Source organism: Streptomyces gilvus (assembly GCF_022513565.1).
Classification (GTDB): domain Bacteria; phylum Actinomycetota; class Actinomycetes; order Streptomycetales; family Streptomycetaceae; genus Streptomyces; species Streptomyces gilvus.
Map to the genome: position 1 here is coordinate 1 of NZ_JAKWBE010000013.1, position 57671 is coordinate 57671.

44 protein-coding genes and 1 pseudogene (1 of these 45 running past the window's edge) are annotated in these 57671 nt (G+C 70.4%); 25 read left to right on the forward strand and 20 right to left on the reverse strand.

All coding sequences use genetic code 11. The annotated features are described in order from the left end of the window. On the reverse strand, positions 1-681 hold a 681-nt coding region (locus MKW14_RS20725; RefSeq protein WP_240864395.1), incomplete at its 3' end, for a maltotransferase domain-containing protein. Positions 682-941: 260 nt separating this feature from the next. Then, the gene (locus MKW14_RS20730) at positions 942-2144 is read right to left on the reverse strand and encodes a S8 family peptidase (protein WP_240864397.1); all 1203 of its coding nucleotides are present in this window, start codon (positions 2142-2144) and stop codon (positions 942-944) included. 262 nt (positions 2145-2406) lie between these two features. Here MKW14_RS20730 and MKW14_RS20735 point away from each other — a divergent pair, with 262 nt between their 5' ends. From MKW14_RS20735 to MKW14_RS20755, 5 genes are all read left to right on the forward strand, one after another. Continuing rightward, positions 2407-5025 carry a glycosyltransferase family 1 protein gene (locus MKW14_RS20735; protein ID WP_240864729.1) on the forward strand — a complete coding sequence of 873 codons (2619 nt, stop codon included), beginning with the start codon at positions 2407-2409 and terminating at the stop codon, positions 5023-5025. Between the two features lie 161 nt (positions 5026-5186). Beyond that, positions 5187-5507, forward strand: coding sequence for a hypothetical protein (locus MKW14_RS20740; protein ID WP_240864401.1), 321 nt, complete (start codon positions 5187-5189; stop codon positions 5505-5507). Further along, positions 5504-6934, forward strand: a complete 1431-nt coding sequence (locus MKW14_RS41290) for a CdiA C-terminal domain-containing protein (protein ID WP_240864403.1) — start codon at positions 5504-5506, stop codon at positions 6932-6934. The genes MKW14_RS20740 and MKW14_RS41290 overlap by 4 nt, the downstream gene beginning before the upstream one ends. Before the next feature lie 30 nt (positions 6935-6964). After that, positions 6965-7450: a SitI3 family protein gene (locus MKW14_RS20750; RefSeq protein ID WP_240864405.1), complete on the forward strand. Its 486-nt coding sequence runs from the start codon at positions 6965-6967 to the stop codon at positions 7448-7450. Positions 7451-7457: 7 nt separating this feature from the next. Then, the gene (locus MKW14_RS20755) at positions 7458-7832 is read left to right on the forward strand and encodes a DUF6086 family protein (RefSeq protein ID WP_308314614.1); all 375 of its coding nucleotides are present in this window, start codon (positions 7458-7460) and stop codon (positions 7830-7832) included. A gap of 31 nt (positions 7833-7863) precedes the next feature. Here MKW14_RS20755 and MKW14_RS20760 read toward each other — a convergent pair whose 3' ends face one another. The 7 genes from MKW14_RS20760 to MKW14_RS20790 all read right to left on the reverse strand — a co-directional run bounded on the left by MKW14_RS20760 (position 7864) and on the right by MKW14_RS20790 (position 20013). Then, on the reverse strand, positions 7864-8373 hold the full coding sequence (locus tag MKW14_RS20760) for a DUF1990 domain-containing protein (RefSeq protein ID WP_240864409.1): 510 nt from the start codon (positions 8371-8373) through the stop codon (positions 7864-7866). Positions 8374-8442: 69 nt separating this feature from the next. Continuing rightward, positions 8443-10104, reverse strand: coding sequence for a M4 family metallopeptidase (locus MKW14_RS20765; RefSeq protein ID WP_240864412.1), 1662 nt, complete (start codon positions 10102-10104; stop codon positions 8443-8445). 241 nt (positions 10105-10345) lie between these two features. Continuing rightward, on the reverse strand, positions 10346-12400 hold the full coding sequence (locus tag MKW14_RS20770; protein ID WP_240864413.1) for a M4 family metallopeptidase: 2055 nt from the start codon (positions 12398-12400) through the stop codon (positions 10346-10348). Positions 12401-12689: 289 nt separating this feature from the next. Continuing rightward, a complete protein-coding gene (locus MKW14_RS20775; RefSeq protein WP_240864415.1) occupies positions 12690-14378 on the reverse strand; it encodes an ABC transporter ATP-binding protein in 1689 nt (562 codons plus the stop codon). A gap of 143 nt (positions 14379-14521) precedes the next feature. Then, a complete protein-coding gene (locus MKW14_RS20780; protein ID WP_240864417.1) occupies positions 14522-16234 on the reverse strand; it encodes an ABC transporter ATP-binding protein in 1713 nt (570 codons plus the stop codon). 141 nt (positions 16235-16375) lie between these two features. Beyond that, on the reverse strand, positions 16376-18235 hold the full coding sequence (locus MKW14_RS20785; protein ID WP_240864419.1) for an ABC transporter ATP-binding protein: 1860 nt from the start codon (positions 18233-18235) through the stop codon (positions 16376-16378). Further along, positions 18232-20013 (reverse strand): ABC transporter ATP-binding protein, encoded by a 1782-nt coding sequence (locus MKW14_RS20790; RefSeq protein WP_240864421.1) that lies wholly within the window; start codon positions 20011-20013, stop codon positions 18232-18234. Before MKW14_RS20790 ends, MKW14_RS20785 begins: the two co-directional genes overlap by 4 nt. A gap of 182 nt (positions 20014-20195) precedes the next feature. On the opposite strand from MKW14_RS20790, the gene MKW14_RS20795 reads away from it, so the two are divergent. Genes MKW14_RS20795 through MKW14_RS20810 form a run of 4 tightly spaced genes read left to right on the forward strand, consistent with a single transcriptional unit; the run spans position 20196 to position 23769 of the window. Further along, positions 20196-21113, forward strand: coding sequence for an ABC transporter ATP-binding protein (locus tag MKW14_RS20795; protein ID WP_240864423.1), 918 nt, complete (start codon positions 20196-20198; stop codon positions 21111-21113). Beyond that, positions 21110-21844: an ABC transporter permease gene (locus tag MKW14_RS20800; RefSeq protein ID WP_240864425.1), complete on the forward strand. Its 735-nt coding sequence runs from the start codon at positions 21110-21112 to the stop codon at positions 21842-21844. Before MKW14_RS20795 ends, MKW14_RS20800 begins: the two co-directional genes overlap by 4 nt. 25 nt (positions 21845-21869) lie before the next feature. Continuing rightward, positions 21870-23138, forward strand: coding sequence for a sensor histidine kinase (locus MKW14_RS20805; protein WP_240864428.1), 1269 nt, complete (start codon positions 21870-21872; stop codon positions 23136-23138). Continuing rightward, entirely contained in the window at positions 23128-23769 is a 642-nt protein-coding gene (locus MKW14_RS20810; RefSeq protein WP_240864429.1) for a response regulator, read from the forward strand. Before MKW14_RS20805 ends, MKW14_RS20810 begins: the two co-directional genes overlap by 11 nt. A 26-nt stretch (positions 23770-23795) precedes the next feature. On the opposite strand, the gene glgX is transcribed toward MKW14_RS20810, so the two are convergent. Beyond that, positions 23796-26030, reverse strand: coding sequence for a glycogen debranching protein GlgX (glgX, locus tag MKW14_RS20815; protein WP_240864431.1), 2235 nt, complete (start codon positions 26028-26030; stop codon positions 23796-23798). Positions 26031-26181: 151 nt separating this feature from the next. Between glgX and MKW14_RS20820 the strand changes: the two genes are divergently transcribed. The 6 genes from MKW14_RS20820 to MKW14_RS20845 all read left to right on the forward strand — a co-directional run bounded on the left by MKW14_RS20820 (position 26182) and on the right by MKW14_RS20845 (position 32678). Beyond that, positions 26182-27387: a L,D-transpeptidase gene (locus tag MKW14_RS20820; RefSeq protein ID WP_240864433.1), complete on the forward strand. Its 1206-nt coding sequence runs from the start codon at positions 26182-26184 to the stop codon at positions 27385-27387. Between the two features lie 123 nt (positions 27388-27510). Next, the gene (locus MKW14_RS20825; RefSeq protein ID WP_374116582.1) at positions 27511-28779 is read left to right on the forward strand and encodes a L,D-transpeptidase; all 1269 of its coding nucleotides are present in this window, start codon (positions 27511-27513) and stop codon (positions 28777-28779) included. Between the two features lie 76 nt (positions 28780-28855). Then, a complete protein-coding gene (locus MKW14_RS20830) occupies positions 28856-29623 on the forward strand; it encodes an enoyl-CoA hydratase/isomerase family protein (RefSeq protein WP_240864437.1) in 768 nt (255 codons plus the stop codon). A gap of 264 nt (positions 29624-29887) precedes the next feature. Next, positions 29888-30391, forward strand: a complete 504-nt coding sequence (locus MKW14_RS20835) for an ATP-binding protein (RefSeq protein ID WP_240864439.1) — start codon at positions 29888-29890, stop codon at positions 30389-30391. A 284-nt stretch (positions 30392-30675) separates the two neighbouring features. Beyond that, complete coding sequence (locus tag MKW14_RS20840) at positions 30676-31473, forward strand: polysaccharide deacetylase family protein (RefSeq protein ID WP_240864441.1); 798 nt, start codon at positions 30676-30678, stop codon at positions 31471-31473. Between the two features lie 29 nt (positions 31474-31502). Beyond that, positions 31503-32678 carry a YncE family protein gene (locus MKW14_RS20845; protein ID WP_240864443.1) on the forward strand — a complete coding sequence of 392 codons (1176 nt, stop codon included), beginning with the start codon at positions 31503-31505 and terminating at the stop codon, positions 32676-32678. Between the two features lies 1 nt (position 32679). Here MKW14_RS20845 and MKW14_RS20850 read toward each other — a convergent pair whose 3' ends face one another. After that, positions 32680-33315 (reverse strand): GNAT family N-acetyltransferase, encoded by a 636-nt coding sequence (locus MKW14_RS20850; protein WP_240864445.1) that lies wholly within the window; start codon positions 33313-33315, stop codon positions 32680-32682. A 49-nt stretch (positions 33316-33364) separates the two neighbouring features. Between MKW14_RS20850 and MKW14_RS20855 the strand changes: the two genes are divergently transcribed. From MKW14_RS20855 to MKW14_RS20865, 3 genes are all read left to right on the forward strand, one after another. Beyond that, positions 33365-34276 carry a MerR family transcriptional regulator gene (locus MKW14_RS20855; protein WP_240864447.1) on the forward strand — a complete coding sequence of 304 codons (912 nt, stop codon included), beginning with the start codon at positions 33365-33367 and terminating at the stop codon, positions 34274-34276. Between the two features lie 59 nt (positions 34277-34335). Continuing rightward, complete coding sequence (locus tag MKW14_RS20860) at positions 34336-34548, forward strand: EF-hand domain-containing protein (RefSeq protein ID WP_240864448.1); 213 nt, start codon at positions 34336-34338, stop codon at positions 34546-34548. 425 nt (positions 34549-34973) lie between these two features. Then, complete coding sequence (locus MKW14_RS20865; protein WP_240864449.1) at positions 34974-35636, forward strand: NADPH-dependent F420 reductase; 663 nt, start codon at positions 34974-34976, stop codon at positions 35634-35636. A 17-nt stretch (positions 35637-35653) separates the two neighbouring features. Here the strand turns inward: MKW14_RS20865 and MKW14_RS20870 are convergent, their stop codons facing one another. From MKW14_RS20870 to MKW14_RS20880, 3 genes are all read right to left on the reverse strand, one after another. Continuing rightward, positions 35654-36211 carry a glycoside hydrolase family 25 protein gene (locus MKW14_RS20870; protein ID WP_240864450.1) on the reverse strand — a complete coding sequence of 186 codons (558 nt, stop codon included), beginning with the start codon at positions 36209-36211 and terminating at the stop codon, positions 35654-35656. Between the two features lie 62 nt (positions 36212-36273). Beyond that, positions 36274-37305: a phosphatidylinositol-specific phospholipase C domain-containing protein gene (locus tag MKW14_RS20875; RefSeq protein ID WP_240864451.1), complete on the reverse strand. Its 1032-nt coding sequence runs from the start codon at positions 37303-37305 to the stop codon at positions 36274-36276. Positions 37306-37593: 288 nt separating this feature from the next. Next, on the reverse strand, positions 37594-41067 hold the full coding sequence (locus MKW14_RS20880; RefSeq protein ID WP_240864452.1) for an FG-GAP-like repeat-containing protein: 3474 nt from the start codon (positions 41065-41067) through the stop codon (positions 37594-37596). A gap of 393 nt (positions 41068-41460) precedes the next feature. On the opposite strand from MKW14_RS20880, the gene MKW14_RS20885 reads away from it, so the two are divergent. Both MKW14_RS20885 and MKW14_RS20890 read left to right on the forward strand, forming a co-directional pair. Continuing rightward, entirely contained in the window at positions 41461-49686 is an 8226-nt protein-coding gene (locus tag MKW14_RS20885; RefSeq protein ID WP_240864731.1) for a polymorphic toxin-type HINT domain-containing protein, read from the forward strand. Next, positions 49683-50348, forward strand: a complete 666-nt coding sequence (locus tag MKW14_RS20890; RefSeq protein WP_240864453.1) for a hypothetical protein — start codon at positions 49683-49685, stop codon at positions 50346-50348. Before MKW14_RS20885 ends, MKW14_RS20890 begins: the two co-directional genes overlap by 4 nt. Positions 50349-50431: 83 nt before the next feature. On the opposite strand, the gene MKW14_RS20895 is transcribed toward MKW14_RS20890, so the two are convergent. Genes MKW14_RS20895 through MKW14_RS20905 form a run of 3 tightly spaced genes read right to left on the reverse strand, consistent with a single transcriptional unit; the run spans position 50432 to position 53663 of the window. Continuing rightward, complete coding sequence (locus MKW14_RS20895; protein WP_240864454.1) at positions 50432-51760, reverse strand: tyrosine-type recombinase/integrase; 1329 nt, start codon at positions 51758-51760, stop codon at positions 50432-50434. Further along, complete coding sequence (locus tag MKW14_RS20900) at positions 51760-51951, reverse strand: helix-turn-helix domain-containing protein (protein ID WP_240864455.1); 192 nt, start codon at positions 51949-51951, stop codon at positions 51760-51762. Before MKW14_RS20900 ends, MKW14_RS20895 begins: the two co-directional genes overlap by 1 nt. Then, positions 51948-53663 carry a replication initiator gene (locus tag MKW14_RS20905; protein ID WP_240864457.1) on the reverse strand — a complete coding sequence of 572 codons (1716 nt, stop codon included), beginning with the start codon at positions 53661-53663 and terminating at the stop codon, positions 51948-51950. The genes MKW14_RS20900 and MKW14_RS20905 overlap by 4 nt, the downstream gene beginning before the upstream one ends. A 326-nt stretch (positions 53664-53989) precedes the next feature. On the opposite strand from MKW14_RS20905, the gene MKW14_RS20910 reads away from it, so the two are divergent. The 5 genes from MKW14_RS20910 (at position 53990) to MKW14_RS20930 (ending at position 56138) form a co-directional block, all read left to right on the forward strand. Continuing rightward, positions 53990-54409, forward strand: coding sequence for a GntR family transcriptional regulator (locus MKW14_RS20910; RefSeq protein ID WP_240864459.1), 420 nt, complete (start codon positions 53990-53992; stop codon positions 54407-54409). 448 nt (positions 54410-54857) lie between these two features. Further along, a complete protein-coding gene (locus tag MKW14_RS20915) occupies positions 54858-55073 on the forward strand; it encodes a type II toxin-antitoxin system HicB family antitoxin (protein ID WP_240864461.1) in 216 nt (71 codons plus the stop codon). Beyond that, positions 55070-55294 carry a type II toxin-antitoxin system HicA family toxin gene (locus tag MKW14_RS20920; RefSeq protein ID WP_240864464.1) on the forward strand — a complete coding sequence of 75 codons (225 nt, stop codon included), beginning with the start codon at positions 55070-55072 and terminating at the stop codon, positions 55292-55294. The genes MKW14_RS20915 and MKW14_RS20920 overlap by 4 nt, the downstream gene beginning before the upstream one ends. A gap of 185 nt (positions 55295-55479) precedes the next feature. Next, positions 55480-55854, forward strand: a complete 375-nt coding sequence (locus MKW14_RS20925; RefSeq protein ID WP_308314615.1) for an HYD1 signature containing ADP-ribosyltransferase family protein — start codon at positions 55480-55482, stop codon at positions 55852-55854. Between the two features lie 2 nt (positions 55855-55856). Beyond that, complete coding sequence (locus tag MKW14_RS20930; protein ID WP_240864467.1) at positions 55857-56138, forward strand: DUF6881 domain-containing protein; 282 nt, start codon at positions 55857-55859, stop codon at positions 56136-56138. A 133-nt stretch (positions 56139-56271) separates the two neighbouring features. Here MKW14_RS20930 and MKW14_RS20935 read toward each other — a convergent pair. The 3 genes and pseudogenes from MKW14_RS20935 to MKW14_RS20945 form a co-directional block, all read right to left on the reverse strand. Next, positions 56272-56792, reverse strand: a pseudogene (locus MKW14_RS20935) (tyrosine-type recombinase/integrase); the annotation flags it as partial. 257 nt (positions 56793-57049) lie between these two features. Then, positions 57050-57262 (reverse strand): nucleotidyl transferase AbiEii/AbiGii toxin family protein, encoded by a 213-nt coding sequence (locus tag MKW14_RS20940; RefSeq protein WP_240864469.1) that lies wholly within the window; start codon positions 57260-57262, stop codon positions 57050-57052. Between the two features lie 92 nt (positions 57263-57354). Then, positions 57355-57671 carry the 3' portion of a type IV toxin-antitoxin system AbiEi family antitoxin domain-containing protein gene (locus tag MKW14_RS20945; RefSeq protein ID WP_240864471.1) on the reverse strand. The gene runs 298 nt beyond the window's last position, so the window shows 317 of its 615 coding nt (coding positions 299-615); its start codon lies beyond the right edge, outside the window; the stop codon is at positions 57355-57357.

Genomic DNA, 57671 nt, shown 5'->3' on the forward strand with positions numbered 1-57671 from the left:
CTCCACCAGCAGCGGCAGCGTCTCGGAGGCCGTCACCAGCTCCCGCAGCGGATGCCGGGCCAGCACCGCGTCCACCTCCGGCGTCAACGCCCCCGCCAGCCGGGCGGTGGGCGGCCGGGTCTCGTCCCGCAGGGCGGCGACGGCGGCGCGCACGGTGTCGCCTTCCGCCGGGGGCAGACCGTCCGCCGCCCGCTCGTACAGCCGGGCCCCCTCCTCCAGCACCAGGTCCGTGTCCATCCCTGCCGGGATCTTGATCTGGGCGTGATGGCGCCAGGTGGTGATCGGATCGCCCCAGGCCTCCACGGTGTACGTCCACCGCCCGGGGGCGCCCGCGGTGACGGTCGCGCCCCAGCGGTCGGTGCCCGGCGCCAGCTCGCGCATCGGCGTCCAGGGGCCCGGACGGCCCTCGGGATCGGTCAGGACGACGTTCGCGGCGACCGCGTCGTGCCCCTCGCGGAAGACGGTGGCCGAGATCTCGAACGACTCCCCGGTGACGGCCTTCGCGGGCCTGCGGCCGTGCTGGACGACCGGGCGGACGTCGAGGACCGGTATGCGCCCGATGCCGGCGGTGTCGCCCGCGGAGGATGGCTCCGGGGCCGGCGGTCCGGAATCGGCCGGGCGCACGGGAGGCGCTTCGGTGCTGGGTGTCGGGGGTGCTGACGAGTGGTGCGTGGCGGGCATGACCGCTCCTGTCCGCGTCATACAGGTGGTGGGCGGATGGGTGTGGGGAGGTGGGTCCTGCGTGTGGTGGTGCTGGGTGTTTCTCCGGAGTACCCGAGGGACGGGCAGGTGTACCGGAGGAGCCTTCCCACCCTATTCGGGTGGGCAATCCGGCACTTTGTTAACTACTCACGCGTATGTCTACGCACAAGACCGGCCCCGTTCGTGAACGAACGGGGCCGGAAACCGGACGCCTCGATGACGAGTCCGGGACTGTGCCCCTACGAGGGCGGTACCTGCAGCAGTTCGTCCGGTGAACCGAGGCCCCGCCCGGACACCTTTCCGGGCACCGCCAGCTTCACGAGCGCCCCGGCGACCTGGGCCGGTGTGGCCTTCGGATGGCCGGCCAGGTAGAGGGCGGCCGCGCCCGTGGCGTGCGGAGTCGCCATGGACGTACCGGAGAAGGTGGCTTTCCCGGTGTCGCTCGTGTACGAGGCCGAGGTGATCGACACGCCGGGGGCGAACAGGTCGACGGCCGAGCCGAAATTGGAGAAGGCCGCCCGTGCGTCCTTCTGGTCCGTCGCGCCGACCGTGACGGCCTCCTTGACGTCCGCCGGGGAGTACAGGGCGGCCGCCAGCCCGTCGTTGCCCGCGGCGACGACGTAGGTGACGCCGGAGGCGATGGAGCTGCGTACGGCCGCGTCCAGCTGGGCGTTGTGGGCGCCGCCCAGGCTGAGATTGGCCACGGCGGGCTTGCGGGCGTGCTTGGTCACCCAGTCGATACCCGCGATGACCTGCGAGGTCGTACCGGAGCCGTCGTCGCCGAGGACGCGGACGGAGACCACCTTCGCCTGTTTGGCCACCCCGTAGGTCCGGCCGGCGATGGTGCCGGCGACATGGGTGCCGTGGCCGTTGCCGTCGGCGGCGGTCGGGTCGTCGTCGACGAAGTCCCAGCCGTAGCTCGCCCGCCCGCCGAAGTCCTTGTGCGTGATCCGGACACCGGTGTCGATCACATAGGCCGTCACCCCGGCGCCCGCGGACCGGGGCCAGGCGTAGGCCCTGTCCAGGGGAAGGGACGGCTGGTCGATCCGGTCCAGGCCCCAGGACGGCGGGTTCTTCTGCGGCCCGTCGAGGGCGACGCGGGTGTCCTGGACGACCGAGGCGACCCGCGGGTCCGCCGCGAGGAGCCGGGCCTGTCTCTCGTTCGCCCGGACCGCGTAGCCGTTGAGGACCGTGCCGTAGGTCTGGCTGATTCTCGCCCCGTATGTCGCGGCGATGCCCTTTCCGGCCGCCGACGGGGCCTTCGTACCCCCCTTGAGCGTCACCAGATAGCTTCCGCTGACGGAGCCGGGCCCACCGGCGCCGAGTATCCGCCCCTGAGCTGCGGCGTGCGCGGGCAGGGTGCCGGACGACAGCGCGGCGACACACGCCACCGCGGTCAGACCCCCCAGCCGGCGCAGACGCAGCGTGCGCGTCCGTGCCATGTCCGAGTTCCCCCTCCTTCGACTGCACCTGGCAGCCTCTCGTGCGGTGACACACGCCACAAGGGGGCCTACGGGGCGGAATCGGCCATGTCCGCCATGGCCGACGGGAGAAGGTTGCGGTGATTTCCGGACTGTGTACGACTGTGCGGCAGGCTTGGGTGTCCCGTGGTTGTGGAACCCCTCTCCCCGATACCGTCGATATTGACGACGGGACGCACACCGCCGTGCGTCCTCCTGTTGTGCACGTATGCCGAGGTGGAATGTGAAGGCGATCCGGCGATTCACTGTCCGTCCCGTTCTCCCCGAACCCCTCCGGCCGCTCGGTGATCTGGCGCGCAATCTGCGCTGGTCCTGGCATGCCGAGACCCGTGACCTCTTCCAGTCCGTCGATCCCGAACGCTGGGCCGCCTCGGAGGGCGATCCCGTACGGCTCCTGGGCGGTGTCTCCCCGACGCGCCTCGCGGAGCTGGCCGAGGACCGCCGCTTCCTGCGCCGGCTCGGCGCGGTGCGGGACGATCTCGACGACTACATGACCGGTGAGCGCTGGTACCAGGCGCAGTCCGGTGCACTGCCCGCCGCCGTCGCCTACTTCTCACCCGAGTTCGGCATCACGGCGGCCCTGCCGCAGTACTCCGGCGGCCTGGGCATCCTGGCCGGCGACCATCTCAAGGCGGCCAGCGACCTGGGCGTTCCGCTGATCGGCGTGGGCCTGCTCTACCGGCACGGCTACTTCCGCCAGTCGCTGTCCCGGGACGGCTGGCAGCAGGAGCACTACCCGGTCCTCGACCCCAACGAGCTGCCCGTCGCCCCGCTGAGCGAGGACGACGGCACCCCCGCCCAGGTCTCCCTCGCGCTGCCCGGCGGCAAGCGGCTGCACGCCCGCGTCTGGCTGGCCCAGGTGGGCCGGGTCCCGCTGCTGATGCTGGACTCCGACGTCGAGGAGAACGACCCCGGCGAGCGCGGGGTGACCGACCGGCTCTACGGCGGCGGCAGCGAGCACCGCCTGCTGCAGGAGATGCTGCTCGGCATAGGAGGGGTGCGGGCCGTACGGACGTACTGCCGGCTGACCGGCCACCCGGAGCCGGAGGTCTTCCACACCAACGAGGGGCACGCGGGCTTCCTCGGCCTGGAGCGCATCGCCGAACTGTGCGCCCGGGGGCTGGACTTCGACTCCGCGCTGGAGGCCGTCCGGGCCGGGACCGTCTTCACCACCCACACCCCGGTGCCGGCCGGCATCGACCGCTTCGACCGTGAACTCGTCGCCCACCACTTCGGCTCCGACGCGGAGCTGCCGAGCATCGACGTCGAACGGATCCTCCAGCTCGGCATGGAGACCTATCCCGGGGGCGAGCCCAACCTGTTCAACATGGCCGTGATGGGCCTGCGCCTCGGCCAGCGCGCCAACGGCGTCTCGCTGCTGCACGGGCAGGTCAGCCGGGAGATGTTCGCCGGACTCTGGCCGGGATTCGACCCCGAGGAGGTGCCGATCACCTCCGTCACCAACGGGGTCCACGCGCCCACCTGGGTGGCCCCCGAGGTGTTCCGGCTCGGCGCCCGGCAGATCGGCGCCCAGCGCACCGAGGACGCGCTGACGGTCGGCGGCTCGGACCGCTGGGACGCCGTCGCGGAGATCCCGGACCAGGACATCTGGGAGCTGCGCCGCAACCTGCGCGAGCAGCTGGTGGACGAGGTGCGGTCCCGGCTGCGTGCCTCCTGGCGGCAGCGCGGCGCCGGGACGGCCGAGCTGGGCTGGATCGACGGCGTCCTCGACCCCGACGTCCTGACCATCGGGTTCGCGCGCAGGGTCCCGTCGTACAAGCGGCTGACACTGATGCTCCGCGACCGCGACCGGCTGATGGACCTGCTGCTCCACCCCGAGCGGCCCGTCCAGATCGTCGTCGCGGGCAAGGCGCACCCGGCGGACGACGGCGGCAAGCGCCTGGTCCAGGAGCTGGTCCGGTTCACCGACGACCCGCGGGTGCGCCACCGCATCGTCTTCCTGCCCGACTACGGCATGGCGATGGCGCAGAAGCTCTACCCCGGCTGCGACATCTGGCTCAACAACCCGCTGCGCCCCCTGGAGGCCTGCGGCACCTCGGGCATGAAGGCGGCGCTCAACGGCTGCCTCAACCTCTCGGTCCTTGACGGCTGGTGGGACGAGTGGTTCCAGCCGGACTTCGGCTGGGCGATCCCGACGGCGGACGGTGTGGGCACGGACGCCGACCGCCGGGACGACATAGAGGCCGCGGCGCTCTACGACCTCCTGGAGCAGCGGGTGGCGCCCCGCTTCTACGAGCGCGGCCGGCACGGGCTGCCCGAACGCTGGATCGAGATGGTCCGCCAGACGCTGACGCTCCTCGGCCCCAAGGTGCTGGCCGGCCGGATGGTCCGCGAGTACGTCGAGCGGCTCTACACGCCCGCCGCGCACGCCCACCGGGCCCTGGACCCCGACTCGGCGCGTGAACTCGCCGCCTGGAAGGGGCGGGTGCGGGCCGCCTGGCACGGGGTGACCTTCGACCATGTCGAGACCTCCGTCGCCACGACCACCGCGGAACTCGGCAGCACGCTCGGGCTGCGGGTGCGCGTCGGGCTCGGCGAGCTCGGCCCCGAGGACGTCGAGGTGCAGGTGGTCTCGGGCCGGGTGGACTCGCAGGACGGCATCGCCGACGCGACCACGGTCCCCCTCAAGCCGGCGGGCGGCCCCGACCCCGAGGGCCGCTGGCTCTACGAGGGGCCGCTGTCGCTGGACCGCACGGGCCCCTTCGGCTACACGGTCCGCATCCTCCCGACCCACCGACTCCTCGCCTCCAGCACGGAGTTGGGCCTGGTGACGGTGCCGTCGGAGGAGACGGCGGAGGGAGCGGGGGTGCTGTTCCGCTGACGGCGCGAGGGCGGGCGACCTTTGCCCGCCCTTGACGTCTGCTTTGCTCGATTCGTGGTTCCGCCATACCTCTCGCAGGGACGCGATCACTACGGTCGGGGGATGACATGTGCACGGAGTGACGTCCCGGGGGCGGGGTCGCATGTCGGTGCGAGGCATCGATGAGTGACGTGAAGGCGGACACGAAGCGCATCCGCGAGTGCTCCCGGGCGCTGCAGAGGATCTACGACTCCTTCACCGGCCGGGCCAATCCCGCCGAGGACTTCTCGGCCGCCGAGTTGGGCGACCAGCGTGTCGTCGAGGCCTTCGACGAGTTCGCCGACAACTGGAAGATCCACCGCAAGGATCTCGCGGAGAAGATCAGGAAGCTCGGCGTCATCACGTGGGAAGCCGCCAAGAGCTACGACGCCGTCGATGCCGAGCTCGCCCGGGCCCTGCGGGAGCAGGACGCACGGGCCGCACACGGCCGGGGCGCGAAGTGAGGCGTCCTGCGGTCGACGAGTGGGCCGTGCTCGACGAGGACGGCGATCCGGTACCGGGAGACCCGGACGCCATCGCCCTGCTCGGGCAGTCGCTGCGCGAGGTCGCCGACGACATCCAGCGTGAAGCGGGGGACGTGGAGGCTCTCTGCCGAGTCGACGCGTGGAAGTCCAAGGCGGCCGACGCGTTCCGCGACACGGCGCACGACGCCCTCAAGCCGCTGCGCAAGGCGTACCACCGCTACGACAAGGCCGCGAGCGCCATGGGGACGCGGGTTCGCCCGGACTGCACCGACGACTGGGCCGGCGCTCTCGAACACGCGCAGCAACTGGCGGACAAGGCCCTCAAGGCGGGACGGACCGCGCACGAGGAGCACGAGTCGGCGGTGCGGAGCATCGAGGCCCTCCCGTCGGACACCAAGGACGACGACCCCGAACTCGTGCGGCTGAAGAAGAAGCGGGATCAGGCCGCGGCCGACCTCGGCAGTGCCAAGGCGGCACTGCGGCGCGCGAAGGAGGTCCGCGACACGGCCGCGCGGAAGGCCGCCGGGGTCATCCACCGAGCCATCACCCATGACGGCATGCACGACTCCGGATGGGACAAGTTCGACCACGCGGTGGACTCTGTCGTCTCGGGGGTCGGGGACTTCCTGGAGGACGTCGGCATGACCGTCGTCTCGGATCTCGCCTCCCTCGGCAATGCCATGATCCACGACCCGGGTTCCACGGCGTCGGTCGTCCTGGGTCTCGGCCTGACGGTGCTGGGCGCGGGCGAGGAGGCCGGCGGTGTCCTGCTGGACGCCACCGGGATCGGGGCGGCGCTTGGCATCCCGATCAACGTCGCCGCCGCGGCCCAGATAGCCGTCGGGGTGTCGTTGGCCGGTGCCGGTATGGCAAGCATCGTGAGCGACGCGGCGGGTCCCGACCGGGTCGACATGACGTCCGACGGGTCGGGCGGCTCCGCCGGCGGCGACTGGGACACCGCGGCCGAGGCCGACCGGACCAAGCCGTCGGGAGAGCCCGACCCGACCGCCCAGCCCCGTGGAAGGCCCGAATCGCTCAGCAAGAACGACGACGCCGAGACGATCCGCGCGAAGGGACGGGAGCGGCATTCCGCGGACACCCTGGCCCGACAGGGATACGACGTCGAACAGACCCCGGGTACGATCAACGGGAAGAATCCCGACTTCCGCGTCGAGGGCAAGGTCTTCGACAACTACGCCCCGACCGCCAAGAACCCACGCTCCATCTGGACCGCCGTCCAGAAGAAGGTGGACGCGGGTCAGACGGACCGAGTGGTGCTGAACCTCGGTGACAGCGACGCGGACCTCGGCGCGCTGCGGTCGCAGTTCCAGAGCTGGCCCATGAACGGTCTCAAAGAGGTCATGGTGATCGACCGCGAGGGCAACGTGGTCCACCTCTACCCGTAGTCGCCGAAGGGAAGGAAGGAACAAGAACGTATGGCGATCGAATACGACCTTGATCTCGCGACCCCCGTGTCCGCCAAGGAGGTTGCGACCCGGCTGGAGGAAATCGGCAGGGAAACCGGGCTCTTCGACGCGTCGGTCACGGGGGAGCGGCTCGTCGAGGAAGGAGCCCCCACCCGACTGGGCACCTGGATCCGTGTGGTCGCGGAGCGGCCGCCGCAGCCGTGGCACCCGGTCGTCACCGCCTTCGGGTTCACCCCCACGGTGGCCGTGGGATTCCGCATGGCCAAGGGAGTCGAGGTCGCGGACCAGCAGGACGACATGATCCGGCTCGTCGCGCCCCTGCTGGCACGCGTGGAGGGCGACGCCGTGCTGCACTTCCAGTTCGAGGTGGTCTGGCTGCTCCGCAAGGACGGCGAGCTGAGCCTCAGCGAGCGGGAGGACATCTGGCCTCCCCGGCGGCTGGCCCTCGTGACACAGCCCCACCGCCGGCAGACCCACAGCATGGACCTGGACTGAGCCGCCAGTGACGTTCCGTTTTCGTTCCAGCGACCAACCCGGCCGGGACCTCTGGTGCCCCAGTTCCGAAGTGGCTCGTGCCTTCGTCGGGACCGCCGAGGTCTTCTCCCACGTGTTCGACGTCGACTCGGGCATCGGCGACCCCGTCGACGGTGTGTGCGTCATCGATTTCCGGGACTTCGGAGCGCTCTGCGCCGCGGTCGTCGACCGGTTCGGCACCACCGACCAGGGAATCCTCCGGTCCCTCAGCCTCGGCTTCGTCGCCACGTCCCTGGTGCTCATCGACCGGGCCGGCCGTCCCGCCCCCGCGATGCCCGGGCCGGCTCAGGAGCGGGCCTGGGCGGCGCTGCGCGACCAGCACGCGCGAGTGATGCCCGTGTGACCGCCGGCCCCGCTGCGACGCGTGCGAGGGGTCACCACTCCGAGACGTCGGCGCAGAGTTTCCGCAGGATCTTCCCGCAGCGTCGGGCGTAGGCGTTCTGCAGGCCCCGGGTCGCCGGGCCGCCGGCCTTCGCGTACCACTTGGCGGGGCGGCTGAAGGCGGTCACGGTCAGCCAGACCGTGCCGTCGCCGGTGCGCTCCACCAGGAAGGCCTCCTCGCCGCACTCCGGGTGGCCCGCCAGCGTGCCGTAGGCCCAGCCGGCCCGGCGGGGTTCCTCGACCGTGTAGACGACCCGGCAGGGCGCCTTGATCACGCCGGCGAGGGTGACGGTGACGTCGACGTCCGGTGCGGCGCGCTCCGCTGCCGCGTCGATGCCGACGCCGAGCTCGCGGTGCATCTCCCAGGTCAGCACCGCGTCGGCCGCCCGGCGGAAGACCTTCTCGCCCTCACCGATCCGGGTGCGCACATGCAGGGGGTGGAAGCCCGGCGGGCAGAAGCCGGCCCGACGACTCGCGCCGACGTCTTGGTACGTGAAGGACATGGGACACAAGGGTAGGGCGGTACCCGGGACCGCCGTCGTCCCGGGTACCGCCCGCCAACCCCCCTCGGGTCAGCTCACGTTGACGGCGGACCACGCGGCCGCCACCGCGTTGTACTCGGTGCTGCCGGAGCCGTACAGGGCGGCCGCGGCGCTCAGCGTGCCGGTGCGGGCCGACTTGTAGTTGGTCGTCGACGTGAAGTACGTCGTCAGCGCCTTGTACCAGATCTGCAGCGCCTTGGCCCGGCCGATGCCGGTGACCGTGGAGCCGTTGTACGTCGGCGAGTTGTAGCTCACCCCGTTGACCGTCTTCGCGCCGCTGCCCTCGGACAGCAGGTAGAAGAAGTGGTTGGCGACACCCGACGAGTAGTGCACGTCGAGGTTCTTCACGGACGAGGACCAGTAGTCGGCGCTGCCGCCGTCCTTGCTGGGCTTGTCCATGTAGCGCAGCGGGCTGCCGTCGCCGTTGATGTCGATCTTCTCGCCGATCAGGTAGTCACCCGGGTCGGTGGCGTTGGCGGCGTAGAACTCCACGCCGGTGCCGAAGATGTCGGAGGTGGCCTCGTTCAGACCGCCCGACTCGCCCGAGTAGTTGAGGCCCGCGGTGTTCGAGGTGACACCGTGGCTCATCTCGTGGCCGGCCACGTCCAGCGAGGTCAGCGGGTGGGTGTTGCCGTCACCGTCGCCGTAGGTCATGCAGAAGCAGCTGTCGTCCCAGAAGGCGTTGACGTAGTTGCTGCCGTAGTGGACGCGGGAGTAGGCGCCGACGCCGTTGTTCTTGATGCCGCTGCGGCCGAAGGTGGCCTTGTAGAAGTCCCAGGTCTCCTGCGCGCCGTAGGCCGCGTCCGCGGCGGCCGTCACGTCGGTGCTGGAGCTGGAGGCGGTGCCGGTGCCCCAGGTGTTGGTGGTGTTGGTGAACAGCGTTCCGGTGCCGGACGTGCCGTGCTTCAGGTTGTACGTCTTGTGGTTGCCGCGCGAGCCGTCGGTCAGCGAGTACGTCGAGCCCGACAGCGTGGTGGTCAGGCTGACCGTGCCCGAGTACAGCGTCTTGCCGGTGCCGGTCGCGTTCTCGATGCCCTGGTACTCGAAGAGCTTCTTGCCGGTCGCTGCGTCGGTGATGACGTGCAGCTGGTTCGGGGTGCCGTCGTCCTGCAGCCCGCCGACGATCGTCTCGTAGGCGAGGACGGGCGTGCCGGAGCCGGCCCAGATCACCTTGCGGGCGCCGTCCGCGGTGGACTTGGCGGAGCCGAGGGTCTTCGCGGCGGACACCGCCTGCTTCTCCGCCTTGGCGGCGGTGATCTGCGGCTTGAGCGAGGCGACCTTGATGGCCGCCTTGGTGGCTCTGGTGACGCCCTCGGCCTTGCCGGCCTTGGAGGTGTGCACCACGAGGTCGCCGCCGAGGACCGGCAGGCCCGCGTAGGTGCGCTCGTAGCGGGTGTGCACGGTGCCGTCGGCGTCCTTGACGACGTCCTTGACGACCAGCTTCTCCTTGGCGCCGAGACCTATCTGCCGGCCCGTCTCGGCGACGTCGGCCTGGGCCTTCTGGATGAGCGAGGTGCGTGCGGCGGCCGACAGCAGGGTCGGGGCGGCGGCCGGGTGGGCGATGGCCGTGCCCGCCTGGGTCTGGGCGGAGGCCGCACCGGTGGTCAGACCGGTGGCGAGGAGGGCTCCGGCCGCAACGGCGGTGGCGATGGCCAGAGTCGAGCGCTTGTGACGCGCGTAGAGGGGGGTCACACAAGCTCCTTGTGGTGGGGGAGTCCTCGCCCGGCGTGGGGCGGCCGGAGGAGGGGTGCAGTGAAGTTGTGCGGCGGTTGTGAGGAAGCGTGGCACCGGGGCGCGTACATGTCATGACCCCGACGTGATGTTGGCCGAAAAGCAACTCCCCGGTGAACGTTTCAGGAATGTAAACGGGCGCCGCCCCGGGGAGTCGGGCCCCCGGGGCGGCGCACTCGCCTTCGATGCCGTCACCCGCGGTCTACGGGAACGTCAGCTTCCAGCTGTTGATCTTCCCCACGTCCTGCGCCGCCTGATCCTGGACCCGCAACTTCCAGGTCCCGTTGGCGGTTTCGGACGAGACGTTGACCGTGTAGGTCGCCTGGACGTTGTCCGCCGAGTCGGAGGAGCTGAAGTTCTTCAGGCGGTACGCGGTGCCCGACGGACCCAGCAGATCGATCACCAGGTCGCCCCGCCAGGTGTGCGAGATGTCGACGCTCACCTGAAGGTTGCTTGGCGCGTTTCCGCTCCTGCCGGAGACGGTGATCGAGGAGGTGACGGCGGGCCCGTTGTCCGGAATCGACACGGGTGTCGTGTTCTCGTACGACGTCCCGCCTCCGCCGCCCCCACCGGAGCGCGAGCCGACCGCGATGGCCGCCCAGGCGTCCTGCACCGCCTTGTACTCGGCGCTCGTGGTGCCGTACAGCTCACCGGCCGCCGCGAGGGTGCCGGTGCGGGCGGAGGCGTAGTTGGTGGTGGACGTGAACTTGGTGGTCAGCGCCCGGTACCAGATCTGCAGCGCCTTGTCCCGGCCGATGCCGGTGACCGGAAGCCCGTCCGCGGTGGGCGAGTCGTAGCTGACGCCGTTGATGACCTTGGCGCCGCTGCCCTCGCTCAGCAGGTAGAAGAAGTGGTTGGCCGGACCGGACGAGTAGTGCACGTCCAGGTTGCCGAGCCCCGAGTACCAGCTGTCCTTGGACGAGCCGTCCTTGCTGGGCTTGTCCATGTAGCGCAGCGGGGTGCCGTCGCCGTTGATGTCGATCTTCTCGCCGATGAGGTAGTCGCCGACGTCGGTCGAGTTGTTGGCGTAGAACTCCACGCCGGTGCCGAAGATGTCGGAGGTGGCCTCGTTCAGCCCGCCCGACTCGCCGCTGTAGTTGAGACCGGCGGTGTTCGAGGTGACGCCGTGGCTCATCTCGTGGCCGGCCACGTCGATGGCGGTCAGCGGGTCCGCGTTGCCGGAGCCGTCGCCGTAGGTCATGCAGAAGCAGCTGTCGTCCCAGAACGCGTTCACGTACGAGTTGCCGTAGTGGACGCGGGAGTAGGCGCCGACGCCGTTGTTCTTGATGCCGCTGCGGCCGAAGGTGTTCTTGTAGAAGTCCCAGGTCTCCGCGGCCCCGTAGTGCGCGTCGGCGCCCGCCGTCGCGGCGTTCGACGTGGTCCCGTTGCCCCAGGTGTTGGACGTCTGCGAGAACAGCGTGCCGGTGCCGGACGTGCCGTGGTTCAGGTTGTACGTCTTGTGGCCGCCGCGGTCGCCGTCGGTCAGGGTGTAGTTGGAGCCCGACTGGGTCGTCGTCAGCGAGACCGTGCCGCTGTACTGGGTGTTGCCGACACCGGTCGCGGTCTCGATGCCCTGGTACTCGAAGAGCTTCTTGCCCGTGGTCGCGTCCGTGACGACGTGCAGCTGGTTCGGCGTGCCGTCGTCCTGGAAGCCGCCGATGACGGTCTCGTACGCCAGGACGGGCTTGCCGCTCGCGGCCCAGACGACCTTGCGGGCGCCGTCGGCGCTCGCCCTGGTGCCGCCGAGGGCCTTCGCCCGGCTGACGGCCTGCTTCTCGGCGGCCGCCTTCGTGATGTCCGGGGTCAGGTCCGCCACCTTGATCGCCGCGTTCGTCGCCTTGATGACGTCCTTGGTGGCGCCCGACGTGGCGGTGTCGACGACCAGGTCGCCGCCGAGGACCGGCAGTCCGGCGTAGGTGCGCTCGTAGCGGGTGTGCACGGTGCCGTCCGCGTCCTTGACGACGTCCCGGGCTATCAGCTTCTCCTTGGCGCCCAGGCCGATGTCCCGAGCGGTCTGCGCGCGGGCGGTGTCGGCGTCGCGCAGCAGCTCGGCGCGCTGCGAGGGGGTCAGGTGCACGGCCGCGTGGGCGGGGTTGCCCCTGACCGCGGCCGACGGCGTCTTCTGGGCGGGGGCGGCGGACGCCGCGCCCGACTGGACGGCCGCGGCGAGCAGGGCGGTGACCCCGGCGAGGGCCACGGCGGCGGCCCGGCGGTGCGCGGTGGGGGAGGTGCGTCTGCGAGAGGAACTGCTTCTCAACACTGACTCCTTCTGCATGGCCGCGGGGTCGCGCGGCCAGGGGAGATCCGGACGGTGGGTCGACCGTCCGGGCAGAACTGGGGGTGGAGCTGTGGGGTTGCTGTGTTGAAGCTGTGGGAAGGGTGGCAGCAGTCTGCGGTTTCTGTCAGGACCGCATCAGGAAGTTGGCCGGAAATGGTTCGTTGTCCGGTGGTTCATGTTCGGTATGCGGACCGTTGGCCGGTCGCCCGGCGCCGGTGGCGTACCGGCCGCCGGGCGTCCGTGGCGCACGGTCAGCCGTGGCGCGCGGTCACCCGTGCCAGGTCCGCCACAACGCCGCGTACGCCCCGTCCGCGGTCACCAGCTCCTCGTGCGTGCCGAGTTCGGTGAGGAGGCCGTCCTCCATGACCGCCACGCGGTCCGCGTCATGGGCGGTGTGCAGACGGTGCGCGATGGCGATGACGGTACGGCCCTCCAGCACGGCGGCCAGGGCCCGCTCGGTGTGCCGGGCGGTCGTCGGGTCGAGCAGCGCGGTCGCCTCGTCGAGGATCAGCGTGTGCGGGTCGGCCAGCACCACCCGGGCGAGGGCGAGTTGCTGCGCCTGGGAGCCGTCCGTACGGCGTCCCCCGTCGCCGAGCCGCGTGTCGAGCCCGTCCGGCAGCTCCCGCACCCACTCGTCGGCGCCCACCGCCGTGAGCGCCGCCCACAACTCCTCGTCGGAGGCGGCCGGTTCGGCGATACGGAGGTTGTCGCGGACGGTGCCGAGGAAGACGTGGTGCTCCTGGGTGACCAGGACGACCTGCCGGCGCAGCTGCTCGGGGCCGAGCTCGACGACGGGCACCCCGCCCACGGTCACCGTGCCCTCGGTCGGCGCGTCGACGCCCGCGAGGAGCCGGCTGAGGGTCGTCTTCCCCGCGCCGGACGGGCCGACCACGGCCAGCCGCTCACCGGGCCGCACCGTCAGGTCGACCCCGCGCAGCACCTCGCCGCCCCGGTCGTAGGCGTACCGCACGCCCCTCACGTCGATCCGGTCGCCGGCCGGCGCGGCGGTGTCCGACGTCTCCGTGCGCGGGGCCCGGGCCAGTCCCTCCACGCGGGCGAACGAGGCGCCGCTGTTCTGCAGTTGCTCGACCCGCATCAGGATCTCGTCCAGGGGGCCGCTGAGCCGTTGCAGATACAGCGCCGCCGTGACGACCGCGCCCAGGCTGAGGGTGCCGCGGTCGTGCAGCAGGCCGCCGACGAGGAGGACGGCGGCGACCGGGACGAGGTAGCAGATCTCGACCGACGGGAAGAACACCGTACGCAGGAACAGGGTGTGGAGGCGGGTACGGCGGGAGGTCTCCAGGGCATCGCGGCTGGCCGAGACACGGCGCTTCTCCAGGCGCAGCGCCTCGACGGTGCGGGCGCCGGAGGCCGTGGCCGCGAGGATCTCGGCGACGTCGGAGGTGGCGGCCCCCTCGGCGAGGTAGCCGGCCCGCGCCCTGGCCAGATACCAGCGCAGGGCGCACCAGATGCCGGCCAGCCCGAGCAGCCCGCACGCGCCGAGCAGGGGGTTCAGCGCGAACACCGCGCCGAGCAGGAACAGCGCCTGCACGCCGTTGACGAGCAGGTCCGGGCCGACGTCGCGCAGGGTGGTGCCGACCAGGGCGACGTCCGCCGTGCCGCGTGCCGTGAGGTCGCCGGTGCCGGCCCGTTCCACGGCGGCGGCGGGGAGGGCGAGGGTGCGGTCGACGAACTGTTCGCGGACGCGGGCGAGGGTGCGTTCGCCGAAGCGGTGGCCGGTGTAGCGGGCCCAGCGGGCCAGCAGGAGCTGGGCGAGGGAGCAGAGCAGGATGGCGAGGGCGAGGTGGTCGACCGCGCTTACGCCCTTGCCGGCGCGGACGTCGTCGACGATGCGGCCCACCAGGTAGGGGCCGGCGAGACCTGCGGCTGCGGCCAAGGCGTTGAGGGTGAGGGTGGCGGTGAATGCCTTCGCGTCCGCGCGGAGGAGGCGGATCATTGCTTGGCGGACGTCTTGGGAGGCGGCTACGGGGAGTTTGGTGTCGGTTGTGTGCCGGGTGCGGGTGCGTGGGGGCTGGTCGCGCCCCGCGGCGGAGCCGCTGGTTGATACAGCCCCGCGCCCCTGAGGGGGTTTCACATCCGTCATCTGAGAACGTCCTCGGAGTCTTCGTCCCGGGCCACCAGTGCTCGGTATTGCGGTTCGCCGTCCAGGAGTTCGCGGTGGGTTCCTGTTGCCTCGACCTTGTTGTCCACCAGGAAGTACACGACGTCCGCCCGGTCGAGGACCAGCGGGGACGTCGTCGTGACCAGGGTCGTACGGCCCTGTCTCGCCTCCCTCAGCCGTTCCGCGACCCGGGCCTCCGTGTGGGCGTCCAGGGCCGATGTCGGTTCTACGGCGAGGAGGATCTCGGGGGCGGTGAGCAGGGCGCGGGTCAGGCGGACGCGTTGGCGTTGGCCGCCGGAGAGGTTGCGGGCCTGGGCGTCGACGGGGGAGTCGAGGCCGTCGGGGAGGCCCTGGACGATGTCCTCCGCGACCGCCGCGTGGATGGCCCGTTCGATGTCCTGTTCACGGCGTTCCTGGCGTCCGGCGAGCAGGGACCGCAGGGGTTCCGCGAACAGGTCGGCCTCGTGGTCGGCGACCAGGATGTGCTCCCTGACCTGCTTCAGGGAGATCTCGTCGAGCGGGACGCCGCCCCAGGTCGCCGTGGAGGGCGTGTAGCGGCCGAGGCGGTCGACCACCGCGGCCGCGTCGGCCGGGCGGGCGCAGGCCAGGGCGATGAGGCGGCCCGGGGCCACCCGGACACCGGACTGCGGGTCGTGCAGCGCCGAGGGCTCGGCGGGCGCGTCGCGGGTGCCGGTGTCCGTCAGCGGCTCCAGGCGCAGGAACCGTACGACCCGGCGGGCCGACACCAGGCCCCGGCTGATCTGGTAGCCGCACTCGACCCAGAAGGCCACCGGGCCCACCAGGACCGCGACATAGCCGTAGACCGAGACCAACTCGCCGATGCTGATGGAGCCCTGGGCGGCGAGGCGGGCGGCGAGCCAGGTGACGACGGCGAGGAAGAGGGTGGGCAGGCCGACGCCGAGGGCCTGGACCCAGCTGGTGACCGCGCCGACCCGGTAGCCCTGGCGGCGCAGGCGCTGTGAGTCGCGCCGGAAGGCGTCCGCGAACAAGCCCTTGCCGCCGAGGCCGTTGAGGACGCGCAGTCCGCCCGCGAGGTCGGCGATACGGGCCGTGAGGACGCCCTGCCGCTCCCGGTACTCCGTCTCGGCGCCCTGCAGCCGGGCGAGCAACGGTCCGACCAGGACGACGATGAGGGGGAGGCCGAGCAGGACGACCGCCGCGATGAGGGGCGAGACGGCGAGCAGCAGGCCGGCCACGACCAGGTACGCCACGACGGCGCCGACCCCGGGCCCGACCACGGTGAGCGACTGGCTGATCGTCTGGACGTCGCCCACCCCGATGGTGACGACCTCGCCGGCCCCCACCCGGCGGTGCAGCGCGGCCCCCAGGCGGACCGCCTGTCCCACGATCACTTTCACGGTGCGGAAGTTGGCGTCCATCCGCACCCGGGTCATCGTGCGGTGGCGCATGATGCTCAGCCAGGCGTTGAACGCCCCGACCGCGAACAGGGCCGCCGTCCAGCGGGCGAGGGCCGGGTAGTCGCCGGGCTCCAGGCCCTGGTCGATCGCCCGGGAGAGGAGGTACGGCGTGGCGGCCAGCAGCACCATCCAGACGCTGCCGAGCACGGCCCCGGCGAGCGAGCGGCCGGGCTGGCAGCGCACCAGCCAGAGCAGATAGCGGGCGCCGCCGCGACAGTCGGGCTCGCCCGGCTCCTCGTACGCGTCGATCATGCTTCCCCGATCCCGGATCCGCGATCCCCGATCTCCGATCCCCGATCCGCGGATTCCTCGTGCACCGGCGGAGTTGGAGGTTACCGACGGTGAGGACGGGTTGCCCATCGAATTAATCCCCGGTCCGGGGCAGTGCGGTTCTCACGCCAGGCTGTCGCGCCAGGCCCGGTGCAGGTCGGCGAACCGGCCCGTGCCGGCGATGAGGTCGGCCGGGGTGCCGTCCTCGACGATCCGGCCGTGCTCCATGACCAGGACCCGGTCCGCGATCTCCACCGTCGACAGCCGGTGCGCGATCACCACGGCCGTACGGCCGCGCAGCACGGTCAGCATGGCGCGCTGCACGGCCCGTTCGCCCGGGATGTCGAGGGAGCTGGTCGCCTCGTCGAGGATGAGCACGGCCGGGTCGGCGAGCAGGGCCCGGGCGAAGGCGACCAGTTGGCGCTGGCCGGCCGAGATGCGCCCGCCGCGCTTGCGTACGTCGGTGTCGTAGCCGTCGGGCAGGGAGCTGATGAACTCGTGCGCGCCGATCGCCTTCGCGGCCCGCTCGATCTCCTCCCGCGTCGCGTCCGGCCGCCCGATGGCGATGTTCTCGGCGACCGTGCCGGAGAACAGGAACGCCTCCTGCGTCACCATCACCACCCCGCGCCGCAGTTCGGGCACGGCCAGGTCGCGCAGGTCGACGCCGTCCAGGAGCACCCGGCCGTCGGAGGGGTCGTAGAAGCGGGCGAGCAGCTTGGCCAGCGTCGACTTGCCGGCGCCCGTCGAGCCGACGACGGCGACCGTCTGCCCGGCGGGGAGGGTCAGGTCGAAGCGGGGCAGGACCTCGCCGCCGGTGCGGTAGCCGAAGCGGACGCCGTCGAAGACGACCTCGCGGCCCGGGTGTTCGCTCTTCAGCGGCGGCAGTTCCCGGGGCTCGGACGGGGCGGGGACGGACGGGGTCTGGGCGAGCAGCCCGGCGATCTTCTCCAGGGAGGCGGCCGCCGACTGGTAGGAGTTCAGGAACATGCCGAGCCGGTCGATCGGGTCGTACAGGCGGCGCAGATAGAGCACCGCCGCGGCCAGCACGCCGAGTTCGAGCGAGCCGCCCGCGACCCGGTAGGCGCCCCACAGCACGATCACCGCGACCGCCGTGTTGGCGACCAGGCGGGAGCCGATCACATAGCGGGCCATCTCCAGCAGGGCGTCGCCGTTGACCCGTTCGTGCCGCCGGTTGAGCACCCGGAAGTCGGCGTCGTTGGCGTCCTCGCGGCGGAACGCGCGCACCGGGCGGATGCCGTTCATCGTCTCGACGAACTTCACGATGACGGCGGCGATGGCGGTGGAGCGCAGCCGGTACACCCGCACCGCACGCCGCCGGTAGACCCGTACGAGCAGATACAGCGGCACGAAGGACGCCACCGCGACCGCGCCGAGGCCGAGGTCCAGCCAGAGCAGCATCGCCGAGATGTAGACGAACGACAGGACGACCGTCACCAGCTCCTGCAGACCCTCGTTCAGCAGCTCCCGCAGCGACTCGACGTCCGTGGTGGAGCGGGAGATGAGACGGCCGCTCGTGTAGCGCTCGTGGAAGTCGATGCTGAGCGCCTGGGCGTGACGGAAGATCCGGCCGCGCAGGTCGAGCAGCACGTCCTGGCTGACGCGGGTGGAGGCGATGACGAACGCGTACTGCAGCCCGCCGGAGACCAGCGCGCACAGCAGGTACCCGGCGCCGACCGCGATCAGCGGACCGTGGTCGTCGCGCCGGAACGCCGGTACGGCGCTGTCGATCGCGTACGCCACCAGCAGCGGGCCCGCCTGCACCGCCGCCTGCTGGAGCAGCAGCAGGAAGCTGGTGAAGGCGACCCGGGCCCTCATGGGCGCGAGCAGGGAGCGCAGCAGCGCGCGGGTGGCGCCCGGGGGCGTGGGCAGGACGTCCCGGTCGAAGGGGTCGTCGGCGTCCTTGGGGCGGGGCAGGTCCGGTTCGTCGTCGGCCGTCGGGACGGACGTCGTCGGGGCCGTCATCGCTCGTCCTCCGCTTCCTCGGTGCCGGACATCAGATGGGCGTACTCGGCGTTGGTGCGCAGCAGTTCGTGATGGGTGCCGACGGCGGTGATGCGGCCGCCGGAGAGCAGGGCGACCCGGTCGGCGAGCAGGACGGTGGAGGGGCGGTGGGCCACGATCAGGGCGGTGGTGTCGGCGAGGACGTCCCGCAGGGCGGCCTCCACGGCGGCTTCCGTGTGCACGTCCAGCGCGGACAGCGGGTCGTCCAGGACCAGGAACCTGGGTCTGCCGACGACCGCCCGCGCGAGCGCCAGCCGCTGCCGCTGGCCGCCGGAGAGGCTGAGGCCCTGCTCGCCGACCTGGGTGTCGGTGCCCTGCGGGAGGGCGTGCGCGAAGTCGGCCTGCGCCACGGCGAGGGCGCGGTTCAGCTCGGCGTCCCCCGCGCTGTCGCCCGCGCCCATGAGGACGTTCTCGCCGACGCTCGCCGAGAAGAGCGTGGGCTCCTCGAAGGCCATGGCGACCTGGGCGCGCAGTTCCTCGCGGGACATGGCGGCGATGTCCGCGCCGTCCAGGGTGATGCGGCCGGACGTCACCTCGTGCAGGCGGGGGACGAGCGCGGTGAGGGTCGTCTTGCCGCTCCCGGTGGCGCCGACGAGGGCCATGGACTCGCCGGGCCGGATGTGCAGGTCGACGTGGTCGAGGACGGGCGGGGAGTCGGGCGGCGCGTCGGGGTAGCGGAAGCGGACGTCGTGGAAGCGCAGTCCGCGTTCCCCGGAGGGCCGTGCGGTGGCGCCGGCGGCGGGGTCCTCCGGCGCCTCGTCCATCACCTCGAAGTACCGCTCGGTCGCCGTCGCCGCCTCCTGGCTCATCGCCAGCAGGAAGCCGATCGACTCCACCGGCCAGCGCAGCGCCAGGGCCGTCGACAGGAACGCGACCAGCGTCCCCGCGGTCAGCGAGCCGTCGGCGACCTGCACCGAACCCACCACCAGCGCCGCGCCGATGGCGACCTCGGGCAGGGTGACGACGACCGCCCAGATCGTCGCCAGCAGCCCCGCCTTGCGCAGCTCCGTCCCCCGCAGGGTCCGCGCCAGCTCCCGGAACGCCCGTGCCTGGCTGCGGTGCCGGCCGAACCCCTTGATGATGCGGATGCCGAGCACGCTCTCCTCGACGACCGTCGTCAGATCGCCGACCTGGTCCTGCGCGAGCCGCGCCACATGCGCGTACCGCTTCTCGAAGATCACGCACATGACCATCACGGGCACGGCCGGACCGAGGATCACCAGCCCCAGCGTCCAGTCCTGGAGCACCATGATGACCACGCCGATGAGAATGGTCACGGCGTTGACCAGCAGGAACGTCAGCGGGAAGGCCAGGAACATGCGCAGCAGCATCAGGTCCGTGGTGCCCCGCGACAGCAACTGGCCCGAGGCCCAGCGGTCGTGGAAGGCCACCGGCAGCCGCTGCAGATGCCGGTACAGATCCGCCCGCATGCCCGCCTCGACGCTCGACAGCGGGCGGGCCACCAGCCAGCGCCGCAGCCCGAACAGCACCGCCTCCCCGACGCCGAGCAGCAGCAGGTACAGCGCCCCCAGCCACACGCCGGCCGGGTCCCGGTCGGCGACCGGACCGTCCACCATCCACTTCAGGACCAGCGGGATGACCAGACCCACACAGGAGGCGAGGATCGCCACGACGGCGGCGGTCAGCAGCCGCGCCCGCACGGGCCGGACATAGGGCCACAGACGCAGCAGGGTGCGTACGGCCGATCGGTCCTTGGTGGTTGCACGTGTCGTGGGCATCAAGGCGAGCCTACGGACCGGCACTGACAACGCCCACCGAGTTTTGGCCGGACCGGTCTCGGCCGCTGGTCCTACGACCTGCGCGTTCGAGGGGTCGTACAGCGGCATCAACCGATCGGTTGATGCGCCTTCGAGCGCGACGGCCGATGTGGCGGCGGGCCGCCCACCGCGAACCTGCTGCCATGTCCGTCATCGAAGTCAGCGAACTGCGCAAGTCCTACGGCGGCCGGCCCGTCGTCGACGGCGTCTCCTTCGCCGTCGAGGAGGGCGAGATCTTCGGGATCCTCGGCCCGAACGGCGCCGGCAAGACCACCACCGTCGAGTGCGTCGAGGGGCTGCGCGTCCCCGACGGCGGCCGCGTCCGCGTCACCGGCCTCGACCCCGTCGCCGAGCACGCGCGCGTGGCCCGCGTGCTCGGCGCCCAGCTGCAGCAGAGCGAGCTGCAGCCCAAGCTCACCGTCCGCGAGGCACTGCGGCTGTACGCCTCCTTCTATCCGCACCCGCTCGACTGGGCGCCGCTCGCCGAGCGGCTGGGCCTCACCCCGAAGCTCTCCACCCGGTTCGGCAAGCTGTCGGGCGGTCAGAAGCAACGCCTGTTCATCGCCCTGGCGTTGGTCGGCAACCCGCGCGTCGTCGTCCTCGACGAACTCACCACCGGCCTGGACCCCAGGGCCCGCCGGGACACCTGGCAGCTCATCGAGGACGTCCGGGCGAGCGGGGTGACCGTCCTGCTGGTCACCCACTTCATGGAGGAGGCACAGCGGCTGTGCGACCGGATCGCCGTCATCGACCAGGGACGGGTGGCCGCCCTGGACACCCCCGCCGGTCTGATCCGCCGCTCGGCGGGCGCCACCGTCATCAGCTTCACCCCGTCCGCACCACTGGACGACGCCGACCTCCAGGCCCTCCCCGCGCTCGCGTCCGTCGAGCACAAGGACGGCCGGATCACGCTGGCCGGCACCGACGAGACGGTCAACGCCGTCATCACCCTCCTCGCCCGCCACCGCGTCACCGCCCACCAGCTCCGCGTCGTGGACGCCACGCTCGACGACGCCTTCCTCGACCTGACGAAGGCCGACACGAAGGAGACAGCGTCATGAGCACCGCCGTACTGCGCACCGAGGTCCGGCTCTTCGGCCGCGAACCCGGCGCCGTCTTCTGGATCCTGCTCTTCCCCACCCTGCTGCTGGTGATCCTCGGCTCGATCCCCGGGTTCCGGGAGCACCAGAGCGACCTCGGCGGACTGCGCACCATCGACGTCTACGTCCCGGTGGCCGTCCTGCTCGGTCTGATCGTCGGGGGCCTGCAGTCCATGCCGCAGACCCTCACCGGCTACCGGGAGCGCGGGATCCTGCGCCGGATGGCCACCACACCGGTCCGCCCGTCCGCCCTGCTGTCCGCGCAGATGGTGGTGTACGGCGCCGCCGCCCTCGCGTCGGCGCTGCTCGCCCTCGCGGTCGGCCGGCTCGGCTTCGACGTACGCCTGCCGAAGCAGCCGCTCGGATACGGCCTCGCGCTCGTCCTCGCCGTACTGGCCGCCCTCGCCCTCGGATCGGTGGTGTCCGCGCTGTCCCGCACGACGAAGATCGCCGGAGCGATCGGATCGGCCGTGTTCTTCCCCGCGATGTTCTGCGCCGGGGTCTGGCTGCCGGTGCAGTCCATGCCGCGTCTGATGGGCAGGATCGTCGGGTACACCCCCTTCGGCGCGGCGGCGCAGGCGCTGAACCGGGCGGCCGCCGGGCACTGGCCGGGGTGGGGCCACCTGGGAGTGCTGGTGGTGTGGATCCTGCTGCTGACCGGCGCCGCCGGCCGCTGGTTCCGCTGGGAGTAGGGACGGGGCCGTGCAGACTGGGGACATGACGGCGAGGGACCGGCAAATCGAGCGGCGCTGGGACCAACTGCACACCTGGGGGCCCTACGCCCTGCTCGCCACCGGTCTCGCTCCCGCGATCGCCATGGCCGACCCGGAGGCCCATCCGGCCAAGTGGTACACCGGCTGGGCCCTGGTCGGCTGCGCGGTCGTCCTCCAGCTGCTGTGGCACGGACACCGGCTGCGCCGGCCCGACCCGGCCCGCACCCCGTCCCGGCTCGGCACGGTGTACTACGTGGTCCGGTGGGCCCTCGCCTTCGCCCTGACCTGGCTCAACCCGTTCTTCGCCTTCTACGCCGCCAGCGGCTACATGGACGCCGACGAGACGATCCCGGGCAGCAGGTGGCAGCGGCTCGGTCTGTTCGCGAGCGCGATCACGGTGGCCGCGGCGCAGACCGGCGGGATGCCGTTCACCAGCGGGCTCCAGTGGCTGGTGTTCGCCGCGCTCCTGGCCTTCAACTCCGGACTGCAGATGGTGGTCGCCCACCTCACCACGGAGGAGACCCGGCGCTCCCACGAGCGCAAGGAGACCATCGCCGAACTCGAGCGCACCAACGCCGCCCTGCAGCAGGCGCTCGACGAGAACGCCGCCCTGCACGCCCAACTCCTCGTGCAGGCACGGGAAGCGGGCGTCGCCGACGAACGCCGGCGGCTCGCCGCCGAGATCCACGACACCATCGCCCAGGGCCTGACCGGCATCATCGCCCAGCTCCAGGTCGTCGCCAACACCCCCGAACGGGAGCCGGCCCGCCGACACCTGGACCGCGCCATGGAACTGGCCCGGCACAGCCTCGGCGAGGCCCGCCGCTCCGTGCACAACCTCGCCCCGGTCGCCCTGGAGAACGACGGCCTGCCCGAAGCGCTCAAGAAGACCGTCGCCGAATGGGGCGAACGGACCGGGGTGCGCGCCGAGTTCACCGTCACCGGCACCGCCGAACAGCTCCACGAGGAGGTCTCCGCCACCCTGCTGCGGATCGTCCAGGAGGCCCTGTCCAACGCCGCCCGGCACGCCCGCGCCACCCGGGTCGGCGTCACCCTCTCCTTCCTCGGCGAGGAGGTCATCCTCGACATCCGCGACGACGGCACCGGCTTCGAGCCGCTCACCGTCCCCGCCCGCACCAGCACCGGCGGCTTCGGCCTCGACGGCATGCGGGCCCGCGCCGAACGCATCGCCGGCACGCTCACCGTGGAGTCCGAGCCGGGGCACGGCACGGCGCTGTCGGCTCGCGTACCGTTGGTCCGCCATGACCAGTGACCTCGTGACCCTGCTGATCGTCGACGACCACCCGGTCGTGCGCGACGGCCTGCGCGGCATGTTCGAGTCCGCGCCCGGCTTCACCGTCCTCGGCGAGGCCTCGGGCGGGGTCGAGGCCGTGGACCGCGTGGCCGAACTCGACCCGGACGTCGTCCTGATGGACCTGCGCATGCCGGCCGGCGGGGGAGTGGACGCCATCCGCGAGCTGACCCGGCGCGGCGCCCGCGCCAGGATCCTGGTCCTGACGACGTACGACACCGACTCCGACACCCTGCCCGCGATCGAGGCCGGCGCCACCGGCTACCTCCTCAAGGACGCCCCCCGCGACGAGCTGTTCAGCGCCGTCCGGGCGGCGGCGGACGGCCGTACCGTCCTGTCCCCGGCCGTCGCCTCCCGCCTGGTCTCCGCCGTCCGCGCCCCCGGCAACGAACCCCTCTCCATCCGCGAGCGCGAGGTCCTCGCCCTGGTCGCCCGGGGCACCTCCAACCGGGAGATCGCCCGCGAACTGTTCATCAGCGAGGCGACCGTGAAGACCCATCTCACCCACCTGTACACCAAGTTGGGCGTCAGCGACCGCGCGGCGGCGGTGGCCACCGCGTACCAGCGGGGCATCCTCGGCCAGTCCGGGTAGGGCCTCAACCCAGTCCGGGCAGGGCCTCAGCCCACCACCCGCAACAGCAACACCGCCCGCGCCGGCACCGTCACCACCGTGCCCGCCCGGTGCTCCACCCCCGGCTCCTCCGCCTGCGACTCCCTCGACGTGTCGACGACCACCTCGTACCGCTCCGCCCACGGCGGACCCGGCAGCTGGAAGGCGACGGGACGGTCGCCGGCGTGCAGCACGGCGAGGAAGCTGTCGTCGAGGACGGGGTCGCCGTGTTCGTCGCGGCCCGGGATGTCCCGGCCGGAGAGGTACATACCGAGCGTGCCGGCGGGCGCGTACCAGTCGCGTTCGGTCATCTCCGTGCCGCGGGAGGTGAACCAGGCCAGGTCGCGCAGTCCGTCCGCGGAGTGGGCGCGGCCCGAGAAGAAGGCGCGGCGGCGCAGCACCGGATGCCGGTGGCGCAGGGCGATCAGCCGGGAGGTGAGGTCGAACAGCGCCCGCCAGCCGGGCTGTTGCAGCAACTCCCAGTCCAGCCAGCTGATTTCGTTGTCCTGGCAGTAGGCGTTGTTGTTGCCCCGCTGCGTGCGGCCGAGTTCGTCGCCGGCGACCAGCATCGGCACGCCCGTCGACAGCAGCAGGGTGGTCAGCAGATTGCGCAGCTGACGGCGCCTGAGCCCCCGGACCCGCTCGTCGTCCGTCTCGCCCTCCGCCCCGCAGTTCCACGCCCGGTTGTCGTCGGTGCCGTCCCGGTTGCCCTCGCCGTTGGCCTCGTTGTGCTTGCGTTCGTACGACACCAGGTCGCGCAGGGTGAAGCCGTCGTGCGCGGTGACGAAGTTGACGGAGGCGTAGGGGCGGCGCCCGCCCCAGGCGTACAGGTCGCTGGAGCCCGACAGCCGGTAGCCCAGGTCCCGTACGTCCGGCAGCGCGCCCCGCCAGAAGTCCCGCACGGCGTTGCGGTAACGGTCGTTCCACTCCGTCCACAGCGAGGGGAAGGCGCCGACCTGGTAGCCGCCCGAGCCCACGTCCCACGGCTCGGCGATCAGCTTCACCCGCCTGAGCACCGGGTCCTGCGCGATCACCGCGAGGAACGGCGACAGCATGTCGACGTCGTGCATGGAGCGGGCCAGCGCGGCCGCCAGGTCGAAGCGGAAGCCGTCGACGCCCATCTCGGTGACCCAGTAGCGCAGGGAGTCGGTGATCAGGCGCAGGACGTGCGGCTGGACCACGTGCAGGGTGTTGCCGCAGCCCGTGTAGTCGGCGTAGCGCCGCGCGTCCGACTGGAGCCGGTAGTAGCCGCGGTTGTCGATGCCCTTCAGGGAGAGCGTCGGGCCCAGCTCGCCCGCCTCCGCCGTGTGGTTGTAGACGACGTCCAGGATCACCTCGATGCCGGCCGCGTGCAGCGCGCGCACCATCCGCTTGAACTCGCCGACCTGCTGCCCCGTCGTGCCGGAGGCGGCGTACGCGGCGTGCGGGGCGAAGTAGCCGATGGAGTTGTAGCCCCAGTAGTTCCTCAGCCCCCGGCGCAGCAGGTGGTCCTCGTGGGCGAACTGGTGGACGGGGAGCAGCTCGACCGCCGTGACGCCCAGCTTCACCAGGTGCTCGACCGCCGCCGGATGCGCGAGACCGGCGTACGTGCCGCGCAGCTCCTCCGGGATGCCGGGGTGCAGCTTGGTGAAGCCCCTCACGTGCAGTTCGTAGATGACGGAGTCCGCCCACGGGGTCTTGGGCCGGCGGTCGTCCGACCAGTCGTCGTCGTCGTGGACGACGACGCCCTTGGGGACGTACGGCGCCGAGTCCCGGTCGTCGCGGACGGTGTCGGCGACATGCTGCTGCGGCCAGTCACGGACGTGCCCGTACACCTCGGGCGGCAGGCCGAAGTCGCCGTCCACCGCGCGGGCGTACGGGTCGAGCAGCAGCTTCGCCGGGTTCCAGCGGCCGCCGGTCCACGGGTCCCAGCGGCCGTGCACCCGGTAGCCGTACCGCTGCCCCGGCATGACCCCCGGCACGAAGCCGTGCCAGATCTCGTGCGTGAGTTCGGTCAGCCGAGCCCGGGTCTCCTTGCCGCCCTCGTCGAACAGGCACAGCTCCACCGCCTCCGCCCCGCCGGCCCACAGCGCGAAGTTGGTCCCCGCCACCCCGTCCGGACCGACCCGGAACCTGGCCCCCAGCGGCGTCGGCGCACCCGGCCGCACCGGCACCGCGGGCACCCTGCGCGGTGCCCCGTTCACGGCGGCGGCCGGAGCGGCGCGCTCCTCCGTCACCGCCTCCTGCTCGGCTGCGCTGGACACCAGACCGCCTCCCACGGCTCCCGGAACGACCTGGCAGGAGCGCACGGCGTCCCGGCCGCGGCTCCCCTTCGCGTCGCCCTCCCCACAGTTCTGCCCAGACCTTGCCTCGCACTCACGTTTCCCCGGGGCGTGCCTGATCGTTGGGGAGTCCGTGAGGCATGCACACAGGCGCGCGCGGCGCGCGGGGGCCGCGCTGGCCGCCGTACTGACATGGGCAGGACTGCTGGCCGGCTGCACTTCGCACGGCGGCGGTATCGACGAGGTGTTCGGCAAACCCCCGGCCCCCGAGGACGTCATCCGCGTCACCCCCGACGACGGCAGCAAGGACGTACGCCCCGACCGGCGGCTGGTGGTCCGGGTGCCCAGCGGGCGTCTTGAGTCGGTGAAGGTCGTCAGGTCCCAGGACGCGCAGGACACCGACGTCCCCGGCCGCGTCTCCGACGACGGACTGCGCTGGGAGCCGACCGACCCGCGTCTCGCGCTGGCCGCCAAGTACACCGTCGACGCGGTCGCACTGGACGGCCACGGACGCAGATCCGCGCGGCACACGACCTTCACCACCTACGTCCCCGACGAACGGTTCGTCGGGTACGTCACCCCCGAGAACCGGGCGGTCGTCGGCACCGGGATGATCGTCTCCCTGGGGTTCAACCGGGAGATCGACAACCGCGAGGCCGTCGAGCGGGCGATCCGGGTCACCGCCCGCCCACCCGTCGAGATCCGCCCGCACTGGTTCGGCAAGGACCGCCTCGACTTCCGCCCCGAGCACTACTGGAAGCCCGGCACCCGGGTCACCGTCGATCTGCGGCTGCGGGACGTCGAGGGGGCGCGGGGCGTCTACGGCATCCAGTACAAGACGTTCTCCTTCACCGTCGGCCGCAGCCAGGTCTCCCTGGTCGACGCGGCCCGGCACACCATGGAGGTACGGCGGGACGGCGCGCTGCTGGCGACCGTGCCCATCACGGCCGGCTCGCCCGAGCACACCACCTACAACGGGAAGATGGTGGTGATGGAGATGCTCGAGGTCACCCGCATGAACAGCCGCACGGTCGGCTTCGGCGGCGAGTACGACATCCCGGACGTCCCGCACGCCATGCGCCTGACCGACTCCGGCACCTTCGTCCACGGCAACTACTGGGCGCCGGACGCCCCCGGACACGTCAACGTCAGCCACGGCTGCGTGGGGCTCAGGGACGTCAAGGGCGGCGGCTCCGACACCCCCGCCGGCTGGTTCTTCGACCGCAGTCTCGTCGGGGACGTCGTCGAGGTCGTCCACAGCAATGACAAAAAGGTCGCTCCCGACAACGGACTCGGCGGGTGGAACATGGGGTGGAAGGAGTGGAAAGCGGGCAGTTGATGTTGCGACAGAACGGTGACCTTCAGCTGACACGAATCTCAAAACCCTGCGGTTAATATGCGCCAATGCGCTCGCCTGGCGCACAGGGGAGGGGCCTGACCAGGCCCGGGAGGGGAGAACCAGTTGAACGTGCGACCGATATCGGGGGCGTCGGGGGACGCACACGGGAGCCGAGCGCGTCAGCGGGGCAGCCGGAGGGGCAAGGGGGTGCCGGCGCTGATACTCGGCGCCCTGCTGTTCACCGTCACCGCGTGCGGAGGGGGCGGCTCGGGCTCCGGGTCCGGTTCCGGTGACGGCAAGGGCAAGGGCGCGGACAGCGCGCAGAGCAAGCAGTCCGAGGCCGTCGTCGCCATCGCCCCCAAGGACGGCGCGAGCTCCGTCGACACCAGCGGCGCCCTCAAGGTCACGGCGAGCAAGGGCAGGTTGACGCAGGTCGAGGTCAAGGACGCCAAGGGCGAGGCGATATCCGGGTCCATCACCGACGGGGGCGCCTCCTGGACGCCGGCCACGCATCTGGCGGCGTCCACCAAGTACACCGTGCACGCGGTCGCCAAGGACTCCGAGGGCCGGCAGGCCGCCGAGGACTCCAGCTTCACCACGCTCACTCCGAAGAACACCTTCATCGGCAGCTTCACCCCCGAGGACGGCTCCACGGTCGGCGTCGGGATGCCGTTCTCGATCCGCTTCACCCGGGGCATCACGCACCCCGAGGACGTCGAGAAGGCCATCAGCATCAAGACCGAGCCGGCCGTCGACGTCGAGGGCCACTGGTTCGGCAACGACCGCCTCGACTTCCGGCCCGAGCAGTACTGGAAGTCCGGCACCAAGGTCACCGTCAGCCTGAACCTCGACGGCGTGGAAGGCCGTCCGGGGGTCTACGGCAAGCAGGCCAAGACCGTGAAGTTCACCATCGGCCGCAACCAGGTCTCGATCGTGGACGCCAAGAAGCACACCATGAAGGTGATGCGCGACGGCAAGGTCTTCAAGACCCTGCCCGTCACCACCGGCAAGCCCGGCTACGACACCTGGAACGGCCAGATGGTCATCAGCGAGAAGCTCCGGGTGACCCGTATGAACGGCGACACGGTCGGCTACGGCGGCGAGTACGACATCAAGGACGTCCCGGACGCCATGCGCCTGACCGACTCCGGCACCTTCGCCCACGGCAACTACTGGGGCGGCGGCGCCTTCGGCAACTACAACGCCAGCCACGGCTGCATCGGCCTGCGCGACGAGCGCGGCGGCTACGACCGCGGTCTGCCGGGCGCCTGGTTCTTCGACCACTCCCTCGTCGGGGACGTGGTCACGGTGAAGAACTCCGACGACAGGACGGTCGACCCGGCCAACGGCCTCAACGGCTGGAACATGTCCTGGAGCGACTGGAAGAAGTAGACGACCGCCGACGTACGGCCCCGGTGTGAGCTACGGCACCGGGGCCGATGTCGTTAGCGCACGTTAACCTGCCCTCATGACCGTGAATCTCGAAGTCGCCGAAGGCGTCGGCACCGTCCGGCTCGACCGGCCGCCCATGAACGCCCTGGACGTCGCCACGCAGGACCGGCTCAAGGAGCTCGCCGAGGAGGCGACCCGGCGTGCGGACGTCCGGGCCGTGATCGTCTACGGCGGGGAGAAGGTGTTCGCCGCGGGCGCGGACATCAAGGAGATGCAGAACATGGACCACACGGCGATGGTCCTGCGCGCCCGCGCCCTGCAGGACTCGTTCACGGCGGTCGCCCGCATCCCCAAGCCGGTGGTCGCGGCGATCACGGGCTACGCCCTCGGCGGCGGCTGCGAGCTCGCCCTGTGCGCCGACTACCGGATCGCCGCGGACAACGCCAAGCTCGGCCAGCCGGAGATCCTGCTCGGCCTGATCCCCGGCGCCGGCGGCACCCAGCGGCTGTCCCGGCTGATCGGCCCGTCCAGGGCCAAGGACCTGATCTTCACCGGCCGGATGGTCAAGGCGGACGAGGCGCTGACCCTGGGCCTGGTGGACCGCGTCGTCCCGGCCGACGAGGTGTACTCCGCCGCGCACGCGTGGGCGGCGAGGCTGGCGCAGGGCCCGGCGCTCGCGCTGCGGGCCGCGAAGGAGGCGGTGGACACCGGTCTGGAGACGGACATCGAGACCGGACTCGCGGTCGAACGGAACTGGTTCGCGGGCCTGTTCGCCACCGAGGACCGGGAGCGGGGCATGCGCAGCTTCGTGGAGGAGGGGCCCGGCAAGGCGAAGTTCCTCTGAACCCCTTGCAATTGACGCGGTGTCTGATCCGGGGTCCCTCGTTGGGGCGGTTTATGGGAGCCTTAAGGCAACCTTAAGTCTGCCTTGCCGAGGGGCCCCGTCGATTGCCTTCAGCAGAGCCTTCGCCGCAGGTCAGACAGGCTGTTGAGGCCGCCGAACTGCCTCTGGCATATGCCGATCGACGGGTTCGGAATGACAGGCTCCGGGGGGTGTATTCCTTCGGAACGGCCCCGGAGAGCCCCGTGGGCGGCCATGATGGGGGGCATGGCGGGGCTGGAGGGCATCGAACAGCCGCGGGGACAGGGCCGTGCGACCGCGGCGCGCTGGTCGCCTGCGGTCGAGGACGAACGAGCGCTCAAGGCGCTGGAGTTGTTCGGCAACCCGACCGAGGCCGAGGTCCCCCTGCCGTCCCGCCCCGAGTCCGCCGCCACCGCCCGCCGGCTCGCCCAGGTCGTGGTGCTCCGGCACTGGGGGCTCACCCCGAAGATGACCGAGGACGCGGTCCTGCTGGTCTCGGAGCTCGTCGGCAACGCCGTCCGGCACACCGGCGCCCGGGTGTTCGGCCTGCGCATGCGGCGCCGCCGGGGCTGGATCCGCATCGAGGTCCGCGACCCCTCCCGGGGGCTGCCCTGTCTGATGCCGGTTCAGGACATGGACATCAGCGGCCGGGGCCTGTTCCTGGTCGACAAGCTCGCCGACCGCTGGGGCGTCGACCTGCTCCCCCGCGGCAAGACAACCTGGTTCGAAATGCGCGTCCCCGACCGCTAGGGCCCGTCTGACAGCTCCCGCCTGCCGCGCGACGCCTGCCGTGCGACGCCTGCCGTGCGACGCCTGGCACGCGCTCACCGAGATGGGGCGCCCTCAGTCGTGTTGCCGAACCGCCCACGTGGCCCTTGCCCGTGACGCCGCGCGGGCCGCCGGCGGGCGGACGACGGGAATTGTCAGACAGGCCCGGGGGCCGGGTGCGGTCCGGCGGGGGATTATGCTCGCCGCGAACCGGAAATCGTCCCCAATCGTGGCAATCAGCCGTTTTCTTACCTGACGCCCCTTAAATGGTGCGGGTGACCCCGACCGACCGCCGCACGGCCCTGCGCACGGGTGCCGGCCTCCTCGCCGCAGGCGCCCTCACCGCCGGATGTGCCACGCACGGCGCCGTCGCACATCCCGCGTCCGCCGCGTCGCCCACGACGTCCCCCGACCCCTCGGCCCGGGCCCCGGAAGCGGCCCCCGGCCCCCGCCGCTACCCGGGTGAGCCCGCCCAGCTCACCCACGGCCCCCGCACCCGCCCCCGGGTCGCCCTCACCTTCCACGGGCAGGGCGACCCCGCCATCGCCCACTCCCTGCTGACCGAGGCCGAGAAGCGCGGCGCGCACCTGACCGTGCTCGCCGTCGGCACCTGGCTGGACGAGCATCCGGACATCGCCCGCCGCATCCTCGACGGCGGCCACGACCTCGGCAATCACACCCAACGGCACCTGGCCATCGACACGATGTCCGAGGCCGAGGCCCGTACCGAGATCACCGCGTGCGCCGACCGCCTGCGGCACCTCACCGGCTCCATCGGCACCTGGTTCCGCCCCTCCCGCGCCCCGCAGGCCTCCCCCCTGGTCGCCCGTCTGGCCCGGGACGCCGGGTACCCGCACGTCCTGTCGTACGACGTCGACTCGCTCGACTACACGCGGCCCGGCGCCACCGCCATCACCCGGAAGGTGCTGGCCGAGGTGCGGGGCGGCTCCGTGGTGAGTATGCATTTCGGGTATCCGGACACGGTCGCCGCCCTCCCCGCCGTACTGGAAGGACTCGCCCACCGCGGTCTGGCCGCGGTGACCACCACGGAGTTGTTCAGTTGATGCAGCGCACCCGAACGCAACGCCCCCGAATGCAGCGCACCCGAATCGCCCACGCCCTCGTCGTGACCGTCGCCCTCGCCTCCCTTGCCGCCTGCAGTCAGGGCTCCAGCGGGCACAAGGACGAGGCGCTCGGCAGCAAGGCGCCCGTCGCCCCGGCGCAGCCCAAGGCCGTGCAGGGGCTGCCCGGCATGCCCCCGGTCCTCGACCCGAAGGACGTGTACGCCGCGGACCGCCCGAACCGGCTCTCCCCGGTCGTCCGGGACTTCCCGTCCCGGGTATACGTCCCCAACACCAACTCCAACACCGTCTCGGTCATCGACCCGAAGACGTACCAGGTCATCGAGACGATCCCGGTCGGCGTCCAGCCCCAGCACGTGGTGCCCTCCTGGGACATGAAGACGCTGTGGGTCAACAACGACCGCGGCAACACCCTCACCCCCATCGACCCGCGCACCGGCAAGGCGGGCAAGCCGGTCGACGTGCACGACCCGTACAACCTCTACTTCACGCCGAACGGCAAGTACGCCATCGTGATGGCCTCCCTCGACCGCCAGCTCGTCTTCCGCGACGCGCACACCATGGAGCGGGTGAAGACGGTCCCGGTCAGCTGCTACGGCGTCAACCACGCCGACTTCTCCGCCGACGGCCGCTACTTCATCGTCTCCTGCGAGTTCAGCGGCGAACTGCTGAAGGTCGACACCGAGAAGATGAAGGTGATCGGGCAGCAGAAGCTGCCGTTCCACGGCTCCATGCCGCAGGACGTCAAGATCTCGCCCGACGGCAAGCGGTTCTACATCGCCGACATGATGGCCGACGGCGTGTGGATCCTCGACGGCGACACCTTCGCCAAGCCGTCCCTCCTGCCCACCGGCAAGGGCGCCCACGGCCTCTACATCAGCCGCGACTCGCGCGAGATGTACATCTCCAACCGCGGCGAGGGCACCATCTCCGTCTTCGACTTCGCCGAGAACAGGCTCACCAAGAAGTGGCGTCTGCCGCACGGCGGCAGCCCCGACATGGGCGGCGTCTCCGCCGACGGCAAGGTGCTGTGGCTGTCCGGCCGCTACAACGCCGAGGTGTACGCCATCGACACGCGCACGGGCGAACAACTCGCCCGCATCAAGGTCGGCAGCGGCCCGCACGGCCTCGCGGTCTACCCCCAGCCGGGCCGCTACTCCCTCGGCCACACCGGCATCTTCCGCTGACTCAGCCACGCTCGAGCAGCAGCGCCTCCGCGCCCACCGGCCGGTAGCCGGCCGCCAGGAACGTCCGCAGGCTGCGGGCGTTCCCCGGCGCCACCTGGGCCCACAGCGGCTCGGCGACGAGATGCCGGGCGGCCCTCACCAGCGAGCGGCCGAGTCCCCGGTGCCGTACCGCCTCGTCGACCTCGACCGACACCTCCAGCCGGCCGCCGACCCCGCGGCCCGTCACCAGCACCCCGCCGTCCGTCGTCCACGCCCGCACGTCGTCGCGCCGGCCGCGGGCGTACACGATCCGCGGATGCGCGCCGTCCTCGATCTCCCGCAGCGCGACCGGCGGCTCACCCGGCAGCGGCCCGCCGACCAGCATCGCGTCGATGGTCTCGGCCGTACGCCCCGTGCGCTCGATGAACGCCGCCAGGAACCGGGGGTTCATCGGCGCGGCGAGCGCGTCGCAGCCGGCGGCGCGCAGGGCGTCGTTCACCCAGTCGGGATCCTCGTCGGTGAAGACGACGGCGTGCGCGGTGAACGCGAGGACGCCCGCGTCCCGTTCGCAGGCCTGCGGGACGACCGTCGTGCTTCCGTCCGCGGGCGGGAGGACACCGCGGGCCGCCGCGTCGAGAATGTCCCGCAAAGTCTCCATGACGGCGCTCCTTGAGTCTCCACCCACTGGAAGGCCCAGACTCGCAGACATGATCGATGACAGCACCGGGCTTTTCACCATCGGCGAGCTGGCGCGGTCCACCGGACTGACCGTGCGCACCATCCGCTACTGGTCCGACGCGGGCGTCCTCACCCCGGTGGGCCGCTCCGCGGGCGGTTACCGGCTCTACGACGCCGAGTCCGCGGCCCGCCTCGAACTGATCCGCACCCTGCGCGAGCTGGGGCTCGGCCTCACCGACGTACGCCGGGTGCTGGACGGCGAGCGGACGGTGGCGGAGGTCGCGGCGGCGCACGTGGCGGCGCTGGACGCGCAGATCAGCTCGCTGAGGGTGACCCGCGCGGTGCTGTCGACCGTGGCACGACGTGGTTCGAGTGCGGAGGAGATGACCCTGATGAACAAACTCGCGCGGCTGTCCGCGGCCGAGCGCAGGCGGATCATGGAGGAGTTCGTGGAGGAGATGTTCCACGGGCTGGACCTCGCGGACCCGGACATCCGGGAGCGCATGCGGAACACCGCCGTGAACCTCCCGGACGACCCGACACCGGAACAGGTCGACGCCTGGGTGGAGCTGGCCGAACTGGTGCAGGACCCGGAATTCCGGGCGCAGATGCGCAGGGCGGCCGAGCTCAACCACGCGGGACGGGGCCCCGACACCCCGGCCGGGGCGTCCAGGTGGTTCGCCAAGCGGCTGGTCGAACTGGTGGGAAAGGCGCGCGAGCGCGGGATCGATCCCGAGTCGCCGCAGGCCGACCAGGTTCTGCGGGATCTGCTCGGCGACACCGACCACGCCGCGGTCCTGGAGCGCGTCGACGCGACCCACAACCCGAGGCTCGCCCGCTACCGCGAACTGCTGGGCATCCTCAAGGGAACGCCCGTGCACACCTACGCCGAGGAGTTCGCCTGGGTGGGGGCCGCGCTGCGGGCGCGCACGGGCGGTTAGTCTGACCTGCGGCAGTACGCCGGTAAGACAGAGGAAACGCGACAAAAAGGGGCGGATCGGTGGCGGACATCGAAGCAGCGCGCAAGGAGTTTGAGCGGATCGACACCGACGGCGACGGGGTCATCACCGCCGCCGAGTTCAAGGCCGCTCTCGCTCAGGAGGGCGACTGGAACGTCACCGAGTCGGTGGCCGAGGTCATCATCAAGACGCGTGACCTGAACGGCGACAAGGTCCTGTCGTTCGACGAGTTCTGGGCCTACCTGAACAAGTGACGCGCGCGGTCGACGCGCACGGTGAAGGGGGCGCCGACGGGCGCCCCCTTTCTCGTGCCGACGGTCCCTTCCGCGCCGCCGAAATTCCCCGGACCTGGCCCTTCACCATTTACACCTACGCCAACCAAGTCCTCACCGGCGACCCGGCGGGCCGTCGCCGTTCCGCCGCCTTCCTGGCCGCCGGGCTGTCCGACGGCGGCTTCCGGCCGGTCGGCGGCGAGGTCTTCGACGGCCTCGACCGTGTCCGGGACGCCCGTCGCCTGGTGGAGTCCAACGGGCACACGGGCACACGGGCACACGGGCAAGATCGTCGTACGGGTCTGAGTACCGTCATCCGTCCGGTCCCCCCCCGGAATAGTCCGCGGACCGCCCAGGTTGACGCCCGTGAGACGTATGCGTGTGCATCGACCATGGAAGGGCCAGTCATGAAGATCGGCATCATCGGGGCGGGCAACATCGGCGGCAACCTCACCCGGCGGCTCACCGCCCTCGGCCACGACGTCTCCGTCGCGAACTCGCGCGGCCCCGAGACGCTCGCCGCGCTCGCCGAGGAGACCGGCGCGACGGCGGTGCGCGCCGAGGAGGCGGCGCGGGGCGCCGAGGTCGTGGTCGTCACCGTCCCGCTCAAGGCGGTCCCCGACCTGCCGGCCGGGCTGCTGGACGGCGCCGCGGAGAACGTCACCGTGATCGACACCGGCAACTACTACCCGCAGCAGCGGGACGGCCGGATCGCCGGGATCGAGGACGAGGGCCTGACGGAGAGCGCCTGGACCGCGCGGCAGATCGGCCACACCGTGATCAAGGCCTTCAACGGCACCTTCGCCCAGGACATCCTGGACCGGCCCCGCCCGGCCGGCGACCCCGACCGCATGGCCCTCCCGGTCGCCGGCGACGACGAGGCCGCCAAGCGCGTCGTACGGGACCTGATCGACCAACTCGGCTTCGACACGGTCGACTCGGGCACCCTCGCCGATTCCTGGCGCCAGCAGCCCGGCACCCCGGTCTACGGCCTGCGCGAGGGCGTCGCCGGAGTCACCAAAGCCCTGGCGGAGGCGTCCCCGGAACGCCCGGCGGACTTCCGCGGCTAGCTCTGCCCGTGGGCCGCTCAGCCCTCGGCGGCCCACTTCTTCAGCGCAGCCTTGTCGGCGAAGTCGGCGACGTCCTTGTCGTGCGGTTCGCTGGTGTACTGGTGGAAGCGCCACGTGGCCTTGATGCGGGGCTTGCCCGCCGTGACGTAGTCGGCGATCCAGAGGCCGTCACCGGCGTACGAGGTGTCGTCGATATTGAGCCAGAAGTCGCGGTTGCAGTAGAGCAGGACCCTGTTCTTCGGGCGCAGCGCCTTCACCTTGCGGATGAAGCGGTCCTTCTCCGCGTTGCTCGCGTGGGTGCCGGAGCTGGTCGTCTCCCAGTCGACGGCGAGGATGTCGCCCGCCCGCTCCGGGGCGTGCTGGACGAAGTACTCGGCCTGGGCGTCGAGGTTGCCCGGCCACAGGAAGTGGTAGAAGCCGACGACCAGTCCGGCGTCGCGGGCCGTCTTCGTCTGGGCCGTCAGTCTCGGGTTGACGTACGAACGGCCCTCCGTCGCCTTGACGAAGGCGAAGGAGAGGCCGTCCGTGGCGTACGAGGAGGACTGGTAGGCGCTGACGTCGATACCGTGCAGCATGGGGGACTCCCTGAAGTTCCATGGTGCGGACAGGAGTTTGCGGCACCCCATACCTTAGGACGTCAACTTCTCGCGGCCACCGAACTCAGCACGGACGCCGACTTGGCCGACCAGTCCGAGGTGATGATGCTCGCGTGGTCCGCCGCCAACAGCGCCAGCCGGGCGGCCACTTCGGCGTCCGTCGGGTCGGTCGAGGAGATCGCCGGAGAGACGCCGTACGCGTCCGTCATGATCAGGATGTAGTGGTTCGCGGAGTAGAACGACGTGTCGTACCCGTTGTTGACGTACGTCGCCGCGTCACCGTCGAAGAAGACGAACCACGGGCGGATCGAGGCGTCGTAACGGGACGTGCGCGGGTCGCCGTTCGCCGCGCCGAGCACCGCCGGGAAGGCCTGCGCCGCCGAGATGTTGCCCGCCGCGTACAGGTCGCGCAGATGGTCGCCGTACTCCTCGTCCGTCCAGTAGTGGTCGAACGGGTTGGACTCCTCCACCGTGCCGGGGATCAGCTCGAAGATGAACTTGCCCTTCAACTGGTCCCGCGTCGGCCACGCGTTCGCCTTCGCCGCCGCGTCCAGGGTGGAGTACGAGGACCCCAGCAGATCGGCCGGCTTGTAGACGTTGCTGCCGAGCTTCTGCGAGACCAGGGTGTCGAACTCGTCGGGGCCGAGACCGACGTCGTTGTTGAAGCCGACCTTCATCTCGACCTTCACCACGATCGGCGCGTGGTCGGGGTGCAGCTGTTCCCAGGCCGCCATGTTGTCCAGGCAGCTGCCGAGGTCCTGGTTGCGGTTCTTGCTGTAGAGGTCGCCGGGCTTGCTCGCGTACTCGCAGTTGTTGTCGTCGCCGAGCGGGTTGCTGTGGCTCACCCGCCACCGCCGGTTCACGCTGTCCGCGTACACGTCCAGCTCCAGCAGCGAGGCACCCGAGTCCAACGCCTGCGCCCAGTAGGTGTACTTGTCCTTCTCGTACGCGTTGTGCGTACCGATCGTCGTCGTCTGCGCGAACGTCGGCGACGCCGCGTGCGCGTTGCCGGGCACCCCCACCAGCATCGCGGCGGCGCCCAAGAGCGCCGCCAGCCGTCTCACCACCCGCATGGGCCAATTCCCCTTCACCTCGACCGAGTTGGCCGAAGCGTAGGGCCATGCGGTTACTGAGCGGTAGACCTGAGGGGAACGTCGACTTCCGTACGGCAAAGGGGAGTTCAGCACGCGATGATGTTTCACCGCGAGCCCGCCGCGCGCCGTCTCCTTGTACTTCACGGACAAGGGGGGCGACCAGGGCCCGAGCGTTCTCAGCGCTTGCCGGGGCCGTGCGTCCGCCCGAGACGCCTCCGCCCCTGCCTGGGGTGGCAGGGGCGGAGGCGTTTCCGGTGTCGTAGGTGATCAGCCCAGTCGCTGGACCGTGTCCCAGCCGCTCGACCTCAGCGTGGTCGCCGAGCCGACGCCGGTGGCGCCCCCCTCGTAGAGGAGCAGGGCTCCGGCGGCGTTGGTCGTCCACACGTCGGGGATGCCGTCACCGGTGGTGTCGGGCGTGCCGTAGATCAGCGGGTAGGCGGCGTACGTGAAGGTGGCGGAGGCGTAGGTGTCGTCGCCGTCCAGGCTCGCGGCGGACGTGCCCAGGCTGGTGAGGACCGTCCCCACGCCGCCGCTGTCCAGGACGCCCTTGCGCAGGATCAGGTTGCCGGCCGCGGTGCGGTAGGTCATGTCGGCCGCGCCGTCGCCGTTGTAGTCGGCGATGGCGACGAAGTCGCGCTCGGTGGCGCCCCAGGCGGAGGACGTCATCTTGGTGGCCGTGCTGAACGTTCCGCCGCTGTAGCCGCTGAGGACCCACAGCTCGGCGCCTGCGGTACCGCCGGCCACGAACAGCTCGGGCTGGCCGTCGCCGGTGATGTCGCCCGCCGACTTGATCTCCGAGAAGGTGGACGGGGCGGGGGCGTTGGAAGGCAGGCGGATCTCGACGCGCTTGCTGACGTCGATCGCGCCGTAGCCGTCGCCCGGGTAGAGGAACAGTCGGCCCTCGGGGGTGCGCACCACCCAGTCGGTGACGCCGTCACCGGGGGCGAAGTCACCGTTGTGGGTGACCAGGGCGTAGGTGCTCGTCCCGTCCCAGATGTGCGGGGCGGTGCCGCCGTCCTTGATCAGGGTGCCCTTGTTGTGGGTGCCGAAGGCGCTGGACACCCAGGTGCCGTCCTGCGAAACCGAGTCGATCCAGAGGTTTCCGGCGGCAGTGACATGGGCGAAGTCGGCGTCGCCGTCTCCGTTCAGGTCGCCGGGGCCGTCCGCGGTCGTGCGCGGACGGACGTAGAAGAAGTACTTGCGGGCGGTGGGCGAGATGTTGCCCGCCGCGTCCACGGACTTCACGTACAGGGTGTTGGGTCCGGCGGCCGGGGGCTTGATGCCGGTGATGGTGGCCGTCTTGATGGCCGTGGTGCAGGACTTGGTGAGACCGCCCGAGGTGCCCTGGGCGCCACCCGAGCAGGCGTAGCCGGCGTAGCTGGTGGAGTTGATGGACCAGACGAACTTCACGATGTCCGTCTCGGAGGACGAGCCGACCGCGAAGGTGAAGCTGCCGCTGTTGCCGAAGGGCTTGGCGGACCAGACGTCGGGCTCGCTGTCGCCGTCGTCGTCACCCGGGAATTCGGTCGACTCGACCGGGGCGGGGGAGTCGGGCAGGTCGGTGTCGTAGGTGAACCGGCACACGCCGTCGCCGCCGGTGGGTGCCCAGCCGCTGCTGACCTTGGCGTCCCAGGCCCGCACCCGCCACGAGTAGGTGACGCCGGCGGACAGGGACGACTTGATCGAGACCCCGCCGACCTCACCGTCGTCCACGGCCTTGGTGAAGGTCTTGGTCGTGGTGTCGGCCTTGCCGGTCTGCCAGAGCTGGAACTCCAGCTTGGCGAGGTCGCTGTCCGGGTCGGTGGCCTTGCCGCTGATGGTGATGGTGTCCGCCTTGCCGACCTTGATGTACGGCGAGGCGGAGGTGTCGCAGGAGCCGGGGCTCATGGTGACGGAGGTCGGCGTGTTCGGCTTCCGGTTGTAGGTGATGGACATGGTCGGGGAGCTGTCGCCCTCGGCCTTGAACTTCTTCCAGGAGTACGTGTCCGTCTCCAGACCGCTGGAGGAACCGGTCGGCGCGGAGGACGAGGTCGAGGCGACCAGGCCCAGGTTGAAGCTGGTCACGCCGTCGTCGGCGGCGTCCTGGGCCAGCGAGGTGACCGTGAAGTTGACGTAGGCGTCCGGGCAGGAGCTGTTGGACTTCCAGCCGTAGGCGAAGGACTTCGACGTGATCTTCCGCTTCCAGGACGGCTGGCGGTTCCAGGTGGTCTTGGAGGTGAAGTCACCCGTGCCCCACAGCTGCACCGTGCGCTTGCTGCACGACCAGGAGTGGGTCTCCAGGACCTTCAGGGTGGCGCTGGAGACGTCGGCGCCCTTGATGGAGTTCTTCAGCTTCATGCGGAAGAACGAGCGGGCCGTGCCCCAGGTCTCCCGCTCGAAGCCGACGCGGGCTTCCTTCGTGTCCTCGTTGTAGTTCGCGCCGTCGTAGAAGCTGGAGCTCGGATACCGCTTGTAGACCGTGGTCCAGTTGGCGCGGATGCCGGTGGTCGAGGGGTCGAGGAACAGCGGGTAGGTCAGGTCCTCGGTGTCCGACAGGTAGGCGCTCGGCGGGGTGATGGTCAGCACGCCGTCGCCGAACTCGGCTCCGGCGGTAGTGGCGTGAGCGCCCTCACCGGGGCCGTTCACTGCCGGCAGGGCGAGGGTGTCGGTGGCGGCCGCCGGCACGCCGTCGTAGGCAACGGGGTCGGCGTTGCTCTTGGTGTCGTCCGGATTCTCGTTCGGCACCTCGTCGGCAGGGACGTCGTCCGGGTTCGCGCGCGCCGGTGCCTCCTCGACGACCTCGGGGTCCTCGTTGGTGCCGGTCGCGGCCTGGGCGGCGGTGTCGCTCTCCTCGGCCTCGATGGTGTGCGTCCCGGCGGAGTCCCACAGGAACGGCGTCGGGGAGACGGCGATCTCGTTGCCCTCGGCGTCCTTCGCCATCAGCACATCGGTGCCGGGGTCGAGGCTGAAGGACAGAGTGGACGAGGTGACCCGGTAGCGCGGCGGGTCGGCGGCGAGCCGCTCCGCGGCCTCGGGCGTGTGGACGACCAGGACGTGGGTGAAGCCGGTGTCGCGCGCGGAGAGCATAAGGTCCACGCCGGGCAGGACGCCCTCGTACAGCGCGCGGTTGTCCTCGACCACCGGCTCGGGCAGCTCGCCCGGCCACTCGAACCCGATCTCGTGGTCCTCGGCGGTCATCGTCAGCAGGGGCGTCCACGAGGTCTCGGCAGAGTCGTCGACCTGCTCGGCGGTGCCGCTTCCGCTTCCGGTGCGGAACACCGCCGACTGCACGGTCGTACCGGACGTGCGCGCCGACGCCTTGTCGGCTCCACCGCTCCCGCCGGCCGAGAACGTCACCGGATAAGGACTGTTGACGGTGTGCCAGCCCTTGCCGTCCTTGCGCAGGCCGGTGTCGACCGGGGCCCACTTCCCCTGGGCGTTCTTCGCGCGCAGGGGGGCGACGGAGACCGTGTAGGTGAACGTTCCGTCAGGGTTGGCGTACGTGGTCGAGAACTCGTCGGTCAGCGCTGCGACTTCGACCTTCTTGCCGCTCTTGCGCGCCCGGCGCTGGGCCTCGTCCTCGTCGACCGGTTGCGCGGCCCGCTTGGTCTTGGCGTCGGAGACGGTGTCGCCGTCGTCCCGCAGCACGAGCAGCGCGCCGCCGCCGGTCAGCACGGCAAGTGCGACGGCTGCGGCCAGGGCACGCCGAACGCGCCCTCTGCCAGGGGGACTTGGTTCCGTGGCGGTGTCGAGGTCGCTCAAGGGGCCCTTCTCCACAACAGGCTGGGCCGCGGTGCGGCGGGCGCCGCTGCGGCATGGCTCTTCCGGTGTGCCCTTAAGGCCTGGTGACAAGCCGTAGCGAGCGCGCGACGCGCCGGATCGGGCGGTTGGAGTATGAACAGCTCCTCCCGGCCAGATCAACACCCTTCTGCGCAGGCGCACTTTGCAACAGCCGTGCAAAGAGCTCTGGGGTATTTCTTTGCCATTCTTTGTCTGATTTTGATCAGTGACATAGCTAACACAGATTCAGCACACCTTGACGTGGATCTTCACGATGTCTTTATTTCGTGCTCGGTCTGTAAGTCATTGCTCACCAAGTGCCATTGCCGCCTGAGCGGTTCTGATGGTTTGTGACGGGGGAAGGTCAACTTGGCCGTGCGTACGGTGCTGTCCTGGTGCGGCAGGGGTTCGCTGGCGAGATCGCCGCGTGAACGCCTGGTCCGTCGCAGAACGCGGGTCGGTGTCGTAGCCGGTCTGGTCCTTGCCCTCAACGTCACCCTCCTGCCCGGCGCCCTGGCGTTCGGCCCCGACGACCCCCGTACGGCGGTCGAGCTCGAGGACCTGCAGGAGACGGACGCCGTCCCGGTCGACGAGACGCTGACCGACAAGCTCGAGGAGCTCGCCGGCTCCGCCGCGACCGATCCGCAAGCGGCGTACACGCCTGCCGCGACAGCCGAGGTGCCCGAGGCCTCCGGCAGCAAGACCGTCGACAACCTGACCGCGGGCAGCACGACCGAGGTCGCGAAGTCGACCGACGGCACGATGTCCATCGGCGTCGGCGCCCCCGACGGCGCCAGCTCCGCGCAGGTCGACGCCCTCGAAGGCCAGTGGAGCGTCGCCGCCGCGCCCGAGGCCGACGCCGTCGCGAGCGGCGCGCAGGGCTTCCTGCTCGCGGTCGACGCGCCCGACACCGCGACCGGTGACGCGGTCCTGTCCATCGACGCCACCAAGCTCGCCGAGACCTACAGCGCCCAGTGGCTCGACCGGCTCTCCTTCACGCTCATGCCGGCCTGCTACGCCACCACGCCCGACCTGGAGGAGTGCTCCACCGGCATCCCGGTGACCACCGAGGTCGAGCGCACCGGCGACACCGCCACGGTGGCGCTCGACGCCGGTGACTCCTCGGGCTCCGAGGCGGACACCGGCGAGGACACCGCCGGTGACGAGGTCTCGGGATCCACCGACACCACCGTCGAGGTCCCCGAGACCCTGGTCAACGTCACCCTGGACACCGCCGACCTCCAGTCGGTCGCCGCGCAGTCCACCACCAACACCGCGGTCAGCAGGGACGCCGGCAGCGTCGACTCCGCCGTGTGGCACGAGAACGCGGCCGACGCCGTACAGCAGATCGCCGACTCCTCCGGCGGCGGCCTGCTCGTCGGCAGCTCCTACGGCGCCGGCGCGGGCGGCGACTTCTCCGCCAGCCCGATCGTCTCGGCCGGCTCCTGGACGGCGGGCGGCTCCTCCGGCGCCTTCAGCTACTCCTACACGATGGCCGCCCCGCAGGTCCCGGCCGGACCGGCGCCCAACGTCACCCTCAGCTACAACTCGCAGACCTCCGACGGCCGTACGTCCTCCACCAACAACCAGGTCTCCTGGGTCGGTGAGGGCTGGGACTACAACCCCGGCGCCATCACCCGCACCTTCGTGGGCTGCGCCGCCGACACCGCGAACGCCAACAACGACAAGCACTTCACCGGCGACCAGTGCTGGGGCTCGTACAACGCGGTGCTCTCCCTCAACGGGACCACCACCGAGCTGGTGCGCGACGACACCACGAAGGAGTGGAAGGGCGCCCGCGGAGAGAACATGCGGGTCGAGCTGCTCACCGCGGCCGACTACAAGGCCCTCACGGGGATCGACGGCTCCAACAACGGTGACAACAACGGCGAGTTCTGGCGCGTCACCACCGACGACGGCACCCAGTACTACTTCGGTCTGAACCGGCTGCCGGGCTGGACCTCGGGCAAGCCGGAGACCAACTCCGTGCTCAACGTGCCGGTCGCCGGCAACCACTCCGAGGACCCCTGCTACGCCGCGAAGTTCGCGGACTCCTTCTGCGACCAGGGCTGGCGCTTCCAGCTCGACTACGTCGTGGACAGCACCGGCAACGCCATGTCGCTGTGGTGGGAGAAGGAGAAGAACGCCTACGCGCGCAACATGAAGGAGGCCAAGGCGGTCGAGTACGACCGTGCCGGCTGGCTCTCCCACATCGACTACGGTCAGCGCGCCACCACCCTCTTCTCCGAAGAGCCGCTCGGCCGGGTGAAGTTCAACGCCCGCGAGCGCTGCTTCGAGGACCCCGCCCTGAACGTGGCGTGCTCGAACACCAACTTCGACTCCAAGCAGTCCGACCGGACCCGCCCCTGGTTCGACACCCCCGCCGACCTCGCCTGCGCGACCGGCAAGAAGTGCAGCACGTACGCCCCGACCTTCTGGTCCCGCAAGCGCCTCGCCTCCGTCGACGCCTGCACCCAGCGCGAGCAGGGCGTGAAGCTGACCGAGTACACCTCGGACGCCGACGGCAACGAGACCGGCCAGCGCAACGCCTGCGGCCTGGACGGCGACACGGCGACCACGACCTCGCTGTCGAAGGTCGACTCCTGGGGCCTGAAGCAGTCCTTCCCCTGGAACCTGACCGGTGAGTACACCGCGCTCTGGCTGGAGGGCATCACCCGCACCGGCTACGCCGTGGACGGCTCCACCGACCGCCTCAACCCGGTCTCCTTCGGCCACAACGAGAACCCGCTGCCCAACCGCGTCAGGAACAGCTCCTCCGACACCAACCCGCTGTTCGCGCGGCTGCGCATCCAGGACGTCGTCTCCGAGTACGGCGGCCGCACGCACGTCGACTACAAGGCCCCCGAGGGCAAGTGCCTCACCGGCTCCGACCGCCCGGCCATCGACAAGAACCACTCCCTCTGCTACCCGGCGTACTGGCACGCCGACGGCGAGCTGGAGGACAAGCGGATCTCCTGGTTCCACAAGTACGTCGTCGACAAGATCACCGAGTTCCCGCGCCTCGCCGACGCGCAGGACATCGTGACGACGTACAAGTACGAGACCTACGACGACGCCGTGGACGGCGCGCTGTGGGCCAAGAGCCAGTCGGAGTTCTCCCGCCCCAAGAAGCGGACCTGGGACGACTTCCGCGGCTACCCGGTCGTCACCACGACCACCGGCACCACGGACGCGGCCGGCGGCAGCGTCGCCTCCAAGTCGGTCACCCGCTACTTCCGCGGTATGAACGACGACGTCCTCGCCGACGACACCCCGGAGAAGTCGTCGGACGACGTCAAGCGCTCCTTCGTCGTGACCGACGTCAGCGGCGCGGAGCTGGCGACCGACCGCAAGGCGTACGCCGGCATGGTCGCCGAGTCACTGACCTACCCCGACGCGTCCTCGGACACCGCCACCGGCTGGGTCGCGCGGACCGTCAACTTCCCCGACGCCCCGGTCCGGCTGGCCACCCGCAACCGCACCGACGGCCCGGACGTGATCTCCGAGCGGGTCACCCTCGGCAAGACCTCGACCATCTCCAAGGCCTCGGGCAAGGCCGCGGACGGGCTGACGCTGCACACGGTGACCACGCAGACCGACTACGACTCCACGTACGGTCTGCCGACGAAGGTCCGTGAGTACGGCGACGTGGCCGTCACCGGCGACGAGTCGTGCACCGCGACCTCCTATGTGCACAACACCTCGGGCACGAACTACCTCGTCGGCCTGGTCGCCCAGACGGTCACCACCACCGGCACCAGCACCTGCTCCACGGACGTGTCCAGCTCCACGGGCTCCACGCTGGTCAGCGCCTCGCGCATGTTCTACGACGGCGCGACCTCGTCCACCGCCGCGCCCACCAAGGGCCTGGTGACCAAGACGGAGGCACCGACCGGCGCGGGCACGGGTTGGGAGACCACGAACCCCGAGTCGCGCACCGAGTACGACTCGACCGGCCGCGTCACGAAGGTCACCGACCCGACCGGCGTGTACAACACCACGACGTACACGCCGTCGAGCGGTCAGGTCTACTCGATCGAGACGGTCACCGGCAACAAGGTCGTCAGCGGCGCCGTCGTGGCCGGCTTCACCGACACCACCGTCCTGGAGCCCGGCCGCGGGGTCACCATCAAGTCGACGGACGCCAACAACCGCGTCGAGACGTACGAGTACGACCCGCTGGGCCGTGCCGTCGCCGCCTGGGACGCCACCCAGACCGCCACCGACGACCCGACGGTCCGCTACGCCTACAACATCGACCCGAAGAAGCCGGTGTCGGTGGTGACGGAGTCCCTCTCCGACAACCCGGGCACCGCGGCGGGCGACGGAAAGTACGAGTCCTCCACCACGATCTACGACGGCCTCGGCCGCGAGCGGCAGACCCAGACTCCGGCGGTCGGCGGCGGCCGCCTGATCACCGACACCCTGCACAACAATGCCGGCCAGGTGCGCTACACCCGCAACGCCTACTACATGGAGGGCGACCCGGACACCGAACTCGTCGTCCCCGCCTCCGAGTCGCTGGTCCCCAACGCGACCTCGTACACGTACGACGGCCTGGGCCGGATTCTCACGGTCACGCCGGTGCACACCTCCTTCGCGCAGACGGGCGAGACGTACTACAAGAGCGACGGCTCGGTGGCGCACGTCAGCACCGACCGCCGTACCCGTTACGAGTACGGCCTCGACTACACGGTGGTCCGCCAGCCCAAGGGCACGCCCGCCTCCCGGGTGTGGACCGACGCGCTGGGCCGCACCACCCGCCAGGACACCTTCAGCGACACCTCGCTGACCGAAGCCGGCGCGATCACCACGACCTACGAGTACGACCTCCGCGGCGACATGGTGACCAGCACCGACGACGTCGGCAACACGCGGACGTGGAAGTACGACGCGCTGGGCCGGGTCACCGACACCACGGACCCGGACACCGGAGCGAACCACACCGACTACGACGCCTACGGCCGTGTGGACAAGGCGACCGACGCCCGCGGCCAGACCGTCGCGTACACCTACGAGCGCCTGAACCGCGTCGAGCAGGTCAAGGTCACCCCGAAGGGCTCGACCACCGCGACCCTCGCGCAGACGTACGCCTACGACGGCGCGACCGGCGGCAAGGGCCAGCTCTCCTCGGCGACCCGTTACACCGACGGCAAGGCGTACACCACCACCATCGGCGGCTACACGACCGACTACCAGCCCACGGACATGACCACGGCGCTGCCCCCGGGCACCACCGCCGGACTGACCGCCGACGGCTTCGCCACCCAGTACAAGTACTCGTACAAGTACAACGACGACGGCCAGCTGGAGACGTACACGACCCCGGCGGCCGGCGGCCTCGACGCCGAGGACGTGGTCACCCGGTACAACGAGGCGGGTCTGCCGACCTCCGTCTCCGGCAAGGACTGGTACACGTCCGAGGCCTCCTACTCGCCCTACGGCCAGGTGCTGCGCTCGACCATCGGCGAGCAGGGCCACCGGCTGTGGCAGGAGAACACCTTCAACGAGTCCACCGGTGAGCTGCGGACCAGCAGGCTCGTCCGGGAGGCCGAGACCCCCGACACGGCGGTCGTCCCCGGCAGCGAGGTGAGCAAGCGCTCCTACAGCTACGACCCGTCGGGCAACGTGCTGTCCGTCGCGGACCGCATGGGCACGACGACCGACCAGCAGTGCTTCAAGTACGACGTGCTGGGCCAGCTGAAGGAGGCCTGGACGACACCGGGCGGCGGCGCCTGCACAGCCACCGGCAAGTCGTCGGCCGAGCCTGTCTACTCCGACGGCACGGTCAACGTCTCCTCCAACAACGACGGTTACTGGCAGTCGTACGACTACGACGTCCTCGGCAACCGCACCAGGAAGACGGCGTACAAGGCCGATCCGACCTTCACGTCGGGCACGCGCGTCACCACGGGCGACGTGGTCACGGACTACGCCTACGGCACCAGCGACACGGCGAAGAACGACCAGCCGCACACGCTGACCTCGTACACCACGTCGTCGACGACGGCGGCGGGCGCGGCGGTCAAGACCCGCTCGACCCAGACGTACGACGCCGCTGGCGAGATGGAGACCCGCTCCACCGGCGGCGACACCGCCCAGACCATGACCTGGACCTGGGACGGCAAGGCCGAGTCGGTCACCGGCTTCGGCGCGGATGGTTCCGGAGCCTGGATCGGGACCGGCGACATGTGCCTGGACCTGGCCGGTGGCAGCGCCACCGCCGGCACGGCCATCCAGATCTACGTCTGCAACGGCAGCAAGGCGCAGAACTTCCGCCTTCAGGCCGCCGACACCAACAACGACGGCACGGTCGAGGACGCGACGATCGGTCAGCTGGTCGTGGGCGGGCGTTGCGTCCAGCCGAACGGCACCGCCGCCGGGGCGGCCGCCCTGATCCAGTCCTGCGACAAGACCGTGGCGGCGCAGCGCTGGCAGACCCTGAGCACCGGCCAGGTCAAGCATGTTTCGACGGGTCTGTGCCTGTCGGCCCCGGCGTCGACGGTCGGCACGGACCTGACCCTGGCGGCCTGCAGTTCGACTGCGGCCACCCAGCTGTGGAAGCCGGCTTCGAAGACGACGTACGTCTATGACGCCATGGGCAACCGCCTGTTGGAGCGCACCAGTGCGGGCGCGGTGCTGAACCTGCCCGACACGAAGGTGTCGCTGACCACGGCGGGCAAGGTCCGTTACGTCGAGCGCAGCTACGCGGGCGTCGGCGGTCCGTCGGTGACCCGTTACCGCGAGGGCTCTGCCACCACGGCCGGCGTCAGCGAGCATCTGTTCGCCCAGGCGGCCGACCTCAACGGGACCCCGCTGGCGGAGGTCCGCCTGGATGGCGGGATGAGTGTCCGGGTCGCGAGGAGGGACCCGTGGGGCGAGGACCGCGCCGCGAACCTCTCCCCGCGCTCGCACACCGGGTTCCACACGGGTGACGACGATGTGGAGACGGGCCTGACCCATATGGGCGCCCGAGAGTACGACCCGGGCACGGGCCGTTTCATCTCGGCGGACCCGGTCCTGGACGACAGCGACCCGCTGCAGGCGAACGGCTACTCGTACGCGAACAACAACCCGGTGACGCACTCGGACCCGTCCGGCCTGACGTCCTCGGCATCGAGCTTCGACGCGTCGATCGCGGCGCTGGACGCGAAGATCGCCGAGTACCAGAAGACCCTGAACCGCTCCATCGGCGACGTGATCCTCGCTACCGGCTGGGCCGTGTTCAAGGAGTTCATCGGCTGGAACGACGTCGTCGGCTGCTTCACCCAGGGCGACCTGTGGGCCTGCGGCAGCCTCCTGATGGACGCCATCCCGTGGACCAGCGTCTTCTCCAAGGGCAAGAAGATGTGGCGCGCCTTCAAGGGCACCATGAGCGCGGTCAAGGCGTTCAAGGCGGCCAAGCGCGCGGCCGAGATCGGCATGAAGGCGGCCAAGGCGGCCAAGACAGCGCTGATCAGGGCGAAGAAGGCCGCGGAAGCGGCGGCGGCGGAGGCGAAACGCAAGGCGAGAGAAGCCGCGAAACGTGCCGCCGAAGCGGTCAAGAAGAAGGCACACACAGGCTCCAAGGGCGCCAAGGGCAACCCGGTCCAGGTCAAGGCCCGAGCCCAGGCCCAGTCCAAGGGCTCGAAGGGCGGCGGCAAGGCCGAGAACAAGTCCGGCGGCTCGCGGAACGGGTCGGGCAAGGAGGACTCGGGCGGCGACGGCGGTGGCTCGGGCGGTGAGGGCGCCAGCTGCCCGGTGCCCAACAGCTTCACACCGGACACCAAGGTCCTGATGGCCGATGGCTCGACCAAGGCGATCAAGGACGTCAAGGCCGGCGACAAGGTCCTGGCGACCGACCCGGAGACGGGCGAAACCCGTGCGCGGACGGTCACTGCCGAGATCCTCGGCAAGGGCGTCAAGCACCTGGTCAAGGTCACCATCGACACCGACGGCAAGAAGGGCTCCAAGACCGCGGCCATCACCGCGACCGACACGCACCCCTTCTGGGTCCCGGAACTCGGCGACTGGATTGCCGCGACCGACCTCAAGTCGGGCGAATGGCTGCGCACCAGCGCCGGCACACTGGTCCAGATCACGGCCGTCGAGCGCTGGACGGCGCTGGACGCAACGGTCCACAACCTCACCGTCAGCATGGTGCACACGTACTATGTCGTGGCGGGCGGCACGCCGATCTTGGTCCATAACTGCAATGGTGGAACTGCTCCGAATGGAGCTGCCTGCTCCTGCAACGGCTCGACGAATCCCTCTAATGCGGACCTCGTGCAAGCGATTGCCACTCGCGCTCAAGCCCGACTGGGCGGCAGCGGGGCGGTCTCGGGTACTGCTAAGCATGCTTATGCCGACACTCTCCTCACTCGCTACCAGGGCATCTATGGAAATCGTGGTCTGATTACCGAACAAAGCTACTTGGGAGGGGTGCCCGTTCCGAGAGGCACGGCAGGGAGTGCCCGACCAGATGTGTTCGATCCGGCCGCAGGTATCGTGTATGACTACAAGTTCGTCAGGAACCCCGGTCAAGGGATCGGAAAGTGGCAAGCGGACAAGAATGTCCTAAATGTCCCGGGCGTGAATCTGACAGTGGAGGTGAACCCGTGAGCAAGGTGGATGCAGCGACCGTCAAACGGGTTACTAAGGACTGGGCGGCTCTGTACCCGGGTTTCGATGTCTGGCAGCCTTTGAGGCTGCTTAGGCGTATTGGCCCTGCGCTTCAGGGGGTCACGCTCGACCGATCTACCTCGGGCGATGCATACTTCCCGACCGTGCACATCCATGCTCTCACCCGAGAGTTTCCAGTCATCTCCCTGACTCTTGGCCAGCGTCTCGTCACGAGCTCAGGGGTGCAGGAGGCCGTTACTTTCTCTCGCCACGTGGAAGACTGCTCTGACGCTGCTAGGCGACTGACCGAGCAGGCGCGGTTGAGTTTGGATTTGCCGCCGACGGTTGAGGACGTCGTCCGAGAGTTGCGTGCCTTTGCGGTCTCTCGGCAAGCCCAAGGTGGCCCGCCTGCGGTGAATGAAGTTGAGGATAGCGTCCTCATCCCTGCGGCAAGTGGCTCAGTTGATATTGCCAAGGAGAGCATCCAGCTCGCACAGGAGCTTCTGAGGAAGTGGCCTAAGTCGCGACTTCCGATTAATTGGACCTCGGGAGATGAATGGCTTGAGGGGCTATCGGTAAAGGCTGGGAATGTTGATTCTCTCCATGAGATTGTCGACGGCCAGATCGCCTTTCATAAACTTGCAAAAGTGCGGCAGGAATAGCCCTTGGTGATGGAAAGGAGGCCCCGTCGGAATGATTTTCCGACGGGGCCTCTGGGGTTTGACGGCAGTAGTTGACGGCAACGTCAGCGGACGGGTGCTGCACAAAGCGGTGGGTCGTCGCCGTCGGCAGGCTCGGGAGAAGGCTGATCGAGGGTGCCGAGGGCGTGGCCGAGGAGGTCGATGGCCTGTCGCTGGAGGCGGAGGCGGACGTGTGCGTACACCGTCGCGGTCACCCCGATGTGAGCGTGGCCCAGCAGTTCCTTGATGACGACAAGTTCCACGCCCTGCTCCAGGAGCAGCGTTGCCGTCGAGTGGCGGAGGTCGTGAAACCGGACCGGCCGGAGGCGCGCCTCGCGGAGCAGTGCGTGGAAGTGCCGGGTGAGGGTGGCAGGCTCGATCGGGTGCCCACCCGGCCGCGTGAAGACGTGACCACTGGCCTGCCAGTTCGGGCTCGCCTGCTCCTTCTCTTTCGCTTGCCGGGCGTGGTGTGCGCGGAGGGAGGTGACGCAGGGGGCCGGCAGGGCGATGCGCCGCTCGGAGCTGATGGTCTTGGTGGGCAGGGTGGCCAGTCCTCGGCTGGTGGTGCGCTGGAGGGTGCGGCGGATGCTGGCGGTGCCGCCGTCGAGGTCGAGGTCTTCCCAGCGCAGACCGAGGAGTTCGCCCTTGCGCAGGCCGGTGCGCAGGGCGAGCTCGAAGAGCGCGGCGAGCCGGTGCCCCTGTGCGGCGGCGAGGAACTGCCGGGCCTCGTCGGCGGTGAAGGGGTTGAAGCGGCGGGGGCGGGGGGTTCCGGTGCGGACGTTGCGGGCGACGTTGCGCGGGATCTCCTCCTCGCGCACGGCGTGCTCCAGCGCGGATTTGAGCACGGAATGGATGTAGGCAAGCGTGACCGGGGAGAGGCGCTTGCGGCAGCACTGGCCGATGGCGCAGCAGCGCGGGCGTCGGCTGGTCTGCGCGTTGGGGTCGCGTCGGGCGTCGATGCCGCGTGCGCAGCATTGGCAGACGGTCCGCAGGGCGTTCAGCCAGGTTCGGACGTCCTTGGCGGTGAGCTTCGAGAGCTTCTTCCGGCCGAGGCCCGGTATGAGGTACTGCTCGACGACGGCGGTGTAGCGGGTGTGGGTGGTCTCGCGGAGGTGGTGGACGGCGACGTTCTCCAGCCAGTACGTCAGAAAGGCCGCCAGGCTGCCCTGCACGGTGACGGCGGGGACGCCGCGGTTGCTGGCGGCGATCTTCTCGGTCAGTTTGGCCAGTGCCTCTGTGCGCGTGCTGCCGTAGACGCGGACGCGTTTGCGGGTGTTGCCGGGGGCGAGGACGTATCCGGCGGCTTCCCAGCGGCGGTCTTTTCGCTGGTAGACGGTTCCGTCGCCGTTGGCGCGGGTGCGGCGGGAGGCGGGGGTGTCGCGGGGTGTGGTCATCAGGCGGCGGCTTCCTGGTCGAGGCGGGTTTGGATGAAGTCGGTGAGGGCGTGGGTGGGGATGCGGCGGGCTCGGCCGAGGGTGATGGAGGGGAGTTGGCGGGTGCGGATGAGGTCGTAGACGGTGGTGCGGCCGAGTTGGAGGCGCTTCATGACTTGGGGGACGGTGAGGAGTTCCGTGTTGGCAGTCATGCGACGGCCCCCGTCCGGACGGCACGGGCCAGCCGATGAGTGGAGTGACCGCCCTGGTGACCGCGCCGGTCAACAGGGCGGTCCGAGCGTCGGGTGCGGGGCGGTTGCTTAGGCCGGGTCTGCCGTTTCGCGGCCAGGAGGTTGGAGAGGTGTTCGAGTTCGGGCAGGAGGCCGGTTCCGGCGTACTGCCAGTGGGAGATGACCAGCGTTGTATCCGAGTCCACGCGCCGACCGGCGATGTTGCGGCGACCGGGATGGTGATCGGCGGCCAGGTCAGTGGAGTGTCCGGGGCGATCACCGACCGGACTGCCGCCTGTCTGACCGGCCTGCGTCTGAGCCGACGCTGGGGCTGGGGTCTGAGTATCAGGTTGACCGTTTCGCCAGGCGGTGCGTTCGGCTCGGAGGTGGGCGAGGGTGGTGGAGTAGTGGCGGGTGCGGGTGGAGAAGTGGCCTCGGAAGCCGAGCATGTGGGCCCATTGCCGCAGGCGGAGGTGGGCGTGCTGGGGACGGGTGGCGAGGTGCCAGGCGGTGTGGATCATGCGGCGGGCGTGGTCGGTGATGTCGTACTTGACGAGTTCGGCGAGGAGGCGGAGTCGGCGGTCGAGGGTGCCGGTGGTGGTCTCGGCGCCTTTGGTGGCGTACTTGGCGATATAGGCGGCGACGTGCCGGTCGGTGACCGGGCCGCCGCCGGTGAAGTCGGTGCCGCGGACCGGGCGGACGTCGATCTGCCGCCCGAACCGGAACACCAACCGATCGCCCCGGCCAATTGCCCGGGCCCCGGGTGCGTCTCCGGCGGGCTGCTGCGGCTGGCCCTCATGCACGACGCGGGTGCGTGTGGCGGCGGCGCGGACGGCGTGGTCGAGGAGCTGTGTGGTGGCCCAGGCGGGCTGTTCGCTTGCCGGGCCGGTGGGTCCGTCGAGGCGGATGACGGCGTGGAAGTGGACCTGGCCGCGTTTTTGGTACTCGGCGACCTTGGCGTAGGAGAGGGTGGCGTAATCGCGCAGGGCCCGCTGAGTCAGCCCCGCCGCCTTGGCAATCTCCCGGCGCAGGTGGGTGGTGAAGCGTGCCCACAGCGCTGAGGCGTGGGCGTTCCACAGCACCGCGCCGGTGTAGTCGTACCCCTCGGGGTCGAGCGGGGTGCCCAGCAGCCGGTCGTCGTCGGAGTGGACCTGGCCGCAGTGGCAGTGGCCGGTGTCGGGCTGGTTGTGGACGGGGCCGAAGCCGGGTGCGGTGAGGGTGGCGAAGACGCGCGGGTGGGCGGCGACGCTGGTGGGGACGGTCTTGCCGCCGCGAAGGCCTGCGGCGATGAGTTGGTAGGTGTCGTAGCGGTAGACGGTGGAGCAGGCGGGGCATCGGGTGGCGCGACGGTTGCCGCAGCGGACCAGCAGTTCGCCTGCCGGAAGTTGGCCGGAGTCGAGGCGGTCGAGGATCTCGCCGGTCGTGCTGTCCAGACGGGTGCGGTGTCCGGTGAGGCGGATCGGGTGTGCGCAGCCGCCGAGGGTGCTGATCTGTCGTGCGAGGGGTGCGAGGTGGCCGGTGGCGGCGAGCTTCGCCAGCCTGCCGGTCAGCCTGGCCCGGCGCTCCAGCGCCGACCGTCCAACGGACGCCGGGTCGGTGGCCTCCGCTGGGCCGGTCGGCGTGCTGAACGCCGATGACGGATGCGTGCGAGCGGGAGTGGTTGTGCAGCAAGGGAGTTGGGGCGGTGCGGACATGCGTGGATGAGCCTTTCGGTGGAAGGCGGAACGTGAGGAGGGGCGGCGCGGGGTGCGCGGGCAGGCCGAAGCGATCGGCTCACAGGGGAACGGGCGCCTCGTAGGGGGCGCGGACGCCGGGACCAGCAAGGTCTGATCCGCGTGGGCGCGGTGGTGATCACCGGCGGGTGCGTGACGTTAACATCGACCCACGGGCACATTCAAGTACATCCCTCCTCATTCCTTTCTGTGGGTGGCGGGACGCGGGTAGTGTGAGGCCGGTCTCCCGGTTTGGACGGGCCGGAATCTGCTGGTAATGGGCACGGAAAGCGGGGGTGGCGGGCGTGATGACGACGCGGCGCGGGCGCAGGCCGGCGGGCGGCGGGGTGCCGTTGACGTTCGAGGTCATCGCCGAGACCGTGCGGGAGCGGATCCGCTCCGGCGGGCTGAAGCCGGGGGACGCACTGCCGACGCAGACCGCGTTGATGCGGGAGTTCGGGGCCTCCAGCCTGACCGTGCAGAAGGCCATGGCCCTGCTGAAACAGGACGGCTGGGCTGTCTCGCGCCCCGGCAAGGGCGCCTTCGTCGCCCACCACGCTGACACTGATGACCTCGATCAACCGGAGGGGAAGACCGGGCCCGCAGGCGGGACGGCAGCCCGCGTTGAGGCACTGGAGCAGGCACTGTCCGAGGCCGTCGAGCAGCTCGCCGACCTCCGCGCCCGCGTCGAAGCCCTGGAAGCGGGCGGCACCGAGCGAGACCGCTGAATCGCCGCGCGGGCGGCGAGAGAAACGTGCGTTCAGATTTTCTCTGCGAGGTTCAAGGCGGCGCCCGCCCGCCTGAACTGGCCGAACATCGCCGACCGATCCACCGTCGGGCGAGCAGCCGAGGACCTCGCGAGGTGCTGGCAGACGGTCGGACCCAGGCGCGAGCGGGGCCCAACCTGGTGCCACCAGGCGCAGGTTGTGGGCGTGGAGTCCTTGCGCGTCGCACAGCAAGTTGTCGCCGACGACCGTCCTACGGCCGGATCGCAGGCACAGGGCCGACCAGGGGGCCGACCCTCACATCCGCCGCCGGGCCCACCGAGGGCGGTGGCCGGCGTCGCCTCGGGCGAGGGGCAGCCCCCGACCGCGCGTCTCCGGAGGCTCACCGCATGAGGTGAGCCGCTACCGGAAGACCTCTGGCGGCGGCGCTCGGCATGCCAGACTTTCATCTATGACGCACGCACTGCATCTGACCGCCGCGGTCATCCGTGAGGATGAGTGGTACGTGGCCCGTTGTCTCCAGGTCGAGGTCACCAGCCAGGGGGAGAGCATCGAGGAGGCCCTGGCCAACCTCCGGGAGGCGCTGGAGCTGTACTTCGAGGACGCCCCCGCCCCCGAGGTCGTCGCCGACGTGATCACCGCGCCGGTCGAGGTCCGCGTCGCATGAGCCCCGCCGTCCCCCACGGCCTGTCCGGCACCGAGATCGCCAAGGCGCTCGAACGCGCAGGCTTCAGCCACATCGCGACCCGGGGCAGCCACGCCAAGTACCGCAAGGACGACCGCACCGTCATCGTGCCCCTGCACCGCTCTCTTGCGCCCGGCACCCTCCGCTCCATCCTCCGCCAGGCCGACTGGACCGTGGACGACCTCACCGAGCACCTCAAATAGTCCAGAGATCCAGACCGGGTCTGGATCTCTGACTGACGGCAGTAGTGACGGCAACAACCACGAACAACCCCGGCCGAACCCGCACCTCAGCGGACCGTCGAACACTGCTTGACCTGCGAAAACGCAGGCAGAGAGGGGTCGCGTAGCACACGTACTATGTGCTGGCGGGGGCTACTCCGGTACTCGTGCATAACTGTGGTGAGGCCGCGGAGGCTGCCTCTGAGGGGCCGCAAAGTCTCTACCATTACACGAATGAAGCGGGGCACGACGGAATCATTTCGAGTGGCGAGATGAGACCTTCCCTGAAGGCGAACAACCCGAAGGATGCTCGCTATGGAGATGGCCAGTACCTGACGGACATCCAGCCCGGGACGAAGACGCTCGGACAGCTCTCAGCAGCTTTCTTGCGGGTCCCATGGGCTGGACGTAAGTTCACTCACTACATCGAAATCGACGTCAGAGGGCTAGACGTAGTGGAAGGGAGGCCAGGAGTGTTCGTGATCCCAAATAGCGGGCCACTCGATCTAACCGGCCGCATCCTCAGCTCTGGAAGGAACTAGAGGTGAGGTACGTCAAGGTCGCATGGGTTCACGACTTCGCTGATGATCCTGTGCTCTATCTCAGCGAACTCGGCGACGACGGATATGAGACTCGGAAGGTGCAGTTCTATCGGGACGGTCGATCCGAATGGGCGGACGAGAGTTTCGAAACTGCAACTGCCGGCCTCTCGGAAATCCCTTTCCCGCCACTGGAGGAAATTTCCAGTCAACCGGAGTTCACTGCCCAAGTGATTACTCCGGAAGAGTTCGAGCGCGCATGGAACGAGGCGCACACGGACTTCTGACGCGCCGCTGAATTCGTCTTGTGGCGCGCCAGAGCGTAAGAAGCGCTTCCATTCTGGCGGCGAAAGAAGCTCGGGGCCCTGCTGACTTCCAGCAGGGCCCCGAGTCGTTTGACGGCAACGCTGACGGCAACGCTCAGCGCACGACGGCTGCGGCGGGTGGGTCGTCGTGGTCGCCATCGGTCGACCTGACGGCGTTGCCGAGGGTGTCGATGGCCTGGCGCTGGAGGCGGAGTCGGACGTGGGCGTAGACGCCAGCGGTGACGCCGATGTGGGCGTGACCCAACAACGCCTTGATCACGACGAGGTCGACGCCCTGTTCCAGAAGCAGGGTGGCGGTCGAGTGCCGCAGGTCGTGGAAGCGGATGCGGCGGAGCCCGGCCCGGTTGAGGAGTCGGCTGAAGCTGCGGGTGAGGTTGGCGGGTTCGAGAGGGCTGCCGGTGGGGGTGGTGAACATGAGGCCGTTGTCCGACCAGTCCATTCCCGCGGCCCGGCGTGCTTCCTCCTGTTGTTCTCGGTGAATCTTCAGCGAGTCGTGCATTCGGTGGGGAGGACGATGCGACGTTCGGATGCGCGGGTCTTGGTTTGCAGGACGGTCAGTCCGCCGGTGCGGGTGCGCTGGAGGGAACGGTGGATGGCGGCGGTTCCCGTGTTGATTAACTGTCGAGGCCTGCTGTACGCGCAGGATCTCCGCTGAGGGAAAGTGTCCTGGCGGGGCTTCTGCGTGCGGCGACGGCAGTAGTTGACGGCAACGTCAGTGGACGGTGGCTCCGCACAGCGGCGGGTCATCGCCGTCGTCGCGGGTCGACTCGTCGGATCCTGGTCCGTCACGGGCTGGTGGAGCCTGGGGCTCGGCACCGGGAGTGGTCGGATTACAAGCGCTGGCAGCGGGACCGGGCAATGGGCCGACGACCTCAGCGAGTGATGAAATCGGCGATGGCCGCGATTCTGTGGATGATCTCGGCTTCTGTGCCTGGGAACGAGCGGCCGAGGATGTCGATGTCGCGGGTCATTCGACGTGCGCCGAACTGGGCGAGCAGCAGGCCACCCTTGAGGACGAAGTGCTCCCGGCCCAGGGGCGATGAGGCCAGGCGATAGAGGAACCGTGCGAGGACGTACTCGACCATGACCTCGTCCGTGGACCGGCTGTTGCGGCGGGCCAGCTTGCGCAGGTCGTTTCAGACGCGGCCGGCGGTGGTGCCGCGGGTGGGGTTGGCCATCAGGCGAGCACCGCCTCTACGGCGGGGTGGACGACGGCAAGAGCGTCCAACTCGCGTGCGATGTACTGGAGTTCGCCGACCCCGCCGCGTCCGCTCCGGCGCAGGTAGCGGCCGAGTGCGGACAGGGCGAGGGTCTCGCCTAGGCGACTGCGGTGGCGCATCGCGTCGACGACGCTGCGGGCCGCGTTGTACACGGGGATGGTCTCTCCCGGGGCTGCTTCGAACCGTTCGACACCGAGGGCGAAGGTCTTTGAGGCGTACTGCGCCACCACGGTCGGCGGGTAGGCGATTGTGGGGCGGCGGGTACCGCGTGGCA

Coding starts and splice junctions, on each gene's coding strand:
- MKW14_RS20730 (WP_240864397.1), bottom strand. CDS start 2,144: ATGGCACGGACGCGCACGCTGCGTCTGCGCCGGCTGGGGGGTCTGACC.
- MKW14_RS20740 (WP_240864401.1), top strand. CDS start 5,187: ATGAGTGACGTGAAGGCGGACACGAAGCGCATCCGCGAGTGCTCCCGG.
- MKW14_RS20750 (WP_240864405.1), top strand. CDS start 6,965: ATGGCGATCGAATACGACCTTGATCTCGCGACCCCCGTGTCCGCCAAG.
- MKW14_RS20760 (WP_240864409.1), bottom strand. CDS start 8,373: ATGTCCTTCACGTACCAAGACGTCGGCGCGAGTCGTCGGGCCGGCTTC.
- MKW14_RS20775 (WP_240864415.1), bottom strand. CDS start 14,378: ATGATCCGCCTCCTCCGCGCGGACGCGAAGGCATTCACCGCCACCCTC.
- MKW14_RS20780 (WP_240864417.1), bottom strand. CDS start 16,234: ATGATCGACGCGTACGAGGAGCCGGGCGAGCCCGACTGTCGCGGCGGC.
- MKW14_RS20785 (WP_240864419.1), bottom strand. CDS start 18,235: ATGACGGCCCCGACGACGTCCGTCCCGACGGCCGACGACGAACCGGAC.
- MKW14_RS20790 (WP_240864421.1), bottom strand. CDS start 20,013: ATGCCCACGACACGTGCAACCACCAAGGACCGATCGGCCGTACGCACC.
- MKW14_RS20795 (WP_240864423.1), top strand. CDS start 20,196: ATGTCCGTCATCGAAGTCAGCGAACTGCGCAAGTCCTACGGCGGCCGG.
- MKW14_RS20800 (WP_240864425.1), top strand. CDS start 21,110: ATGAGCACCGCCGTACTGCGCACCGAGGTCCGGCTCTTCGGCCGCGAA.
- MKW14_RS20805 (WP_240864428.1), top strand. CDS start 21,870: ATGACGGCGAGGGACCGGCAAATCGAGCGGCGCTGGGACCAACTGCAC.
- MKW14_RS20810 (WP_240864429.1), top strand. CDS start 23,128: ATGACCAGTGACCTCGTGACCCTGCTGATCGTCGACGACCACCCGGTC.
- MKW14_RS20830 (WP_240864437.1), top strand. CDS start 28,856: ATGACCGTGAATCTCGAAGTCGCCGAAGGCGTCGGCACCGTCCGGCTC.
- MKW14_RS20835 (WP_240864439.1), top strand. CDS start 29,888: ATGGCGGGGCTGGAGGGCATCGAACAGCCGCGGGGACAGGGCCGTGCG.
- MKW14_RS20840 (WP_240864441.1), top strand. CDS start 30,676: ATGGTGCGGGTGACCCCGACCGACCGCCGCACGGCCCTGCGCACGGGT.
- MKW14_RS20845 (WP_240864443.1), top strand. CDS start 31,503: ATGCAGCGCACCCGAATCGCCCACGCCCTCGTCGTGACCGTCGCCCTC.
- MKW14_RS20850 (WP_240864445.1), bottom strand. CDS start 33,315: ATGGAGACTTTGCGGGACATTCTCGACGCGGCGGCCCGCGGTGTCCTC.
- MKW14_RS20855 (WP_240864447.1), top strand. CDS start 33,365: ATGATCGATGACAGCACCGGGCTTTTCACCATCGGCGAGCTGGCGCGG.
- MKW14_RS20865 (WP_240864449.1), top strand. CDS start 34,974: ATGAAGATCGGCATCATCGGGGCGGGCAACATCGGCGGCAACCTCACC.
- MKW14_RS20870 (WP_240864450.1), bottom strand. CDS start 36,211: ATGCTGCACGGTATCGACGTCAGCGCCTACCAGTCCTCCTCGTACGCC.
- MKW14_RS20875 (WP_240864451.1), bottom strand. CDS start 37,305: ATGCGGGTGGTGAGACGGCTGGCGGCGCTCTTGGGCGCCGCCGCGATG.
- MKW14_RS20895 (WP_240864454.1), bottom strand. CDS start 51,760: ATGACCACACCCCGCGACACCCCCGCCTCCCGCCGCACCCGCGCCAAC.
- MKW14_RS20900 (WP_240864455.1), bottom strand. CDS start 51,951: ATGACTGCCAACACGGAACTCCTCACCGTCCCCCAAGTCATGAAGCGC.
- MKW14_RS20905 (WP_240864457.1), bottom strand. CDS start 53,663: ATGTCCGCACCGCCCCAACTCCCTTGCTGCACAACCACTCCCGCTCGC.
- MKW14_RS20910 (WP_240864459.1), top strand. CDS start 53,990: ATGACGACGCGGCGCGGGCGCAGGCCGGCGGGCGGCGGGGTGCCGTTG.
- MKW14_RS20915 (WP_240864461.1), top strand. CDS start 54,858: ATGACGCACGCACTGCATCTGACCGCCGCGGTCATCCGTGAGGATGAG.
- MKW14_RS20920 (WP_240864464.1), top strand. CDS start 55,070: ATGAGCCCCGCCGTCCCCCACGGCCTGTCCGGCACCGAGATCGCCAAG.
- MKW14_RS20940 (WP_240864469.1), bottom strand. CDS start 57,262: ATGGTCGAGTACGTCCTCGCACGGTTCCTCTATCGCCTGGCCTCATCG.